53 protein-coding genes, 1 pseudogene and 1 riboswitch are annotated in these 55,348 nt (G+C 33.1%); of the genes and pseudogenes, 33 read left to right on the top strand and 21 right to left on the bottom strand.

All coding sequences use genetic code 11. The features are described 5' to 3' along the window. Positions 1-369: 369 nt before the first annotated feature. The 7 genes from CD113_RS07690 (at position 370) to CD113_RS07660 (ending at position 7,140) form a co-directional block, all read left to right on the top strand. On the top strand, positions 370-579 hold the full coding sequence (locus CD113_RS07690; RefSeq protein ID WP_002464656.1) for a sterile alpha motif-like domain-containing protein: 210 nt from the start codon (positions 370-372) through the stop codon (positions 577-579). A gap of 162 nt (positions 580-741) precedes the next feature. After that, positions 742-1,200: an antibiotic biosynthesis monooxygenase family protein gene (locus tag CD113_RS07685; RefSeq protein ID WP_002464655.1), complete on the top strand. Its 459-nt coding sequence runs from the start codon at positions 742-744 to the stop codon at positions 1,198-1,200. 313 nt (positions 1,201-1,513) lie between these two features. Beyond that, positions 1,514-3,109 carry an acyl-CoA synthetase MbcS gene (mbcS, locus tag CD113_RS07680; protein WP_002464654.1) on the top strand — a complete coding sequence of 532 codons (1,596 nt, stop codon included), beginning with the start codon at positions 1,514-1,516 and terminating at the stop codon, positions 3,107-3,109. Between the two features lie 355 nt (positions 3,110-3,464). Further along, entirely contained in the window at positions 3,465-4,961 is a 1,497-nt protein-coding gene (lqo, locus tag CD113_RS07675) for an L-lactate dehydrogenase (quinone) (RefSeq protein ID WP_002464653.1), read from the top strand. 154 nt (positions 4,962-5,115) lie between these two features. Further along, positions 5,116-5,988, top strand: coding sequence for a class I SAM-dependent methyltransferase (locus tag CD113_RS07670; RefSeq protein WP_002464652.1), 873 nt, complete (start codon positions 5,116-5,118; stop codon positions 5,986-5,988). Next, complete coding sequence (locus CD113_RS07665; protein WP_002464651.1) at positions 5,981-6,295, top strand: YciI family protein; 315 nt, start codon at positions 5,981-5,983, stop codon at positions 6,293-6,295. Before CD113_RS07670 ends, CD113_RS07665 begins: the two co-directional genes overlap by 8 nt. A 251-nt stretch (positions 6,296-6,546) precedes the next feature. Continuing rightward, a complete protein-coding gene (locus CD113_RS07660) occupies positions 6,547-7,140 on the top strand; it encodes a PadR family transcriptional regulator (RefSeq protein WP_002464650.1) in 594 nt (197 codons plus the stop codon). 446 nt (positions 7,141-7,586) lie between these two features. Here the strand turns inward: CD113_RS07660 and CD113_RS07655 are convergent, their stop codons facing one another. After that, entirely contained in the window at positions 7,587-8,477 is an 891-nt protein-coding gene (locus CD113_RS07655; protein WP_002463755.1) for a fructose bisphosphate aldolase, read from the bottom strand. A 138-nt stretch (positions 8,478-8,615) separates the two neighbouring features. Here CD113_RS07655 and CD113_RS07650 point away from each other — a divergent pair, with 138 nt between their 5' ends. Then, the gene (locus CD113_RS07650; protein ID WP_002463753.1) at positions 8,616-9,125 is read left to right on the top strand and encodes an AAA family ATPase; all 510 of its coding nucleotides are present in this window, start codon (positions 8,616-8,618) and stop codon (positions 9,123-9,125) included. 155 nt (positions 9,126-9,280) lie between these two features. Continuing rightward, on the top strand, positions 9,281-10,219 hold the full coding sequence (locus CD113_RS07645; protein WP_002463752.1) for a hypothetical protein: 939 nt from the start codon (positions 9,281-9,283) through the stop codon (positions 10,217-10,219). Positions 10,220-10,248: 29 nt separating this feature from the next. On the opposite strand, the gene CD113_RS07640 is transcribed toward CD113_RS07645, so the two are convergent. After that, positions 10,249-10,683: a hypothetical protein gene (locus CD113_RS07640; RefSeq protein WP_002463750.1), complete on the bottom strand. Its 435-nt coding sequence runs from the start codon at positions 10,681-10,683 to the stop codon at positions 10,249-10,251. 286 nt (positions 10,684-10,969) lie between these two features. Continuing rightward, entirely contained in the window at positions 10,970-12,331 is a 1,362-nt protein-coding gene (locus tag CD113_RS07635; protein WP_002463748.1) for an FAD-dependent oxidoreductase, read from the bottom strand. A gap of 309 nt (positions 12,332-12,640) precedes the next feature. Beyond that, positions 12,641-12,750, top strand: a riboswitch (SAM riboswitch). Between the two features lie 98 nt (positions 12,751-12,848). Here CD113_RS07635 and CD113_RS07630 point away from each other — a divergent pair. Further along, positions 12,849-13,664 carry a MetQ/NlpA family ABC transporter substrate-binding protein gene (locus tag CD113_RS07630; protein ID WP_002463747.1) on the top strand — a complete coding sequence of 272 codons (816 nt, stop codon included), beginning with the start codon at positions 12,849-12,851 and terminating at the stop codon, positions 13,662-13,664. Positions 13,665-13,872: 208 nt separating this feature from the next. Beyond that, positions 13,873-15,210 carry an aspartate aminotransferase family protein gene (locus CD113_RS07625; protein WP_002463744.1) on the top strand — a complete coding sequence of 446 codons (1,338 nt, stop codon included), beginning with the start codon at positions 13,873-13,875 and terminating at the stop codon, positions 15,208-15,210. A 253-nt stretch (positions 15,211-15,463) separates the two neighbouring features. Here CD113_RS07625 and CD113_RS07620 read toward each other — a convergent pair whose 3' ends face one another. Further along, positions 15,464-16,912 (bottom strand): APC family permease, encoded by a 1,449-nt coding sequence (locus CD113_RS07620; protein ID WP_002463743.1) that lies wholly within the window; start codon positions 16,910-16,912, stop codon positions 15,464-15,466. A gap of 545 nt (positions 16,913-17,457) precedes the next feature. On the opposite strand from CD113_RS07620, the gene CD113_RS07610 reads away from it, so the two are divergent. Together CD113_RS07610 and budA are read left to right on the top strand one after the other, a co-directional pair. Beyond that, positions 17,458-18,417, top strand: a complete 960-nt coding sequence (locus CD113_RS07610; protein ID WP_002463741.1) for an L-lactate dehydrogenase — start codon at positions 17,458-17,460, stop codon at positions 18,415-18,417. Positions 18,418-18,692: 275 nt separating this feature from the next. Then, on the top strand, positions 18,693-19,397 hold the full coding sequence (budA, locus tag CD113_RS07605) for an acetolactate decarboxylase (protein ID WP_002463739.1): 705 nt from the start codon (positions 18,693-18,695) through the stop codon (positions 19,395-19,397). 198 nt (positions 19,398-19,595) lie between these two features. Here the strand turns inward: budA and CD113_RS12675 are convergent, their stop codons facing one another. Both CD113_RS12675 and CD113_RS07600 read right to left on the bottom strand, forming a co-directional pair. Further along, complete coding sequence (locus CD113_RS12675; protein ID WP_002463737.1) at positions 19,596-19,691, bottom strand: type I toxin-antitoxin system Fst family toxin; 96 nt, start codon at positions 19,689-19,691, stop codon at positions 19,596-19,598. Between the two features lie 141 nt (positions 19,692-19,832). Then, positions 19,833-20,699, bottom strand: coding sequence for an oxidoreductase (locus CD113_RS07600; protein WP_002463736.1), 867 nt, complete (start codon positions 20,697-20,699; stop codon positions 19,833-19,835). Positions 20,700-20,771: 72 nt separating this feature from the next. Here CD113_RS07600 and panB point away from each other — a divergent pair, with 72 nt between their 5' ends. Genes panB through panD form a run of 3 tightly spaced genes read left to right on the top strand, consistent with a single transcriptional unit; the run spans position 20,772 to position 22,820 of the window. Further along, the gene (gene panB / locus CD113_RS07595) at positions 20,772-21,590 is read left to right on the top strand and encodes a 3-methyl-2-oxobutanoate hydroxymethyltransferase (protein ID WP_002463734.1); all 819 of its coding nucleotides are present in this window, start codon (positions 20,772-20,774) and stop codon (positions 21,588-21,590) included. After that, a complete protein-coding gene (panC, locus tag CD113_RS07590; protein WP_002463732.1) occupies positions 21,583-22,437 on the top strand; it encodes a pantoate--beta-alanine ligase in 855 nt (284 codons plus the stop codon). Before panB ends, panC begins: the two co-directional genes overlap by 8 nt. Further along, positions 22,437-22,820 (top strand): aspartate 1-decarboxylase, encoded by a 384-nt coding sequence (panD, locus tag CD113_RS07585; protein ID WP_040801911.1) that lies wholly within the window; start codon positions 22,437-22,439, stop codon positions 22,818-22,820. The genes panC and panD overlap by 1 nt, the downstream gene beginning before the upstream one ends. Before the next feature lie 157 nt (positions 22,821-22,977). Here panD and CD113_RS07580 read toward each other — a convergent pair whose 3' ends face one another. Further along, the gene (locus CD113_RS07580; RefSeq protein ID WP_002463727.1) at positions 22,978-23,424 is read right to left on the bottom strand and encodes a VOC family protein; all 447 of its coding nucleotides are present in this window, start codon (positions 23,422-23,424) and stop codon (positions 22,978-22,980) included. A gap of 215 nt (positions 23,425-23,639) precedes the next feature. Here CD113_RS07580 and CD113_RS07575 point away from each other — a divergent pair, with 215 nt between their 5' ends. Then, a complete protein-coding gene (locus CD113_RS07575) occupies positions 23,640-24,119 on the top strand; it encodes a hypothetical protein (RefSeq protein ID WP_002463725.1) in 480 nt (159 codons plus the stop codon). Positions 24,120-24,197: 78 nt separating this feature from the next. Next, entirely contained in the window at positions 24,198-24,920 is a 723-nt protein-coding gene (locus CD113_RS07570; protein ID WP_002463723.1) for an epoxyqueuosine reductase QueH, read from the top strand. Positions 24,921-25,143: 223 nt separating this feature from the next. On the opposite strand, the gene CD113_RS07565 is transcribed toward CD113_RS07570, so the two are convergent. Together CD113_RS07565 and CD113_RS07560 are read right to left on the bottom strand one after the other, a co-directional pair. Then, the gene (locus CD113_RS07565) at positions 25,144-25,419 is read right to left on the bottom strand and encodes a hypothetical protein (RefSeq protein WP_002463721.1); all 276 of its coding nucleotides are present in this window, start codon (positions 25,417-25,419) and stop codon (positions 25,144-25,146) included. A gap of 70 nt (positions 25,420-25,489) precedes the next feature. Then, on the bottom strand, positions 25,490-26,572 hold the full coding sequence (locus tag CD113_RS07560) for a quinone-dependent dihydroorotate dehydrogenase (protein WP_002463719.1): 1,083 nt from the start codon (positions 26,570-26,572) through the stop codon (positions 25,490-25,492). A 217-nt stretch (positions 26,573-26,789) separates the two neighbouring features. On the opposite strand from CD113_RS07560, the gene CD113_RS07555 reads away from it, so the two are divergent. Beyond that, positions 26,790-27,650, top strand: a complete 861-nt coding sequence (locus CD113_RS07555) for a fructosamine kinase family protein (RefSeq protein ID WP_002463718.1) — start codon at positions 26,790-26,792, stop codon at positions 27,648-27,650. 424 nt (positions 27,651-28,074) lie between these two features. Here CD113_RS07555 and CD113_RS07550 read toward each other — a convergent pair whose 3' ends face one another. The 6 genes from CD113_RS07550 to CD113_RS07525 all read right to left on the bottom strand — a co-directional run bounded on the left by CD113_RS07550 (position 28,075) and on the right by CD113_RS07525 (position 33,301). Then, the gene (locus CD113_RS07550; protein WP_002463717.1) at positions 28,075-29,019 is read right to left on the bottom strand and encodes an amidohydrolase family protein; all 945 of its coding nucleotides are present in this window, start codon (positions 29,017-29,019) and stop codon (positions 28,075-28,077) included. A 71-nt stretch (positions 29,020-29,090) separates the two neighbouring features. After that, a complete protein-coding gene (locus CD113_RS07545) occupies positions 29,091-29,705 on the bottom strand; it encodes a hypothetical protein (protein WP_002463715.1) in 615 nt (204 codons plus the stop codon). Between the two features lie 85 nt (positions 29,706-29,790). Further along, on the bottom strand, positions 29,791-30,627 hold the full coding sequence (locus CD113_RS07540; protein ID WP_002463712.1) for an alpha/beta fold hydrolase: 837 nt from the start codon (positions 30,625-30,627) through the stop codon (positions 29,791-29,793). 28 nt (positions 30,628-30,655) lie between these two features. Next, entirely contained in the window at positions 30,656-31,657 is a 1,002-nt protein-coding gene (locus CD113_RS07535) for an amidohydrolase family protein (protein ID WP_002463710.1), read from the bottom strand. Positions 31,658-32,043: 386 nt separating this feature from the next. Continuing rightward, complete coding sequence (locus CD113_RS07530; protein WP_002463658.1) at positions 32,044-32,748, bottom strand: SDR family NAD(P)-dependent oxidoreductase; 705 nt, start codon at positions 32,746-32,748, stop codon at positions 32,044-32,046. After that, positions 32,741-33,301 (bottom strand): TetR/AcrR family transcriptional regulator, encoded by a 561-nt coding sequence (locus CD113_RS07525; RefSeq protein WP_002463656.1) that lies wholly within the window; start codon positions 33,299-33,301, stop codon positions 32,741-32,743. The genes CD113_RS07530 and CD113_RS07525 overlap by 8 nt, the downstream gene beginning before the upstream one ends. A 134-nt stretch (positions 33,302-33,435) precedes the next feature. On the opposite strand from CD113_RS07525, the gene CD113_RS07520 reads away from it, so the two are divergent. Genes CD113_RS07520 through CD113_RS07510 form a run of 3 tightly spaced genes read left to right on the top strand, consistent with a single transcriptional unit; the run spans position 33,436 to position 34,961 of the window. Continuing rightward, positions 33,436-33,735 carry a DUF2316 family protein gene (locus CD113_RS07520; protein ID WP_002463654.1) on the top strand — a complete coding sequence of 100 codons (300 nt, stop codon included), beginning with the start codon at positions 33,436-33,438 and terminating at the stop codon, positions 33,733-33,735. Positions 33,736-33,752: 17 nt separating this feature from the next. Beyond that, positions 33,753-34,568 (top strand): NmrA/HSCARG family protein, encoded by an 816-nt coding sequence (locus CD113_RS07515; RefSeq protein WP_002463652.1) that lies wholly within the window; start codon positions 33,753-33,755, stop codon positions 34,566-34,568. Positions 34,569-34,583: 15 nt separating this feature from the next. Continuing rightward, positions 34,584-34,961 (top strand): VOC family protein, encoded by a 378-nt coding sequence (locus CD113_RS07510; protein ID WP_002463650.1) that lies wholly within the window; start codon positions 34,584-34,586, stop codon positions 34,959-34,961. An 80-nt stretch (positions 34,962-35,041) separates the two neighbouring features. Here CD113_RS07510 and CD113_RS07505 read toward each other — a convergent pair whose 3' ends face one another. From CD113_RS07505 to CD113_RS07495, 3 genes are all read right to left on the bottom strand, one after another. Beyond that, positions 35,042-35,272: a DUF896 domain-containing protein gene (locus CD113_RS07505; RefSeq protein WP_002463648.1), complete on the bottom strand. Its 231-nt coding sequence runs from the start codon at positions 35,270-35,272 to the stop codon at positions 35,042-35,044. A gap of 14 nt (positions 35,273-35,286) precedes the next feature. Then, a complete protein-coding gene (locus CD113_RS07500; RefSeq protein WP_002463646.1) occupies positions 35,287-36,228 on the bottom strand; it encodes an LLM class oxidoreductase in 942 nt (313 codons plus the stop codon). A 258-nt stretch (positions 36,229-36,486) separates the two neighbouring features. After that, positions 36,487-37,056: a TetR/AcrR family transcriptional regulator gene (locus CD113_RS07495; protein WP_002463644.1), complete on the bottom strand. Its 570-nt coding sequence runs from the start codon at positions 37,054-37,056 to the stop codon at positions 36,487-36,489. 463 nt (positions 37,057-37,519) lie between these two features. Here CD113_RS07495 and CD113_RS07490 point away from each other — a divergent pair, with 463 nt between their 5' ends. Together CD113_RS07490 and CD113_RS07485 are read left to right on the top strand one after the other, a co-directional pair. Continuing rightward, positions 37,520-38,575 carry a PTS transporter subunit IIC gene (locus tag CD113_RS07490; RefSeq protein WP_002463641.1) on the top strand — a complete coding sequence of 352 codons (1,056 nt, stop codon included), beginning with the start codon at positions 37,520-37,522 and terminating at the stop codon, positions 38,573-38,575. A 601-nt stretch (positions 38,576-39,176) separates the two neighbouring features. Next, entirely contained in the window at positions 39,177-39,890 is a 714-nt protein-coding gene (locus CD113_RS07485) for a transglycosylase SLT domain-containing protein (RefSeq protein ID WP_002463639.1), read from the top strand. 222 nt (positions 39,891-40,112) lie between these two features. Here the strand turns inward: CD113_RS07485 and CD113_RS07480 are convergent. Then, positions 40,113-40,267 (bottom strand): annotated as a pseudogene (locus CD113_RS07480) (IS110 family transposase); the annotation flags it as partial. Positions 40,268-40,496: 229 nt separating this feature from the next. On the opposite strand from CD113_RS07480, the gene CD113_RS07475 reads away from it, so the two are divergent. The 9 genes from CD113_RS07475 to CD113_RS07435 all read left to right on the top strand — a co-directional run bounded on the left by CD113_RS07475 (position 40,497) and on the right by CD113_RS07435 (position 52,241). After that, the gene (locus tag CD113_RS07475) at positions 40,497-42,314 is read left to right on the top strand and encodes an acyltransferase family protein (RefSeq protein WP_002463561.1); all 1,818 of its coding nucleotides are present in this window, start codon (positions 40,497-40,499) and stop codon (positions 42,312-42,314) included. A gap of 364 nt (positions 42,315-42,678) precedes the next feature. Then, the gene (locus CD113_RS07470) at positions 42,679-43,506 is read left to right on the top strand and encodes a CHAP domain-containing protein (RefSeq protein WP_095092803.1); all 828 of its coding nucleotides are present in this window, start codon (positions 42,679-42,681) and stop codon (positions 43,504-43,506) included. 261 nt (positions 43,507-43,767) lie between these two features. After that, positions 43,768-44,256 (top strand): glycosyl-4,4'-diaponeurosporenoate acyltransferase CrtO family protein, encoded by a 489-nt coding sequence (locus CD113_RS07465; RefSeq protein WP_002463991.1) that lies wholly within the window; start codon positions 43,768-43,770, stop codon positions 44,254-44,256. A 2-nt stretch (positions 44,257-44,258) separates the two neighbouring features. Continuing rightward, a complete protein-coding gene (locus CD113_RS07460) occupies positions 44,259-45,749 on the top strand; it encodes a phytoene desaturase family protein (RefSeq protein WP_002463994.1) in 1,491 nt (496 codons plus the stop codon). A 5-nt stretch (positions 45,750-45,754) separates the two neighbouring features. Further along, the gene (locus tag CD113_RS07455; protein ID WP_002463996.1) at positions 45,755-46,870 is read left to right on the top strand and encodes a glycosyltransferase family A protein; all 1,116 of its coding nucleotides are present in this window, start codon (positions 45,755-45,757) and stop codon (positions 46,868-46,870) included. Between the two features lie 28 nt (positions 46,871-46,898). After that, positions 46,899-47,759 carry a phytoene/squalene synthase family protein gene (locus CD113_RS07450; RefSeq protein WP_002463998.1) on the top strand — a complete coding sequence of 287 codons (861 nt, stop codon included), beginning with the start codon at positions 46,899-46,901 and terminating at the stop codon, positions 47,757-47,759. A 14-nt stretch (positions 47,760-47,773) separates the two neighbouring features. After that, positions 47,774-49,279, top strand: coding sequence for a phytoene desaturase family protein (locus tag CD113_RS07445; protein WP_002464000.1), 1,506 nt, complete (start codon positions 47,774-47,776; stop codon positions 49,277-49,279). Positions 49,280-50,063: 784 nt separating this feature from the next. Continuing rightward, complete coding sequence (locus tag CD113_RS07440) at positions 50,064-51,221, top strand: aminotransferase class I/II-fold pyridoxal phosphate-dependent enzyme (protein ID WP_088177456.1); 1,158 nt, start codon at positions 50,064-50,066, stop codon at positions 51,219-51,221. A gap of 21 nt (positions 51,222-51,242) precedes the next feature. Then, the gene (locus CD113_RS07435; RefSeq protein ID WP_002462499.1) at positions 51,243-52,241 is read left to right on the top strand and encodes a D-lactate dehydrogenase; all 999 of its coding nucleotides are present in this window, start codon (positions 51,243-51,245) and stop codon (positions 52,239-52,241) included. Between the two features lie 99 nt (positions 52,242-52,340). On the opposite strand, the gene copZ is transcribed toward CD113_RS07435, so the two are convergent. Both copZ and CD113_RS07425 read right to left on the bottom strand, forming a co-directional pair. After that, positions 52,341-52,547 (bottom strand): copper chaperone CopZ, encoded by a 207-nt coding sequence (copZ, locus tag CD113_RS07430; RefSeq protein WP_002462500.1) that lies wholly within the window; start codon positions 52,545-52,547, stop codon positions 52,341-52,343. 220 nt (positions 52,548-52,767) lie between these two features. Further along, entirely contained in the window at positions 52,768-55,161 is a 2,394-nt protein-coding gene (locus tag CD113_RS07425) for a heavy metal translocating P-type ATPase (protein ID WP_002462501.1), read from the bottom strand. Positions 55,162-55,348 lie beyond the last annotated feature (187 nt).

Genomic DNA, 55,348 nt, shown 5'->3' with positions numbered 1-55,348 from the left:
TCATAGAAAAATTTTAAAAAGGATTACAGTTGACACTATTAGTGCAACTGCATAAGAACTAGTAAAGATTATAAATCTAACTAGTTCTAAATGTGCAAAACGGGCATCTACGAAATAATTTGTTTTGAAACAATTATTTCTGCCCCGCTCCTTCTTTTTCTTATTTTAGTCAAATACAATGATTATTAAACGATATGATATATAATGACAAAAGCTTAATATTGATGAAAATGAATGATTAGTGCAATGTATTTTAATGTTGGAAAATATTGTGTATGAAAAACATTCAATATTTTGTCATAATTTGATGTTTTATAGTCTTTTTCATGTTAGGATTGAATGAGCAATAAGCTAGAGAGAAGGAATATGATGACTTTTTATGAATATATATTGGGTTTTGTTAATGACAAGACACCATTAGGTGATTTAGCAACTTGGGTGAAACAAGATGATACATTTCCTAAACATGAAAAAATTGCAGAGAATATCTTATCTTATTTTCATCAAATGACGAATCTAGATCATGGATTTTTAGAAATAGTAAAGCGCTCTCTCTCTTTATATGATGAAACTAAATAACATAACTTATAAGTTATAAGTATTAATATGAACAAATAGAAGTAGCAACGTACGAGACACATTATCATCACTGAATGTTCATCGTATGATTGCTATTTTTTAAATTCGGGAATAACACAGTATCAAAGTATGATATCTTACAATGAAATGAAGGAATGAATAATGGAAATATATGATCAGTTTAAAGCATACGTTGTTGAGGAATATGATGACTACATCACGATAAATAAAAATAATGATGTACAATATTATGAAATACTTGAAAGCATAGACTCATTATCGAATGATGCATTTTGTGTATTAAATCATTTATATGTAAATAGTGGTACAGAGGAAGTCTTTGAACAAAAATTTTTGCAGAGAAATAAACATTTACATGATGTTGAAGGATTTAAAGCACTAAGATTTTTAAGACCTAAAGAAGCGGGAAGACATTATATTATTATAACATTATGGCAAAATCGACAAGCATTTTACAATTGGCAAAATTCTGCTGAATATGCTGAAACACATAAAAATAGAGGAACTAAAAAAGGCGTTGACTTTAAAGTAGTTAATCGCGAATTATCATATAATGTCAGAATAGAACTTGCAGATTTAGAATTGCACTACCAACATTAACATCAAAGTTGTGTTCTGATAATATTTATAAAGATTTAACTTAGTTGATTTAAGTCATGACAATTAATAGAGTTTAGCTGTAATGTTGAAATGACATAGCTAAATTTAAATAACAAGAACAGCAATCATCTTAAGCGATAAATGTTATTACGAGAGAGATTGCTGTTTTTAGTTTGTTTAATTTAATAACTAGCAGATAGTGATTTTTTACCTATTTAATTGAAAATTCTGCAAAACTAGGCGTATGATAGACATAATTCATCTATAATGATTTAATTATAGAATTAAGTGAACGTATGAAAGGAAGTTAAATATGCAAAAAGCAGATTTATTTGCACCTGAACAATATAATATTGTCTCAGAAATTGAAAAATATAGTGATAATCCAACTAAAAAGGCAATTTTATATCATAATACAGATGGTGAAGATATCACTGTAACGTATCAACAATTAATACAACAAGCTAATAAGGTTGGCAATGTTTTAAAAAGTCATGGTTTATCTAAAGGTGACAAAATTATCATTATGATGCCACGTACGATTGCTACATATGAGTTGTATATTGCAGCATTAAAATTAGGTATTGCCATTATTCCATGTTCAGAAATGTTAAGAACTAAAGATTTACAATATCGTATTACACACGGTGAAATTGATGCCGTTATGGTATATGAACCATTTACAAAAGAATTTGAAGACATTAAAGAATACAATGATTTAATTAAATTTGTAGTAGCTGGTCAAAAAAGTGATTGGATTAATTTAGATGAAGAAAAAGAACAAGCTAGTGACACGTTAGAGACAGCAAACACGTCGAGAGATGATATGGCTATTCTTTCTTATACTTCAGGAACTACAGGTAACCCTAAAGCAGTGACACATTCACATGGATGGGGATTTGCACATTTACAAATGGCACCTAAACATTGGTTATGTATTAAGGAAGATGATTTAGTATGGGCAACTGCAGCACCAGGTTGGCAAAAATGGGTATGGAGTCCATTTTTATCAGTATTAGGTTCAGGAGCGACGGCTTTTGTCTTTAATGGTAGATTTAGTCCAGAAACCTATTTAACATTGTTGCAACGTTATGAAATTAATGTGTTATGCTGTACACCAACGGAATATCGTATGATGGCTAAATTACAAAATTTAGAGCAATATGATTTATCACACCTTCATAGTGCTGTGTCAGCAGGTGAACCTCTAAATCGTGAAGTTGTAGAACAGTTTAATAAACATTTTGATATTACAGTGAGAGATGGTTATGGCCAAACTGAAAGTACGTTATTAATAGGATTCTTAAAAGATACACCACAACGAATTGGCTCAATGGGGAAAGGCATTCCTGGAAGTTACGTTACAGTGGTTGATGATGAGGGCAATGAAGTACCTGCTAATACGAAAGGAAACATTGCGGTACCACTTGATCTTCCTGCGTTATTTAAGGGCTATTATAAAGAACCTGAACGTACAGCTAAAGCTCAAGCAGGAACGTATTATATTACAGGAGATTTAGCTCATATCGATGAAGATGGCTATTTCTGGTTTGAAGGACGTCGTGATGACATCATTATTAGCTCTGGCTATACAATAGGGCCTTTTGAAGTTGAAGATGCGCTAACTAACCATCCTGCAGTTAAAGAATGTGCTGTTGTGGCTAAACCACATGATATTCGAGGCAATATTGTGAAAGCATTTGTTATTTTACAACCCGGATACACTGCAGAAGATACGTTAGTAAAAGAATTACAACAATTTGTCAAAAATGAGGTAGCACCATATAAATATCCTCGTGAAATAGAATTTGTTGAAGACTTACCTAAGACTAACTCTGGTAAAATCCGTCGTGTTGAATTACGTGATGCTGAATTAGCTAAGTATCAACAACAAAACGATGAACAATAATATTGAAGTTATTTAACAATTAACATCACACTATTTAGTTCACTTTAGAGTAAGCAATAAAATCATCTGAAGAACTAACCATGTGATGTCGTATTACGATAAATGAATGATTCACAATTTAGATGTAAACGTGGCATGAATAAAAAAATAATATATTTTAAACCTAACGAATAATTATAATTTACATTTGCTACATCCTGATTTAACATATAGATGTAAGTACTAATAATCATATTTTGATAGCGTATCATAGTTATAATGAAACTATATTCAATCATTATTTAAATAAATATGTGAGTCGGATATCATTTCCATAATGATGATACACTTTTACAATTTTGGAGAGGTGAAACCAATGGCTAAGTCTAATAGTAAAGACATCGTTTTAATTGGAGCCGGTGTACTTAGCACAACATTTGGTTCAATGTTAAAAGAAATTGAACCAGATTGGAATATTCATATGTATGAACGTTTAGATCGTCCAGCTATTGAAAGTTCAAATGAAAGAAATAATGCTGGTACAGGACATGCGGCTTTATGTGAATTAAACTATACAGTGCAACAACCTGATGGCTCAATTGACATTGAAAAAGCTAAAGAAATTAACGAAGAATTTGAAATTTCCAAACAATTTTGGGGACATTTAGTTAAAAGTGGTAGTATCGAAAATCCACGAGAATTTATTAATCCTTTACCACACATTAGTTATGTAAGAGGTAAAAATAACGTTAAATTCTTAAAAGATCGTTATGAAGCAATGAAAGCTTTCCCAATGTTTGAAGATATCGAGTATACAGAAGATATCGAAGTAATGAAAAAATGGATTCCATTAATGATGAAAGGTCGCGAAGATAATCCTGGCATTATGGCGGCTAGTAAAATTGACGAAGGTACAGATGTAAACTTCGGTGAATTAACACGTAAAATGGCTATAAGCATCGAAAAACATCCAAACGCAACAGTTCAATATAATCATGAAGTCGTTGATTTTGAACAATTATCAAATGGACAATGGGAAATAACTGTTAAGAACCGTAATAACGGTGAAACATTTAAACAAGTGACTGATTATGTATTTATCGGTGCTGGTGGTGGAGCAATTCCATTACTTCAAAAAACAGGTATCCCTGAAAGTAAACATTTAGGTGGATTCCCAATTAGTGGTCAATTCTTAGCTTGTACAAATCCACAAGTTATTGAACAACATGATGCCAAAGTTTATGGTAAAGAACCACCTGGTACACCACCAATGACTGTACCTCATTTAGATACACGTTATATTGATGGCCAAAGAACATTATTATTTGGACCATTTGCTAATGTTGGACCTAAATTCTTAAAAAATGGTTCAAACTTAGACTTATTCAAGTCAGTTAAACCATATAACATTACAACATTATTAGCAGCAGCAGTTAAAAACTTACCTTTAATCAAATATTCATTTGATCAAGTGATTATGACTAAAGAAGGTTGCATGAATCATTTACGTACATTCTATCCAGAAGCACGTGATGAAGATTGGCAATTATACACTGCTGGTAAACGTGTTCAAGTTATTAAAGATTCACCTGAGCACGGTAAAGGTTATATTCAATTTGGTACAGAGGTAGTTAACTCACAAGACCATACTGTCATTGCTTTATTAGGTGAATCACCAGGGGCTTCAACTTCAGTATCTGTTGCGTTAGAAGTATTAGAACGTAACTTCTCTGAATACAAAGCTGAATGGGAACCAAAAATTAAGAAAATGATACCATCTTATGGTGAATCATTAATTACAGACGAAAAATTAATGAGAAAAATCCGTAAACAAACATCAAAAGACTTAGAATTAGGTTACTATAACGACTAGTTCTTCATATATGATAAGAGTCCACACATGTATTAATATGCTTGTGTGGATTCTTTTTTATTTAAGTGGTTTATAGTGATAGCAAAGTCGCTTTACTGTTAATTGAATTTATCAATCGTTACTATACATATATAGAGAAAAGAGGAGATAAATTATGTCAAAGTCGATATTTAGTAGTCAATTTTGGGAAAATCAATGGCGTAATGATCCAAATACATCATTAAAGAAAATGAAGCGTGCAGGCCTAGGTTCATATGATTCACCAGGTTTTGAAAAATGGGCAATAAATTATGATCGTCAGTCATTTAGTAAAGATGGCAAGGCACGTACAGAACGTATTATTAAATGGATAGAACAACAAATTCCATCGTTCAATCATATGACTATCTTAGACGTTGGTGCAGCATCGGGTGTGTTTAGTGTGCCATTTGCACAACGTGGTGCATCAGTAACTGCTGTAGAGCCGTCTCCACTATTAAGCGAATTATTAATCAAAAACGCCACAACATATGATGTGGACGTCAATGTGATGACTGCAGCTTTCGAAAATAAAACGGCAACTGAAATAGGACATCATGACTTTGTATTTGCTTCAATGTGTCCAGCTGTAACTGATTGGGAAGCAGTACAAAAAGCTTTAAAAATTGCTAATAAATATGTTTATGTCAGTTTAATGGCTGGACCTAAAGAAAATAAATTAGTAGATGAATTAATAGAACAATTTAACTTACAAAGTGTGCCCACAACAGCAGATATGTATTATTTATTACAATTGCTATATGTAAATAATTATACGTATCAAACACTAATTGAACGTCATACTAAAACAACAGATATGACTTTAACAGATGTAATGAATCAATTACCTACATGGTTTACTGACTTTGATATTGCAGTATCTACTGCAATGTTGAATGATATTCAACATTATTTACAAGATAAGTACGGTACAACCATACCTGTTACCACAGGTGGTAAATTTGGAAAAGTACTTATACATGCAAAAGAAGGTGATCATCATGACTAATTATTATATAGTGAAATTTGTGCATACAGATTTACTAGGATGGCAAGAACATTTAGAAGCGCATGTGAAATATTTATATCAACTTACGACAAAAGGTTATTTAGCAATTTCAGGACCTATTGAGAATGAGGATGAGCAACGTAAAGAAGCCTATTTGATTTTAAAAGCAGATAATGAACAAAAGTTACAAACATTATTAGAAAATGACCCTTATTGGTATGAAGGATTAGTAGCAGAGTATACTGTAGAAGAGTGGAAACCAATGTTTGGCGATTTAAATAATTTAACTATCAATCGCCCATTCTAAAATCAAATATAGTTGCAACAAGAGTCTGAGATAAAGTGTATGATATATAGTGACAACTTTCTAAGTTATAAAGTATTAACAGATCAACATTTTATGACCCTAGACAGTATTGGCGAAGTAGGATGATGAAATAATTTTTAACAATTTTATTTCACGCCTACTTCTTTTTTTATTTTTTCGATATATCGCTTGACTGTTTTCGATATATCGTTTAATATATCGATATATCGAAAAAGAAAAGGATGATAACAATGTTTAATAGAAGACATGATATGAGAGCACATATGATGAAACATGAAGGATTTGGATTTGGCAAAGGTTTTCAAAATTTAGGTTTTGGTGAACCCAACTCACGTAATATGAGAGATCGATTTTTCAAAAAAGGTAATTTGCAATTTATTATTTTACAAATGTTGGAAGAAGAACCAAAACACGGCTATCAAATTATTAAAGATTTAGAAGGATGTTTCAAAGGATTCTATTCACCAAGCCCAGGATCAGTTTATCCAATTTTACAAATGTTAGAAGATCGTGACTTTGTTTCTATTTCACAACAAGGAAATAAAAAAGTGTATAGTATCACTCAAGAAGGTAAAGATTTCTTAGCAGATAATGTTGATAAAGATGAATTTACGCAGCGTTTAGAACAATTTAAACATATGGACTTTGACAAAATGCATGAAGCGCGTGAACAATTACAACAAGTCTTTAAATTAATGTTCAAAGCTAGTCAACAAGCAATGAAAGATGATGATCAAAAACAACAATTTGATCACATCATCGACCAAACAACACAGCAATTAAAAGACTTCTTAGGTACAGAAGAAGATCATAAAGAAAAATAATAAAGTTACAATACAATCGGTTAGTGGGAGTGGGACAGACATAAATTTTATAGAAAATTAATGTCATAATCACACTTCGGTAAGACTGACTAGGTTTTCAAAATACTGATAAATCAACGTTTTGAAAACTAGACAGTTACTGCCCAATGCTTCATTTTAAGTGTGAGATACTTTTTATCCTAGGATTGTTAGACGATATGTTAAAGAACCAAGGTTCTCTATTTTTCAGGACTGATAAATAAAAAGTGAATAATTTAAAATATAAATTATTTTGAAGCCGAGACTCCTGAGGGAGCAGTGCTAGTCGAAGACTACAGGCTGAGACAGCACCCTAGGAAAGCGAGGCTTAAAAAAATAATTATGTATCAGTCCAATTTGGGAGAGAACCAGAACAAAAAAAGCACCAGTAAGAATTAGTTCTTACTGGTGCTTGTGTCATTTATATATTAGTTTTTGTTTACTGATGCATCATAAATTGAATCAACGGCATCACTTAATGCTTTATTGAATTCAGTTTCTGATTGGCTAGCACGTAAGTCACTAGCTAAAGCACGTGAGAAACTTGCGATTAATAAATCATTGTCTTTCAATAATTTGTTTGCTTCGTCTCTGCTATAGCCACCTGATAATACAACGACACGTACAACATTTGGATGTTCTGCTAAGTCTTTGTATAAGTTTGGTTCAGTTGGGATAGTTAATTTTAACATTACTAATTGATCATCATTTAAGTTGTCTAAGCCTTTTTTAAGTTCAGCTTTTAATACTTTTTCGATTTCAGCTTTATCTTTAGCATTAATATTTACTTCAGGTTCAATAATTGGTACTAAACCTTTAGCGATAATTTTTTTAGCGATATCAAATTGTTGAGCAACAACTTCTTTAATACCTTCTTCATTTAATTCTAAAATGTTAGAACGCATTTTTGTACCGAAAATGTGACGTTTATTAGCACGATCTAATACTTCGTCTAAATTATCGATAGGTTTCATTAATTGAACACCATTTTTTTCTTCAGCTAGACCTTTGTCTACTTTTAAGAAAGGAACAATACCTTTATCAGCTAAGTAATCAGCAGTATATTTACCTTCAACTTTACGATCCATTGTTTGTTCGAAAAGAATAGCACCTAAAATTTTATCAGGTGAAAATGCAGGTGAAGTTACGACACGAGTACGCATATCATGAACAAGTTGGAACATTTCATCTTCTGTATTATATTGATCTTCGTTAACACCATATTCTTTAAGTGCTTTAGGTGTACTACCACCACTTTGGTCTAATGCAGCAATAAAGCCTTTACCATGTTTCATTTTTTCTAATTGTTCTTTATTCATATCATTCACTCCTAAACTATATTATCCACTTATAGTATGATGAAAATGCTAGAATTTCTCAAGTTATTAAGCTTGTTTTTAGTGTAAAATGTAAATTATAATTTTAATGTTGAATATTGCGGAAATAGGAGGAGTAGAATGGCGCATAAAATACTGATTGTAGGGAGTCCAGGTTCAGGAAAATCGACATTAGCAGTTCAATTACATAAAGATTTGAAGGTGCCCGTATATCATCTTGATGATATACAGTGGATCGATGATGGTACTACTATAAGTAAAGCAGACTTTGAATCGACATTACGCAATATTTTACAGCAAAATGAATGGATCATCGATGGCAATTATTCTGACACCATACCCCTCAGGTTAAAAGAGGCAACTGTAGTTATTTGGTTACAGGCACCTCGTGTCATTTGTCTTAAACGCGTGATACAAAGAGTAATTAAAAGTAAGATTGGAAACAGCAAAATATTAGGTGGTAATCCGAAAACAATAGATTTTGACTTTCTTAAATTCGTGTGGAATTTTCCACAACAACATTCGCAACTTGAATTTTTACAACAACAGTCATCTGCTACGTGGATCAAAGGGAGACAGTCACATAATAAGAAGGCTTTAAAGGAATACTTTCGTGCTGGTTACCAATGAACGATGACTTGATTGAAGATAAGCCACAACTTCTATTTGTACATGCCGCAATATAATTTTAAAATGAAAATATATGTAAAATACATATTTAAGCTATTTTTAAGTAGTTATTAAGTATATAATAAAAGCATTATATATTGTTAAGGGGATTTTAAATGAAAAAATTAGCAGCAGTCACATTAGGGTTAACAGTTTTACTTGTAGGATGTAATCAAAACAATAATCAGGAATCTTCATCAGATCAAGGCAGTAAAGAACAACATGCAGATTCAACTAAGCAAACACAAAATAACAATAAAGATAAAAAATTATCTAATGATGAGCAAAGTAATAATAAACAATCGAATGAAAGTCAGTCTTCAAAACAACAAAGTGACAAAAGCCAGCAAAGTAGTAAGAGTCAACAAGATACTACGTCGGAAGATTATATTGCTAAAGTTTGGTTAACAGGCTTACCTGGTTATAGAAATGGTAAAGATACGCCTTTTGGCGATTTGAAATTAGAAAATAGAGACATCTCAGGAGAAGCGATTAATCCATTGTTGCCAGAGCATTCTGCAAAATATCCTGATGGTACAAAAGTTATTACTGCTTCTGCTAATGCAGCCGGTCACGTTATCTATAAGAATAATAACGATGGCACAATAACAATGTATTTTGCGCCATCTCATTTTCAAGATTTAAGATGGTCAGAGGCTGATTATTCTGAGAAAGAGACGAATAACATTATTAATAACGCTAAAACAGTGAAGTTGTATGATGCTAGTCAAAGCGAAATTGACAAAATAAAAGGAAATTCTCAATCAGAGCAATCAACTAACTCAGATTCCGATAGTGATAAGTCATCAACTGATAGTTCAGATAATCATCAATCAAGTAAAAAGATTACACGTAGTAATGTTATTGATGCAGTTGAAGACTATGAAGGCCATCTTCTAGATACAGATAAATATACGTATAAAGAACCTGAACAAATGGGTGATGGTAAATGGGGCTTCTCTTATACAGATAAAAATGGTGATTTAGCAGGTTCATATATTATTGATAGTGATGGCAACGTCACAAAGTATGATGAACACGGCGACGAAATATAATATAAAAAGGAATTAGAGCAAAAATACCTCTAATTCCTTTTATTTTGCTTTTCAATTATAGAAATAGTCACCATCATTAACAACATAAATAAGATATGACATACTATCCACCATAGCCACGCCAATATAGTAAATTGAAAAATTGGACGCACAGCGATGATAATGAGCAATGGATATAACACAATAAATACGACAAATAAGAAGCCATAACACAATAAATAAAAACGTTTAACATAACGATAAATGAAGACAAAGATGACATATATTGACAATCCGAGGGCTAAATGTAGAAGTAGTTCAATGATAAATGGTGTATCTGCAGGATTGGCAATAAAATCAATATTTAATAATAATTGAGTTAAATGAAATCCTTGATTGAAATGATCGATGATTGCCGTACTGAATAGTAAGACAATACTGATAACAATTGCTGCTAAACTATGATAAAGCCATTTTACATACATAAAAAATGTCACCTCAACAATGTGTACATGGTAATATTTTCCCTAATTAGAAAAAATCATGTAACAATTGATGAGATGAGACCTTTAGGGATTGGAACGTCAATGAAATTTTTCTCTGTTGAGGTCCTACTCAACCTACAAGATTGATTAGTATGATAAAACGCTGATTTTTCAACACTTTATATTCCAAACATTTACTGTCAATCGCATCATATTAGGCATCGGGCTCTATAATGAAAAAAATAGCTGTGAAGAGAAAATCTCTTCACAGCTAATCATAGTATATTTAGAATAGCATTTGATCGCTACCGTATGATTGTCCTAATGCTTGTTGAGCAAGAACGTTTAAATAATGCCAAGGTCTATCATAATCAGGTTGGAAGAAGAAATCTTGAACTGCAAGCTGTTCTAGAGTAAAGCCAGCTGAAATCGCTACTGACAATGTGTTGATTGCTTGTGTGACATCTTCGGTTGACATCACTTGACCACCTAATATGCGATGACTATCTTTATCGAATATAATTTTCATATGCACTGTAGTATCATCTTGCATAAACTTAGGTCTAATGCGTTCTTCTACATATTGTTGTCCTAAATGACCGTCATAATTATCAGCTTCAGTGCCATGTACACCTGTTTGACCAAATTTATAATCAAATAATTGTAAGCCAGATGTACCAGATACACGAGGCATTGTAGCAGATTTACCAACCATATTTAATGCTGCAGTAACACCTTGACGACGTGAATTTGTAGCTAAAGCAATATAGCGATCTTCTTCTATTGGCGCAAATGGTACCATTGTTGCATCGCCACCTGCGTAAACATCAGGTGCTGAAGTTTGTTGATGATGATCAATTGTAATAATACCTTTAGTACCTAAGTCAATTTTATCTTTAAGCCAACTAGTAGCAGGGGCAACACCTACTGCGAATAACACAGTGTCTGCTTGGTATTCACCTTTGTCAGTAATTACTGTTGTTACATCGCCATTGTCGTTACCAGTAATTTCTTTAACTGATTCACCACCAATAAATTCTAATTGATGTTGTTTTGAATTTTGTTCTAAAATATTTGTGAATTCAGGATCTAAATACGTACTCAAAATACGCTCAGCGACATCAATAATCTTAGTTTCGATACCAGCTTTGGCAAATGCTTCAGCAGCCTCGATACCAATATATCCGCCGCCTACTACAACTGCTTTTTTAGCATGAGGCATGCGTTGTTTAATTTTATCTGCCCATTCACGACCACGCATAAAGAAAACATTATTATAATCATCGATACCTGTAATAGGTGGCTTAACAGCACTTCCACCTGGACTTAAAAATAGTTTGTCATAACTAACGTCTTCTTTTGTACCATCATGTTCTACTGTGATTGTTTTATTGTCTGTATCTAAATCTACAACCGTCGTATTTACGTGAATATTAACACCTTGTTTCTCATAAGAAGTAGTCGTAGCATAATGTAATGAATCTAGTGAAGGTGACACGTTTTCTAAATAACTTTGAATACCACAAGATAAGAATGAAGGTTTATCACCACTTTCGAAGACTTCTATTTGAGCTTCTGAGTCTTCTTTTAACAGTGTTTCTATTACTTCATAACCTGCATGTGATGTTCCTACTACAACATATTTCATAATTTGTTACCTCCAATTTTTAATCTATAAAAAATGTGTATTAAATTAAATAGTGATATTAATTATTTACCACGAAAAATATTTATTACACAAAATAATATGGAAAATCTAATAGTTTTCAAAAAAATGTCAAAATTGAATGTGGCAATCATTTGAAATGGATAGTAGTACAATTCGCCATATAACTAAATCAAACTATAATATAGTCTTATCGAAAGTGAATACGTATTATTATTATCGGAATTTTCGGAATTAATGTTGACTTTAAAATGAAGCAGTGATAGGATAAATTCAATTCAATAAATGAGACTCTTATCAAGAGAGGCTGAGGGACGTGCCCTATGAAGCCCAGCAACCGTCTTACCAAAGACATGGTGCTAAATCACAATAAAGTAGCTGACTACTTTTGAAGATGAGAGAAAGAACATGGGCTTTCTCTTAAACAAGAGGAAGCTTTTTTGTTGTATGATAAGTAACTTTCTTTATTGAGCAGTTAACAAGAAAGGGTGGCTTACATATGAAAAAATTAATAACTGTATTCTTATTAAGTATATTAGTGATAAGTTTAGCTGCGTGTGGTAGTAAATCTTCAGATGATAAAAAGATAACAGTAGCAGCGTCACCAGCACCACATGGAGATGTCTTAAAGTACGCTAAAGAACAAATGAAGAAGAAAGGCTATGACTTAGAAGTTAAAATTGTTAATGACTATAAAGTACCTAATAAATTATTAGATAAAGGAGATGTTGATGCTAATTTTTTTCAACACGTTCCTTATTTAAAAGCTGAAAAAAGAAGTCACGGTTACGATATAGAAGAAGTAGGTAAAGTATTTACAACACCAATGGGCGTATATAGTAAGAAATATAAAGATATTAGAGACATACCACAAGGTTCAACGATTTATGTCTCTAATAATCCAGCAGAAGAAGGACGCTTTTTATCATTTTTTGTTAATAAAGGATTAATCAAATTAAAACCAGGTGTCAAAATAGAAGATGCTAAATTTGAAGACATCAAAGAAAATAAAAAGAACTTGAAATTTAATCACCAACAGGGTGCTGAGTTCCTTCCAAAGACATATAATAGTGGAGAAGGTGCAGCAGTGATTATGAACTCTAATTATGCACTGGATAATGGTTTGACACCATCTAAAGATGCGATTGAACTAGAAGGTGAGTCGTCACCATTTGCCAATATCATCGCTGTTAAAGCTAGTCATAAAAAGGACGCTAAAATTCAAGCGTTATTGGAAGTCATGCGTTCTAAAGAAACACAAAATTACATTAAAAAGACTTATGGCAAGGATGTTATTCCTTACCAACCAAATTAAAGTTAACGTTATCTGGACTGATGTCATAACACATAGGTCCAGATTTTTTATGAAAGTAACAGTGTAGTATTATTCTATAAGTTATAATTGTCAGAATATATTTACAAATCAGAATTTTATTAGTATATTGAATACTATCATTAATTGAAAAATATGGGGAATTAAAGCTAGTTTTTTAATAAACAAAGCAATGGGAGGATGAAGTAATATGAGTAAAGCTTATGATTTAATTGAAGAAGATGAACAATATTTTGCTAAATCAGGTCGTATTAAATATTATCCGCTAGTGATTGATCATGGTTATGGGGCGACATTAGTAGATGTTGAAGGCAAAGAGTATATTGACTTATTATCAAGTGCAAGTTCTCAAAATGTTGGCCATGCACCTAAACAAGTGAGTGAAGCTATTAAAAATCAAGTAGATAAATTTATCCATTATACACCAGCATATATGTATCACGAACCGTTAGTTAAATTAGCTAAAAAACTTTGTGACATTACACCAGGTGATTTTGAAAAGCGTGTAACATTTGGATTGTCAGGCTCAGATGCTAACGATGGTATTGTCAAATTTGCTAGAGGTTATACTGGTAGACCTTATGTCATTAGCTTTACTAATGCGTATCATGGTTCAACATTTGGTGCGTTATCAATGTCATCTATTAGCTTAAATATGCGTAAAAAGTATGGACCATTATTAAACGGATTCTATCATATTCCTTTTCCAGATAAGTATCGAGGCATGTTTGAGCAATCACAGCCAAACACTGTGGAAGAATATTTAGCTCCTTTAAAAGAAATGTTTGCTAAGTATGTACCTGCAGATGAAGTGGCATGTATTGTTGTCGAAACCATTCAAGGCGATGGTGGCTTATTAGAACCAGTGCCAGGATATTTTGAAGCATTAGAAAAACTATGTCACGAACATGGTATTTTAATAGCAGTAGATGACATCCAACAAGGGTTAGGACGAACAGGAACGTGGAGTTCTGTTGAACATTATAATTTCACGCCAGATTTAATGACATTTGGAAAATCATTAGCAGGTGGATTACCTATGTCTGCACTTGTCGGACGCAAAGAAATTATGGAAAGTTTAGATGCACCAGCCCATTTATTTACTACAGGCGCCAATCCAGTTAGTTGTGAAGCGGCATTAGCGACATTACAAATGATTGAAGATGAGGATTTATTACAAGCTAGTACCGAAAAAGGCCGTTATGTCAGACAACGTATGGATCAATGGACTAAGAAATTCAGTAGTGTTGGTGATGTTAGAGGTGTTGGTCTAAGCATTGGTATTGATATTGTGTCAGATAAAGCAAAGAAAACACGTGATAATGAAGCGGCATTAAAAATATGTAATTATTGTTTTGAACATGGCATTGTTATTATTGCTGTTGCAGGTAACGTGTTACGTTTCCAACCACCATTAGTAATATCATATGAACAATTAGATTATGCATTAGATACATTAGAAGATGCCCTTACTGCATTAGAACATGGAGACTTAGAAGAATACGATATTTCTGGTCAAGGATGGTAGATACTAAAATAAGCATGATACTAAAAGTGTTAAAGTGTTAATTTTAAATATATAGTAGTAGTTGGCTAGATTGTAAAATGTTGATAAATCAATGTTTTATAAATCTAGTCATTATTGTTAGGGTTACGAAATAATTTCAAAAAAGTTGTTGTTAAGCCCATTCATTTAAAATAATTCAACTAAAATATTGAAATATAAAAAAGCATTTCCACACGATTTTTACAATGTGGAAATGCTTTTTATATTAATTATATTATTTTGGTGGTGTATATTCTTTTTCGACATTTTTCTTAGAATGTCTTAAACCATAAGATAAGTACAGAATAATTCCTACTACAAACCAAATTAACGTATATAATTTAGCTTCAAATCCTAATCCCCAAAATACAAGCAATACTAAAATAAAGGTAATTGCAGGTAACACTGGGTATAATGGCAACTTGAATGCTGGGATAGGTAAGTCTTTACCTTCACGTTTTCTCAAACGATACATAGCGATTGATACAAACATAAAGGCAACAAGTGTACCGGCTGAGATTAATTGTGCTAAGAATGCGAATGGGAACATTGAACCAATGACAACACCAACGATTGTTAACACGATTAGCGCACGATTTGGTAAATGTTTATTGTTTAATTTACCTAACCAAGAAGGTAGTAGACCATCTCGACCAAATGAGTAAAGTAAACGTGAACCAGCTAACATCATACCGATAAGTGCTGTAAACATACCAATTACTGAGATAGCTTGAACAATTGCAGCAATGATGCCATGTCCACTTTGACGCAAAGCCCAACCAACAGGTTCAGCATTGTCAGCATATTCTGAGTAATGGAACATACCAACTAAGACAAGTGCTACTGCAACGAATAAGACAATAGCAATAATTAGTGAACCTAAAATACCTCTAGGCATTGTTTTTTGTGGATTGATAGCTTCTGCTGAGTTAGCTGCAATTGAGTCAAAACCGATATAAGCTAAGAAAATCATTGAGACACCGGCATAAATACCTTGCCAACCGCCAAAGTCACCAGCGTCTGTAACTTTATGTTCTGGAATGAATGGAACATAGTTTGCAAAATTAAGTGCAGTTAAACCAACAACGACAAATAAAATAATGGCTAATACTTTAAGGACAACTAAAATATTTTCCATACGTGCAGCTTGCGTCATACCACGTGATAGTAGCAAAGCAGTTAAAATGATAACAATCGCTGCAACAATATCGATGACACCACCTTTAGTGCCGAATGAATTAGATAGTGCAGGTGGTAATTCAACACCTATTGGTTTAAATAATCCGCGCAAATTGGCTGAAAAACCGGAAGCAACAAAGGCTACAGCGATAAAGTACTCTGCTAATAAAGCCCAACCGGCAACCCATCCGAAAAATTCTCCAAATAAAACATTAATCCAAGAATATGCAGAGCCGGCAAATGGCATGGCAGAAGCCATTTCAGCATAAGTAAAAGCAACTAAACCAGCAACGATGGCTGCAAGTAAAAATGATAAAGCAACAGCAGGACCTGCATGCTGTGCAGCAACGACACCTGGTAAAGTAAAGATAGATGTGGATACAATTGTTCCAACACCTAATGCAAGAAAATCACGTACACGTAATGTACGTTTCAAATGTCCATCTTTATTTTGATAAACAGTTGGATCTTCTTTTCTAACTATTCTATGAAAAAAACTAGCCATAGATTTACCTCCAATAAATTATAGTAACATCAATTCCTATTTGTTGTTTTTAATAAGTTATATATTATCATAAATTGAGCGACTTTTGTCTAAAAATTCTGAAAAATCACAACTTTATATGGCTTCTCAAATTTACCGTAGAGAAATCAACCATTTTTGAAATGATAAAATCGATTATAACAGAAATTATAAAAATAAGTACTATTTTTTTCTAATTTTCTAACTATTGGTAGATATTTATGAAAATTACATAGTGAAATAGCAAGATATTGTAATTTTAGTGACTCGCAATAAATAACAAAGGTCATTTTATTTATATATAAGTGCTTAAAATTGTCACAAATAAAAAGTAGTAAAAAAACTATTGATATATCAACAATTAACAACTAAAAACACGAAAATACTATATTACACAGTGCATTTTTTAATTGTAAATTTTTATCATAATATTATAATTAAATAAAAATATTAATCTTTAACTTTGCGATAGATATGATACGTTAATACGCGTATAACATAAATTTAAAATGTTAGGAGATAAAATTATGAAATCATTTGGTAAAAAAGTAGTGTTAATTGGTGATGGCTCTGTAGGATCTAGTTATGCTTTTGCAATGGTGACTCAAGGTGTAGCAGATGAATTTGTCATTATTGATATTGCTAAAGACAAAGTAAAAGCAGATGTTCAAGATTTGAATCATGGTACGGTTCATTGTCCTTCACCTGTAGATGTTAAAGCAGGAGAGTATGAAGATTGTAAAGATGCTGATTTAGTTGTTATTACTGCTGGTGCACCTCAAAAACCAGGTGAAACTAGATTACAATTGGTAGAAAAGAATACTAAAATCATGAAAAGTATTGTTAGCAGTGTCATGAATAGTGGATTTGATGGTTATTTCTTAATCGCTGCGAATCCTGTAGATATTTTAACTCGATTTGTTAAAGAATATACAGGACTACCATCAGAACGTGTGATTGGTTCTGGTACAGTATTGGATAGCGCACGATTACAATATTTAATTAGCCAAGAATTTGATGTTGCACCTTCAAGTGTTAATGCAAGCATTATCGGTGAACATGGTGATACAGAATTAGCAGTATGGTCACAAGCTAATATTGCCGGTATACCAGTGTTTGAAGCATTAAAAGAACAAACAGGTAGTGAAGCCAAAGCAGAAGAAATTTATGTAAATACACGTGATGCAGCATACGACATTATTCAAGCTAAAGGATCTACATATTATGGTATCGCATTAGCTTTAATGCGAATTTCAAAAGCCATTTTAAATAATGAAAATAATGTCTTAAATGTCTCGACACGTTTGGATGGCCAATATGGTGGACATAAAGGGGTTTACTTAGGTGTACCAACTTTAGTTAATGAACATGGTGCAGTTAAAATTTATGAAACACCTCTAAGTGAAAAGGAACAACAATTATTTAATCAATCTGTTAAAACGTTAGAAGAAACCTTTAACTCTATTAAATATCTATTAGAAGATTAAGCATGCATAGTCATATTTAACGATAGAATTTCCTGATTGAAATATAACAATGAAGAGACCAAATATCGCTGTTTTTAGTGTATTGGTCTCTTTTATTATAGTATGCAAAGAGTTTCAGTATCTGTACATTGATTGAAATAACTATTTTAGCGTAAAATAAGTATTGAACAATTCATATTTTAATAGCACATTAAAATATGATACTAACGCAAACAATGACTAAAGAAGATAAATATAGTTAGTAATGATGAATAGATACGGGAGTGAATGATGACATGACAAATGTCTTATATCAACATGGTACATTAGGTACTTTAATGGCTGGTTTATTAGAAGGAACTGCGACAATTAATGAATTATTAGAACATGGCAATTTGGGTATTGCAACTTTAACTGGTTCAAATGGGGAAGTTATTTTTCTAGATGGTAAAGCTTATCATGCAAATGAATATAAAGAGTTTGTAGAACTTACTGGTGATGAAAAGACCCCTTATGCAACGATTACGAACTTTAGAGCTGACAAGCAATTTGAAGTGCAGCATCAAACTCAAGAACAAGTATTTAATGACATAAAATCACATATGTTAAGTGAAAATTTGTTTTCTGCGGTGAAAATATCTGGAACATTTAAATATATGCATGTCAGAATGATGCCAGCGCAACAACCACCTTATACACGTTTAATCGATTCGGCGCGTAGACAACCCGAAGAAACTAGACATCATATCGAAGGTGCTGTAGTAGGATTCTTCACACCAGAATTATTTCATGGTATAGGTTCAGCAGGATTTCATCTACATTTTGCAGACGATGAACGACAATATGGTGGTCATGTTCTAGATTTTGAAGTAGAAAATGCAACAATAGAAATTCAAAACTTTGAAACATTTGAGCAGCATTTCCCAGTAAATAACGAGACGTTTATTAAGTCAGATATTGATTATAAAAATATAGCAGATGATATTAGAGAAGCTGAATAATTAGCGTGTTAAAACTTTTTGTTGCTTGATTTATATAAAAAACATTCAACGCGCTAACGATTTTAAGGATTACTTTTAGGCTTTGCATTCCTATACACTATAATGTTATAATTTAACTAACAAGGATCTAGCATATATGCACCTAGTCCCCTCACTATTTGCGGTAGTGAGGGGACTTTTTGGTGTGACTATAGTCGCCTACTTATTATTGCGATTACGTAGCCAGTGCGTAAATAGCGCAATAATACAACCACTGATAACTGTGGTAGCAGTGTTGACAAGGGTTTCTAGCATAGGTTAGCACCTCCTCTCTGCGCCTGTATTGGCGCCTGAGAGCTAGGCGACTTTTATATTATAGCACCTGCCATTTTATTCATTAAATATTTTATTGAAAAATATTTTTATCTATTATAAGCCATCACATAACTACTACCATCAATCGTCAAATTGCTGCTGATAAGCATGTAAGAAACTATAAATACAATCTAAATAAGGTGTACTGAGTTGATGTTGGCGAGCAAGTTGATGAATATATCCTTGAATTGCTTCGACTTCAAGAGGTTGGTTATTCACTATATCGTAATACATACTTGTACCCATTTCATCAGGATAGCCTTGATATATAGTTAAAATGTCATCTACGATACTATCACTTAAAACTACTCCCTCAGCTTCTGCAACATGGCAACCTTCTACCAACAATTGACGACACACTGTAGCTATTTCTGGTGTATGTAATATATTGACGGTTTGTCTACCTACAGCTGTGATTGAGTTGATACCTAAATTAACTAATAATTTATACCAAATTGCATCATTAATTTGAGGTACTAATATGATATCAATGTTACTTTGTTTCATTAATTGTTGTAATTGGCGAGTTTCAGCACAATCTTGTAACTGTAGTTGATAGTCGCGAAAATGTGTTACTACATCGTCTTTTTTTTGACCACTAATATAAACAACGGCTTGAAATTTATTACTATAAGGTATGTGTGCTAATTGACCAGCACCATTTTGAGCTAAAATGATGATTGTATTATCGTGAGTGATTTGAGATAGCTGTTTAATAACTTGATGAAGTTGATGTGTTTTAACCGCGATAATGATGTAATCAAATTTAATAGTCACTTGATGATATGCGCTAACAACAATAGACGCAGGGTTACTCTTAGGACTTGAATAATAAGTTAAAGTTTTTGCTGTGCGGCCAATAAGCTGTGTATGAGGTAAGACGTTTTTAAGTTCATAAGCAAGTGTTGTACCAACAGCACCGTCTCCGATAATTGCGATAGATGACATATTATTCTTTCCTTTCAGTTAAAGTTTAATTATACTGTTTCTAATAATACTGTAAAAAGAGGATGAATAACATTGAAAACGGTAAGTCAATTATTAGATATGAAACAACAAAAAGAAAAGATTTCTATGGTTACAGCGTATGATTTTCCGAGTGCGAAACAAGTTGAGCAAGCTAACATTGATATGATACTTGTTGGCGATTCATTAGGAATGACAGTATTAGGATATGAGAGCACCGTCCAAGTGACGTTAGACGATATGATACATCACGGACGAGCAGTTCGTCGTGGTGCACCAAATACATTTGTGGTTGTAGATATGCCTATAGGAGCAGTGGGTATAGATCAAGCTCAAGATTTAAACAATGCATTAACGTTGTATCAACAAACGAATGCGAATGCCATTAAAGCAGAAGGGGCACACATTGCTGACTTTATTGTAGCAGCAACACGTATTGGTATACCTGTTGTAGCACATTTAGGATTAACACCACAAAGTGTCGGTGTCATGGGTTACAAACTGCAAGGTAGTACTAAAGCAGCAGCGCAACAATTAATTAAAGATGCTAGAAATGTAGAACAAGCAGGTGCAATAGCGTTAGTATTAGAGGCCATACCATCAGACTTAGCCCAAACAATAAGTGAACAATTAACTATTCCAGTTATCGGTATTGGTGCTGGTAAAGCTACTGATGGTCAAGTATTGGTTTATCATGACATGTTAAATTACGGTGTTAAACATCAAGCTAAATTTGTAAAACAATTTGCAGATTTTAGTGTGGGTATTAAGGGACTGCAACAATACAATGAAGAAGTTAAATCAGGTGTATTTCCATCAGAAACTCATACGTATAAAAAGAAAATTATGAATGAGGTTGAAGCGCATGACTAAATTTGTTACTTCAATACAGGACATGCAGAATATTGTTAAAGATGCCAAGAAGACACAGCAAACCATCGGATTTATTCCAACAATGGGTGCATTACATGATGGTCATTTAACAATGGTTAGACAATCAGTTAAAGATAATGATATTACCGTAGTCAGTATTTTTGTGAATCCATTACAATTTGGACCGAATGAAGATTTTGATGCTTATCCAAGACAAATAGAACAAGATACTGCTTTAGTCTCAGCAGCGGCAGCAGATTATCTTTTTTATCCATCGGTTGAAGAAATGTATCCACAATCTTTAGGTGTTGAGCTTAAAGTTGGACCATTGGCTCAAGTATTAGAGGGGGCACAACGTCCAGGACATTTCGATGGTGTAGTGACAGTAGTTAATAAATTATTTAACATTGTGATGCCAGATTATGCATATTTTGGGAAAAAAGACGCACAACAACTAGCAATCATTCAAAAATTAGTGGCAGATTTTAATCATCCAATAGAAATTATAGGTGTAGATATTGTTAGAGAACATGATGGTTTAGCTAAAAGCTCTCGTAATATTTATTTAACAGACAACGAAAGAATAGAAGCGGTTCATTTATATAAAAGTTTACAATTAGCACAAGCGTTATATCATAATGGGGAACGTCAAAGCACTATCATTATCGATGCCATAAAACATTATTTACAACAACATATAAGTGGCAGTATTGAAGAAGTTGCTATCTATAGCTATCCGCAACTGATTGAACAAACAGAAATAACTGGACAAATATTTATATCATTAGCAGTTAAGTTTTCACAAGCACGTTTGATAGATAATATAATAATTGGAGCTGAACAATAGTGAATAGAACAATGATGAATGCTAAGATTCATAGAGCACGAGTGACGGAATCAAATTTAAATTATGTAGGCAGTATTACAATTGATAGTGATATCTTAGAAGCTGTAGATATCCTGCCTAATGAAAAAGTAGCTATTGTAAATAATAATAATGGTGCACGTTTTGAAACGTATGTTATTGCTGGAGAAAAAGGTAGCGGTAAAATTTGTTTGAACGGTGCAGCCTCAAGATTAGTGGAAGTTGGAGATATAGTCATTATTATGACATATGCAGAGCTTAATGAAGAAGAAATTAAACATCATGCACCAAAAGTTGCTGTGATGAATGAAGACAATGTCATTATTGATATGATTCATGAAAAAGAAAATAATATAGTCCTATAAATATCATTCATCCATTCAACAGTTCGTTAATCTATTCAGGTTAATGGGCTGTTTTTTAATAGGTTAAAGTGTTAGTTTGAAAATTTAAGATCCAATGTTTCAGTTTGAACGCATCATCATGATTGCTATTTGAACTTTAACATTGGATTGTCTAATATTATTGCATTTGTGTGTAATCTTGACCGTGTAGCATCCAACGAACACCATATTTATCAGTGAAGGCGCCCATTTTACCACCCCAGAATTGGTCAGCTAAAGGCATTTCAACCTCAATTGAATCATGATCTTTAATTTGATTATAGAATGCTTCAACTGCATCTGCATCTTTTTGATTATTCACGTCATAGTCAACTAATAAGGAGATACCATTATTTATTTTGTCCGCTCTGCCAAATGAATCAGAACATAGTACTTTGATGCCAAGGATTTCGAATTCAGCATGCATCGTTGCTTCTTGTGCTTGTTCTTTAGACATACCAAAATGGGCTGCTTGCTCTTCACCAACGTCTAAGCGTTTAACGTCAGTTGCTCCAAATACGTCTTCGTAATATGCAATAGCTTCTTTAGAATTTTCAAAAGCTAAATAAGGAAATAATGTTGTCATGGATAGACACCTCAATATATAAATTTTTATTGCTTAACAACATCGTACTGCAAAAATGACAAAAAGTATAATTTTAAGATAAATTGCATTCAACTTATCACCTAACTTTCAATATAATAAATTTTCAAAAGTTATTTTAAGCGAAGTTATCTTGAATTATTACAATGAATTCGATATGTTGATCATAATAGGACATCAAAAAGGAGAGACATAAGATGTTAAAGAAGCTATTGGCAAACACATTTAAATTGAACAAAGAGACTCAACAGCAATATTTTGACAACTTAAGCGAAACACTATTATGGAGTTATTTAGCTTTAGGTATCTTAACTGTTGCAACAGTTATTGTGGATATTATTCGTAATCATGCGTCCATCGTCAACATTATCATGTTGTTGCTATTTGCGGCGTTAAATTTCTATATACTATTCGCTACAAAACAACATCGCAAATTTGAAATCACAGCTAAAGATGAAGAGCATTATCGTCAATTGAAAAGACTAAGTGTGCTAGCAATCATTGTAATGATGGTATGTTTTCTGACACTTAATCTTTGTCTAGGTTTAAGTTTCGATATGATACAAGGAGAAGAAGGACATGTTATAGATCGAATGATAATATCATTAATTTCGACACTATTTTTTGGGCTAATTATGTACGCTATATTTAAAATTAGGATAGGTAAATCATATTAAAATATTTTTTAAAAAATGGTCATAATTTATGAGAATTTTATATAATAAAAAGTAGAGAAAGTATGTGGAGGGAATCTAGTGATTAATGCTGAACCAATTATTAACAAAATGAAAAATCAAAAAATTAATTATGATAAAGTACTAAAAAAATTGATAGGGCAGTGGGAGAGACAAGAGCTACGTCCTAAGATTTTATTGCATAGTTGTTGTGCCCCTTGTAGTACGTATACTTTAGAGTTTTTAACACAATATGCAGATATTGCCATCTACTTTGCTAATTCTAATATTCATCCTAAAAATGAATATCTACGCCGTGCTAAAGTTCAAGAACAATTTGTGAAGGATTTTAATCACAAGACGGGTGCTAATGTTAAATATATTGAAGCGCCATATGAACCACATAAATTTATGAAAATGGTTAAAGACAAAGAATTAGCTGATGAAAAAGAAGGTGGTTTACGTTGCACAGCCTGTTTTGAAATGCGCCTAGATATCGTTGCTAAAGCAGCTGTAGAATATGGTTATGATTATTTTGGAAGTGCGATTACATTATCACCTAAAAAGAATGCCCAGCTAATTAATGAGCTAGGCATGGATGTACAAAAAATATATGATGTCAATTATTTACCTAGTGACTTTAAGAAAAGTAAAGGTTATGAACGATCAATAGAAATGTGTAATGATTATAATATTTTTAGACAATGTTATTGTGGTTGCGTCTTTGCAGCGATGCAACAAGGCATTGACTTTAAAACGATTAATAAAGAAGCTAAAGCATTTTTGGAACAGTTACCAAAATAGAGAACCTAAAAATAAAAGGTCATGCAACCGATGCTGCATGACCTTTTACTGTAAGATTACGAGTTATTTTGTCCTACTTAGATTATTGGTGACAAGGTGTTGACCGTCCCTTGCCCAACTTGCATGGCCGGAAGCATCTCTTTATGAGATGCTCTATGCTGGGTCCCTAGCCCGTCTGGCATTGCTTGTAGAATTTCTTAACGAAATTCTCGTTGACGGGTCCCTACATCATTTTATGTACGAATCTCATGATAGCTAGAGTTGCGATAACAATTGTAGTAATTAAAGAAAAGAGCTTAAATTTTTTATATTCCTTTTCGGTATCATGTTCACCTTTGTCCATCATGTCGCGTAGTTCTTGTTCAATTTCCAAGTCTAAATCGGTTTTGCGATAACCATTCAGTCCCTGACGTTCATCTTCAGTTGTCGTATCGTGTTGGGCTATATCGTGCTTACTTTGTTGTGTAGCTTGTTCGTTGTCTTTTATCTCTTTAGACATTATTAATGCCCCCATTATTCATGAAATATTAATACTCATTTGAATTGTTTATAAAAATTGTAGTTGTACTCTAACTTGAAATATTATTTTTAACGTCTAAACCAATTATATCACTGACATTGTCATAATGATGATCCTGTAAATAACGTGCGATACCCTTATTTATTTTCTTAACGATACCTGGTCCTTCAATAACCATTGAAGTATATATTTGAAGGAGTGAAGCACCATTACGCATCATAGCAATCGCATCTTCAGCACTGAAAATGCCACCAGTACCAATAATCAAGAACTTGCCATTCGTTTGTTGGTAGGCATAATTGATTAACTTTAAGTTACGTTCAAATAATGGTCTACCACTTAAGCCGCCTTCTTCAATTTTATTATCAGAACTAAGACCGTCACGCTGGCGTGTTGTATTTGCTAACATAACACCATCAAATGTTGCTGTAATAGCAGGCAACAGCGCTTTTAAACTGTCCAATGTCATATCGGATGTTAATTTTAAATAAATAGGTACATTAACTTCTTGTTCATCTTTAAATGTTGTTAATGCTTGGCATAACATTGAAAATTCATCTTTATCATGGAAATTCTGTAAATTCTCTGTATTAGGTGAACTAATATTAACAGTAAAGAATGTTACGTCATTTTTAAATGTATCTAATACTTTAATGTAATCTTGATAACGCTCAGCATAAGCTGTAGCTTTATTAACGCCAACATTAATTCCAACAGGTATGTTGTATGCGTGACGTCTTAAATTGCTTAAAGCTTTATTCATACCAATATTATTAAAGCCCATACGATTAATTAAGGCATCGTCTTCTAATAAGCGGAACATACGAGGTTGAGGATTACCAGGTTGTGGTTTAGGTGTAATACCTCCTAATTCAATCGCACCAAAACCAATATGTTCTAATGCTTTAGGAACCTCACAAGATTTGTCGAATCCTGCAGCTAAGCCAACCGGATTGTCATAATGAACTTCTTGAATGGTTTGCGCTAAGATAGGATTACGATAAGTAAATAATTGATCGACAACAGGGTACAACATAGGAAATTTCTGTAAGGTTTTTAAAGCGTCGATCGTTAATCCGTGTGCTTTTTCAGGTTCGATTTTAAAGAGTAAAGGTTTAATTAATTTATACATGTTTATGCTCCTATTTCATTATATTTGAGGCTTACTATCCTCAACTTAATATATGTGAAATATATTCTTTTAATAGACTAGCATGTAAGATGTTAATTTCCTAGTTAAAAAACAAAAGTTTTAAAAATTGACGCAAGTTTGATTCACATCTTTTGGATTAAAAGATTCATTTTAGGAAATATAATATAAGTAACGATTTATTTAGGAAGGTGTTTGTATGGATAAACAGTGGTTACAACATTTGCCATTGGAAGATGTGAAGGATATTATTCCAGTAAGTGGTGGAGATGTTAACGAAGCTTACCGAGTTGAGACTAATGATGAGACATTTTTCTTGTTAGTTCAACGTCAACGACAAGAATCATTTTATGCTGCTGAAATAGCAGGCTTAAATGAATTTGAACGTGCGAATATTACAGCACCTAGAGTGATTGCCAGTGGTGAAGTAAACGGTGACGCTTATTTAGTATTAAGTTATCTTGAAGAAGGTACAACAGGCAGTCAGCGTCAATTAGGTCAGTTAGTAGCTAAAATGCATAGCGAACAACAACAGGAAGGACGCTTTGGTTTCTCTTTACCTTATGAAGGTGGCGATATTTCCTTTGATAATCATTGGCAAAATAGTTGGAGTGATTTATTTGTCAATCAACGTATGGATCATTTGAGAGATGAGTTAATGACTAAAGGATTATGGAATGAAGAAGACAATAAAGTATATCAACAAGTTAGAACTGCGATTGTCACAGCATTAGCTAATCATCGTAGTAAACCGTCACTATTGCACGGTGATTTATGGGGTGGGAATTATATGTTTTTAACTGATGGCAGTCCAGCTTTATTTGATCCAGCACCATTATATGGAGATAGAGAATTTGATATTGGTATTACTACAGTATTTGGCGGCTTTACTAACGACTTTTATGATGAATATAACAAGCATTATCCATTAGCAAAAGGTTCAGAATATCGCTTGGAATTTTATCGTTTGTATTTATTAATGGTTCATTTATTAAAATTTGGAGATATGTATCGCTCAAGTGTAGAGCATTCAATGGCTACAATTTTACAACAAGCATGACTAGTTTTGATATAAATAAATGCAAATCATGGTTGATGTAACTCTGCTGTAATTTATAAAGATAATAAATAGTAAACACCCTTGAAAGTATACTTATAAAGTACTACTGCAAGGGTGTTTATTTAGGTTCTATAATAAATCGGACTGATAAAGAATGTTTAGTTATTTTCTATTAGTCCGATTTTTGTATTTTGAATATGAAAAAAGCGCAATTATCTCTATAATTAAGGTTCTCTAAATTTTAAACTGATAAACAAAAATGAATAATTTAAAACAATTATGTTTCAGCCAATTTGAGAGAGGACCGTTTATTTCTAGTTACTTAAAGTTTAGTTCTAACATGGTCAAGCTCAGACTAATTGTTAAATCATAGCTACTATAATTTGAAATCGCATCATTTTATAGTGACTATGTTACAACATGATTATTTATTTAGATGAGGTAATAATGCTAAGGCATTGTTATAAAGCATGTTTTTCTTCATAGCATCATCAACCATATTTGTTTGTTCAAGTTCATTAGCTAACATTGTCACAACTTGATCTGTCGTATAAGGTGCATCAGAGCCATAAACAATTTTGTTAGGATCGACACATTGTAAAATATTTTGTAGTTGATAAGGAAGGACTTTACCAGCTAAATCAAAGTATAGACGATGCATGACTTGTTCTATATCATCTGGTTGTTTACCAACAGCAAACATTTTATTTCCTAGGTTAATACGTTGTGCAATGATAGGTAATAGTGCACCACCATGAGGTACAATCCATTTAATATTAGGATATTTACTGAAAACATTTTTTTGGCTCATATAAATGATGGTACGTGTCGTATCAAAAATGAATTCCATTAATGGTGGTAATATTTCCTCGGACATCACTTTAATATTAGGCTTTGGTTCATTCGGATGTATTGCAACAACAGCATGACGTTCATTTAATTTGTGCATCACAGCATCTAACTGATCTTCGCCAAGGTAAATGCCACGTGCATTAGTAGGTAACGTAAAGCCGACAGCATGCTGATGATCTAGCGCGTCATCTATCATTGCTATACTTTCATCGACTAACGGTAGTGGTAACGTCGCAAAAAAGCCAATTTTATCGGCATGTTGTTGCGCAATGTCAGCAGCATAATGGTTCACTTCATCAGCTAACTTAAGCATTTCTTTATCAGGTGCTGCACTAATATGAGGACTAGAAATAGATAGAACACCATAATCAATATCTAATTTTTCCATTAAAGCTAAATAATCTTGTGGTGAAAATGGTGGTGTAGCTACACCGTCTCCTTTACCATCAAAATAATCGTCTAAGAATTTATTGAATCCTGGAGATAGGTAGTGTGCATGTAAATCAATTTTTTTCATTAGTAAAATCTTCTTTCTTTATCAATATTGTAATTATAACAACTCGTTATTTGTTAGTTGTAAAGCTATAACTATTGTGCTGTTAACCAGTCATTAAGCTCGTTGTAGTAAGCATTCACTTCGTCAGGACGATCAATGCCTTGTAAGTCATGATTAACACTATAGCCAATTGAGTTTAATATATAAGATAAGCACGCATAACTTGAACGATATTGTTGAAACTCACTATCAGGTATATCAATTTGACTAGGTGTTACAGGTACTAAACTATCTTTCTCATAAATACATTCTAAACGTGTAATAAACCACTTGTCGTTACTATTTTTTTCAAGGCAATAGGCGAGTTGAGCATCAGAGTTCAAATCCATTAATGTATCTTTAATTGTCGTACGCATTTGAATAGAAGCTTCCATTAAAGCAACTGCTTTAGTCCCATTAATCCAAATATGTGTGCTGTGAATTTTGTGTGGTGCATAGCGGTTCATTTCTTTTGAAGCTTGGACAAATTGCTCACCATTACCTTTGAACCATGAAATATTAATATAAGAATCTTTAGCAAAGCATGTTGTCATAGCATCCCATAGTGAATGATCACGACAAAAGCGTTCGAATTGAATCACTTCTTCAATATTTGCTTTATCCATTAAATCATCTGTTGAATGGAATTGGTTTCTAGTAAATAACATTATGATCATCTCCGTAATTAAATAATAAAGAGCGAGGATAGCACAACAAAATATGCGTTGTGACCTCGCTTAATTTATAACTTGATTAACCCCACATTTTTAATAATACTTCAGCAAAGCCTTCAGGTTTCTGAATGTAACCTAAGTGACCACCTGGAATATCTACAATAGGAATACCAGTCTGTTCATGTATATAGAAGTTAACCTCTTGAGGGAAGGAACCTTTGGAATCTGTCCCATTTAGTAAAGTAATTCTATCTTTATATTGGCGTAAATCTTCTATAGTAATATCTGATGATGTGTATTGACTAATTTCATATTTAAACCAGCCAATCATCTCTTCGTAACGTTTTTTATTGTCTGCATCATTGCTTGATTGTGCTGGTTTAGACATATATTGTTGATCAATGGCACTAATGTGCAATGCTTCTCCAAAGACTTTCATTGCTGCAGGCATACTGTCATTAACAGCAATATCAATAATCTCGTTATTTTTATCTTGCCAGTATTTTGCATCTGGTAAGAATGTGTTGATAGGTGGTTCGTGGAATGCGATTTTTTTAACAACTTCTGGATAGTCTTTTAAGACGTGCATGGCTACAATAGAACCTGAACTTGAACCAAGAACGTAAACAGGTTCATCAGATAAATGTTTAGCTAATTCAGCGATGTCTTTAGCATCACGTTTAACGCGATAATCATCATGTGGATTAGCAATGGATTCTGGTCGAGGTGCTGTTAAGTCGCTTGCACCATAACCGCGACGGTCAACAGCCACTACTGTGAAATGTTCTTTTAATTGTTGAGCAAGAGGTACATAAATATCTCCAGTACCATTCGCTCCTGGGATTAAGATTAATATAGGACCTTGTCCGATTTTATGATAACGCAGTGTTGCGCCTTGTAATTGTAATTCTTCCATAAATGCTTCCTCCATTTAGACGCTAAATTTATTCTAAACCTAATAATTTAGCACCATTTTTATAACTAATTTTCTCTTTTTCATCCTCAGTTAAACCTAAAGTATCTAAGAAAGTACCCAAATTACTTGGTTCAATATATGGATAATCTGCTGCATATAAAATGCGATCAACACCAAATTCGTGTTTCACTAAGTCAAATTGAGGTTTCGTTAACATACCACTAGGTGTGATATAGAAATTATTTTTGAAGTAATAACTAATAGGATGTTTTAAATGATCTGCAAACAGAATGTCATCCATACGTTCTAAGAAGAATGGTACAAATTCTCCCCAGTGACCAATAATAATATTTAGTTTTGGATAGCGATCCAGGATACCGGCTAATACGAGATGAATGGCATGAATACCAGTATCTATATGCCAACCATAACCGAAACAGGCAAATGTTGCTGCTGTTACATCAGGATAGTTACCTTTGTAATAAGCTTGGTAAACATCGCTAGTGACAGGTGATGGATGTAAATAAATAGGTGCATTAAGTGCTTCAGCTGTTTTAAATAAGTCGTCATAGTCATCTTGGTCTAAGAAACCGCTATTAGGGTGCCCCATAATTAAAGCACCTTTGAAACCTAATTCAGTCATACAACGTTTCAATTCATCAACAGCTGCTTGTGGTTCGTTTATTGGTAACGTCGCAAAACCAACGAAACGGTCAGGGTATTTTGTAATATAATCATGTAACGTATCATTTGCTTGACGACAAAGATCAATAGCCTGTTGGCCTTTTAAGTTAGATGGTGCCCCATTACCATATGATAGTACTTGCATTTGAACATCTTGCTCATCCATGAACTTAATACGTTTATCATGATGTGTAATGTCATCGGTATCCGTAAAACCAGATTTTTGTTCTAGACCTTCAAGCATAGTTTGCATTGGTACACCATTAGGGTCTTGTGACATATATTTCATCGTTTGTTGTTGAATATCATTAACAACATAATGTTCTTCGAAATTAATACTTTTCATGACAAGTCCTCCTATGAGCCTGTGAAATAAGGCGTTTTACACTTGAAATTAAAAATTTGGCAGTAACTGTCTGGTTTTTAAAACGTCGATTTATCAACGTTTTGAAAACCTAGTCAGTCTTGCCGGGGTGGAAGGGACCCAACACAAAAAAACTGGTTAGTCAGTTTTTTCAGACAATGCAAGTTGGGCAAGGGACCCGTCATCAAAAATCCATGTGTGGATTTTACTTTAATGTGCAAGACGGGCATCTACGAAATAAATTTTATTTCTGTCCCACTCCCTTGCAGTTTAATTTAATGTATTTTGCATATAAATATTTAGTAAGATTCTATATATTGTTGTCATTATCGCATCACCTTGTACAGTAAGTAGCAACGACTAACAAATTACCAAGGCACCGTACCATTATCATCTATAAATGTGCCAGTTGGTCCGTGCTCATCAATCGTTGCAAGTTCAATGATAGGCTTAATACCTTCAGACGCTGGTTTCGCATTATTACTGAAATCACCAACTAAGTCAGTATTAGTTGATCCTGGATCAGCAGCATTAACTTGCATATTTGGTAAACCTTTCGCATATTGTAACGTTAACATTGTTACTGCTGATTTAGATGAGCAATATGCTAGAGAATTCACTTGTGATTCAGCAGTCTCTGGATTAGTAACCATACCGAATGAACCTAAGCCACTACTTACATTAACAACGACAGGTTGTTCAGATTTTTCTAATAGTGGAATGAAAGTGTTCATCATACGCACAATACCGAAGACGTTCGTATTATAAACCTTTTCAATATCTCTTGGCGTGATGTCGGCTGGAGCAGCAAATTGTCCAGAAATACCAGCATTATTAATTAAGATATCAAGGTGACCTTCTTTTTGGGCGATCATATTGTAAGCATTAGTAACTGAATAATCACTTGTAACATCTAATTGAACATAGTGAACACCAAGTTCTTGTGAGGCTTGTTGTCCACGTTCGTCATTACGTGAACCAATATATACTTTATAACCTAGGTCTTTAAGTGCTTTAGCACTTTCATAGCCTAGCCCTTTATTTCCACCAGTAATTAACACAATTTTAGTCATTACTTGTCACCTCATCTGTATAGTAAATTTGTAATAAAAATGCCTTGTATTGATCTATTGATAGTGTCCTATCTTCTCTTTGAAACTCAAAAATTTGAGTGGATAATGAATGAATCAGCATATCTGCTTTAAATGTTGCGAATTGAGTATCGAGTTTGTCAAAAATTGAATAATAAAAATTAAATAATTGTTGATAAAACTTACTTTGGAAAAAGCGTGTTTTATTTTTATTTTGTTCAATACAATGTAGCAATGATTGGTTATCTACTTTGAATTGCAATAATAACGTTAATGAAGCATCTAAAATATCGTATGCAGAATGATATTGATGTTTAGTTTGATATAATTTAGTTAAAAAATCATCGACATCTCTTTGGATTAAGCTATAACACAAATCACCTTTGTCTTTAAAATGACGATAAAGTGTTCCCATACCCACACCTAATTCTTTAGCAATACGATTCATACTCACATTATTGACGCCTTCTTCATTGAAAAGTTGAAGGGCAGTTTCTTCTATGCGTTGCCGATTCTCTATAGCGTCTTTGCGCAAAACATCACCTTCTTAAATTAGTTTAAATTGACAAACGGATAACTCTCCGTTTATTATAAAACGTGTTATAACAGATATCAATTAATATGACATAATAAAGAAGTGAACTGATTAATAGAAAGAAGTGATTGTATATGTCATTAAATAAAGAACAGATTCGTATTACTAAAGATGAGTTACAAGCGCATTTTCGTGATGCTACATTAACTACTGAAGATATAGCACAACAATTAAAGATTTCTCCTGCTGAAGTAGAAAAAGTATTAGCAATGGAATCACCAAGAGGTATTTTCGGTAATAAATTACAACGTTTTATTCATCTTGTATGGGATGTCAGAGACGTTATCAATGACAACATTAAAGCGCAAGGACAACAACCAGAAGAATATACGTACTTAAAGGGAAATAAAGAAGATTATTGGTTTTTAAGATAAAGATGGGAAGAGATTGCATGAGAAGTATTTTAGTTATTGGGGCAACTGGTAAACAAGGGAATGCAGTTGTTAAGCAATTATTGACTGACGGTTGGCATGTTAACGCATTAACACGAGATAAACATAATGATAAATTAACAACGATTAATCATCCTGAATTAACAATTGTTGAAGGTGATTTAAGTAATGAAGACAGTTTAAAACAAGCGATGGTTGGACAATATGGTCTTTATAGTGTGCAACCCATTATCAAAGAAGATGTTAGCGAAGAATTAAGACAAGGTAAAATGATTATTGATTTAGCACAAGACCAAAACATTCAACATGTCGTCTATAGTACAGCTGGCGGTGTTAATCGTGATCGTACGGGACCACATTTTGAGGCTTTAGCACAAATAGAAGATATGCTCAGTGCGTCTTCATTGAATTACACTATAATTAAGCCATCATTTTTTATGGATAATTTTTTGCGTATTACTAAAGTAGAAGATAATAGTATAACGATACCTGAATTTATAGCACCGGAAGTTAAATTTGCGATGATATCTTCTATTGATATTGCTAAGATTGCAGCAGAAGTGTTTAATCATCCTGAACAATATAACCATCAAGCGATTGAAATTGCTTCTGATGAATTAACATTGAATGAAGTTGTTGATACTTTTAGTGCAGTAACAGGTAAAGATACGCATATTGAAGGTGAGTTTGTAAGTGGTACTGCTGAAAAAAGTTGGTTACAAGATAAAGGGTATGTGGTTGATTTTGAAATGATGTCTCAAATGAATCCTCATAAACTCACTTTGGCACAATGGATTAAAGAAGTTGGATTTTAAAAAGGAGAAATAATGATGATTCAAGGAATGTGGTTTAATCTACACGTAGCAAATCTTGATAAGAGCGAAGCGTTTTATCGTGCACTTGGTTTTGAAATTAAGAAGAATCCTGATATGTTTGATAAAATGCTAGGTATTGCTATCGGTGATACAACAGTGATATTAATTGAAAATAATCACTTCGAAAATGTTAGTCAACAAAATGTTGTCACTATGCCAAATGAAGTGATGATTTCATTGGGTGTGAAGACGAACGAAGAAGTAGATCAATTAGTAGCTAAAGTGAAGCAAGCTGGAGGTATTGTGATACAAGAACCTACGGTAAGCCAAGGTTATTATGGTGCTATGTTTAAAGATTTAGACGGTCATCATTTTAATTTCTTAGTTTGTTAATAAAGGTAACATAAGAAAAAGGCTCGCAAATGGTGATTATTGTCATCATTTTGCGAGCCTTTATATTATGTCATTATGAGTTATTGTTGCACATTACCATATTGTTCACGTAAGTCGTAAACTTTATCTGGTGTAACATCTTGTCCAAGTGGATCAACAACTTTCATAGTAGAGAATGTTGTTAGTACTTGTCCTCTGATCATTTTCAAGTAGTCTTGTCTCAAGTCATGTTGTTCTTGTTTTTCAGCTGTTGTTAATGGTTGTACTTTTTCTTTATTTGCTAGTGCGTTAATTCTATCTAAAATTTTCATATTATTATTTCCTCCTAATGATCATGTGTTTGGAAGTGCGGTACAATATAGGTTCCGACTTCATCCATCATGTCTTCCAATGTTCTATTGTTATTTACAAATCGTAAAATAATATGATTTGTATTAATTGATTCGTATGCTTTTAATGTTTGTAGTAAGGCGTGACGACCTAAACGATAACCATTAGGTATTGGTTTAATACGTTCATTAGGGTCAGTTGATAAATCAATTGCCAATACATTTATAAATGGTTTGAAATGTTCGGTGCCACTATGCCATTCAGTTGCTAATTTCTTTTGATCTTGAAAATGTTGAGCATAAAACAACCAACCATCCATATGTTGTTGAATCCATGACATATCTTGTCGTGAATAGCCAGTCGCAAACATAGGGATATTATGATGTTTGGGTAATACTTGTAAACCAGCATCTTCTGTTAATTCAACAAGAGAATTTGAAATATGTGGTGAATGCTCTTGCCATAATGCTCTCATTGAAGCGATAGCAGTTTGATAGTGTGTTGTTAATTGTTTGTCATCAATGTTAAATGCTGGGAATTCAAAAGAACGATCTCCAGTTGCCATACCTAATAGTAAACGTTCATGAGATATTAAATCTAACGAAGCAGCAGCTTTTGCTACGTGGATTGGATGACGTAAAGTAGCAACAATGCTTGCAGTTCCTAAAGCTATGTTATTTGTAAAAGCACTTAGGTAACTTAAAAAGACAAATGGGTCATAATTAGGTGTAATGTTGCCTAAATGTGGACTATATAATGGGTTATCACGTACAAATAAACTAGCGAAACCTAATGACTCAGCGTGCTGTGCCAAACGTGCTTGTGTATCGAAAGACAAATCCTCATGTTGTTGATCGAATGGTATAGATAAACCTAAAGTTAATTTATGATTATGAAATGTTCTGTTGAATCCCTCGTGCTCGGCAATGTCGCTCACGTCAATCCCTCCTTTTTAAGTATTAAACAACGCCTGTTATTTATACAACATTTGTTGTTTAGATATACTATACTACTACCAAGACCATTTGCCAACTAACATGCTCGCAACTTATGTTGCCTAAGCAACAAAAGTAGCAAACTGTTGTTTAGAGATAAAAAAGCAACTGATCCATAATATCAAAGGAAGATTCCTTCCAATAAAGTATGAATCAGTTGTACAGTTTAGTTTATTAAAAAGTTTATGCTTACTATATAACTATAATTGTGTAATGTGTTGAATTAAGAATGGTAAATTATGATTAATAAAAGTTTCTGGTGTATCTTTACTTGTATGCAAGTAATGCAACGCTAGTCCGGAGATGCCAGCAGCTAAAAAGCTCGCACTGTTAACAATAATGTCTCGTGGTTGTTCTGGATAACTGTTTTCTAGCATGATAGCAAAGATATCTTCTAATTCATTATTGATACGTTGTTGTGCTTTATGGCAAAAAATCTCACTATTTAGTTTGCAAAATTGTTGTACATCAATCATGTATTTAGCAATTGAAATAAAGATATTACGTAATATCTCTTCATTAATAACTTCTGAAATATTTAGATTATCATTGAGATCTTTAAGAATAGTTACAGATAATGTGTAGTCGAGAATATCGTCTTTATCGGTAAAGTGAGCATAAAATGTTGCACGATTGACAGTTGCTTCATCTGTAATATTTTTCACAGTGATTTGGGACATCCTTTTTTCTCGAGAAACCTTTTGAAAGGCATCTACAAGTAATTGCTTTGTTCTAATAATTCGTGGATCAATTGTTTCACTTTCCATCATTTGTCACCTATCTAACATATGTTGATTTAATTAATAGTTAAATTATCGAATGCTTAGCAAGGAAAGTCAACATAAAAGCACGACTGACTAACGTAACATACTAAGGCGGAGAGGCTAGACAGTCATTAATATTGAATGATGTCACAGAAAATTAATCGTCTTTCTTCTATATTATATTGTATTTTTAGCAATTAGACATTTCTCCCTAGAGAGCAATTAAATATAATAACAATAATTAGTAGTATTATGTATTTCGTTGACACAAAATTTTTGAAAATATTATCTAAATATTCAGAATTTTATGGTATACTATTGCTCATAGTCTTAGGTTATTTATAATGTTGCAAGCTTAAATATAACAACATCGGCATGCACATCTTAGAATTTATGCTTGTAGTGTAATAACTTAAGGCTCTTTTTTTATACATACTAGATTTTTAATAGTGACATGGAGGGATGATTTATGACTTCAATCAAAACCATCACACCTAAAGACTTTGTTTTTAGAGTGTTATCAGGTGTAGCTATAGGGATTGTTGCTGGATTAGTTCCAAATGCAATTCTAGGAGAAATATTTAAATATTTTATGCATGACTATCCAATTTTTAAAACGTTGTTAGGTGTAGTTGTTGCTATTCAATTTACAGTACCAGCATTAGTTGGTGCGTTAATAGCAATGAAGTTTGATTTGACACCTTTAGCGATTGCTGTTGTAGCCAGTGCAGCATATGTAGGTAGCGGTGCTGCACAATTTAAAAACGGTGTTTGGGTCATTACTGGTATTGGGGACTTAATTAACACAATGATAACTGCAGCAATTGCAGTATTAATCATATTATTGATTCAGCACCGTGTTGGTAGTATGGCATTGATTATCTATCCAACAGTTGTTGGTGGAATATCTGCCACAATAGGTATTCTTATATTACCTTATGTAAGATTAATCACTACTGGTATTGGTAATATGATTAATAGTTTTACAGAACTACAACCTATTTTAATGAGTATTTTAATTTCAATGGTATTTAGTTTTATTATTATTTCGCCATTATCTACTGTGGCTATAGCGATTGCTATTGGTATCGCGGGACTAGCAGCAGGATCATCCTCTATAGGAATTGCAGCAACTGAAGCGGTACTTATTATAGGTACAAGCAGAGTGAATCGTTTAGGTGTTCCACTATCAGTATTTTTTGGTGGTGTAAAAATGATGATGCCTAATATGGTGAAATATCCAATTATTATGCTACCTATATTAACCACAGCCATTATTTCAGGACTAATGTCAGCACTAATAGGTATTTATGGAACGAAAGAATCTGCAGGATTTGGTTTCATAGGTATGGTAGGGCCAATCAATGCATTTAAATTTATGCATGTTGATTCTGCATGGTTAAGTTTATTACTCATTGTTATTGCATTTTTTGTAGTACCATTTGCTACTGCTTTCATTGCAGATATCATTTATCGTAAAATTTGCCGACTTTATACTAATGATATCTTTAAATTTATGGGCTAATTAAAAAAACTTTGAACAGTAAGAGTGATATTAGGAATAACTAGAGATAAAAAGTACTTTATCTATAATATAAACGTAATGAGTCTTGCCAAAGTAGGATGACCACATAAATTTTTTGATAAATGATGTCAGTTACGTATCTTTAATAAATTGTTTTCAATAAGACAGCAGTCTAAAATATCTAGATTGCTGTTTTTTGTATTTTTAATGTAAAAAGGGTACGAAAAATCGATAATGATAAAAGTCAGAACTATTACAGTGATGTAACAAAAACACAATCTGTAATATTACATAGTTGTAGAAGTTGAGTGGCATATTGTTATTTTGTTATGAAATGACAAGCTTTTTAAGGGGAATATAGATATTTAGGTGTAAAATTTGCATGTTACGGTATAAAACAATTGTATTTCAACATTACAAAACGACTGTGATATTGTAATGTTTTGTAAACCCAGCGTAATTTACAAAGGTTTTTTTTATGATATAGTGAATACCGTTGAAAGAAATAAGAACACATTTTAATTAAAGCACTACGACAAATTAACATTAAAAATAACAATCAAACATAAAAGATACAATTATTATTGGAGGATTTATTATTATGAAAAAGACAATTATCGCATCATCATTAGCAGTAGCATTAGGCGTAACAGGTTATGCAGCAACTTCAGGTCATCAAGCACATGCAGCAGAAACTAATGTTGACCAAGCACACTTAGTAGACTTAGCACATAACCACCCAGAACAATTAAATGCAGCTCCAATCCAAGATGGTGCATATGATATCCATTTCGTACAAGGTGGATTCCAATATAACTTTACTTCAGACGGTCATACTTGGGCTTGGAGTTATGATGTAGCTAATGGTCAAACTACAAGCTTCGCAACTACAGCAGCTCAAGGTACTACTGACTACTCAGCTTCATACAATCAAGAAGCTACAACTACTCAAGCAGTAAGCAACAATGCTCAATCAAGCAATGCTAACGTTGAAACAGTTTCAGCTCCATCAGCTAACTACACAACAAGCACAGCTTCATCAAGTTCAGTTAGATTAAGTAACGGTAACACTGCAGGAGCAATTGGTTCATATGCAGCTCGAATCATGGCTCAACGTACGGGTGTTCCAGCTTCAACTTGGGAAGCAATTATTGCTCGTGAATCAAATGGTCAAGTAAATGCTCACAACCCATCAGGTGCTTCAGGTTTATTCCAAACAATGCCAGGCTGGGGGCCAACTAACACAGTTGACCAACAAATCGATGCAGCAGATAAAGCATTCAAAGCACAAGGTTTAAGTGCTTGGGGAAAGTAATTCCACTATCATATTAATTAGCAAGACAAAGTCCTTTCCAAAGAACATTGGGGAGGGCTTTTTTTAGTTCAATTTTAATTCACAATATTGTATGGATGATTATGGTTCTCTATTTCCTACGATTAGTCAAGTGCTTATAAATAAAATAAGCATTACTAAATTAAACCGTTCAATTTAATTTTTTTGAATAAGGTGTTAAACTATATTTGGTTGTACGTTTGGCTAATGTGGCGACATTTGATAATCGTACAATTTCTGATTCATTACTAAATAATGAATCGATTTATACAAGCGACGACGGCAGTCTTATGAGATTTCTCATTAGGCTGCTTTCTTAGTTTATAATAATAATCGATGACATGATTATCAAAATGATGTGGTTCTATAATAAATTCGGTTGATAAGATAATTTGACAATGAGTCACTATAAATTAACCGCCATCTAGTTAAATTGAACGAATAAACAGTTGCCTACTATATTATTTGAAAATTAGAAAAATAATGAATATTGGTTAATTTAATTAATGAATCTAAAACATATATGTTAATTTTTAAAATATTATGATATGCTACAGATTAGATAAATAGTAAATGGAGCGTTCATATATGGATACAAAAGACTTTAAACGTTTAGAAAAAATATATGCTCCTCGATACTTACCAGGTTTAGATGGTTTGAGAGCCTTTGCAGTTATTGGAATTCTTATCTATCATTTGAATGCACAATGGTTGAGTGGAGGATTTTTAGGTGTAGATACATTTTTCGTTATATCTGGTTACCTAATAACAAGTTTATTACTTAGTGAATATTATCGAACAGGAACGATTAATTTAATAGAGTTTTGGAAGAGACGATTAAAACGCTTAATTCCAGCAGTGCTATTCTTAATTAGTGCAGTACTTATTTTTACATTATTATTTAAACCTGAGCTCATTATACAAATGAAAAAAGATGCTATTGCAGCGATCTTTTATGTATCTAACTGGTGGTACATTGCTCAAAATGTAGACTATTTCAATCAATTTGCTATTGAACCATTAAAACATTTATGGTCCCTAGCAATCGAAGAACAATTTTATGTCTTTTTCCCACCTATATTATTATTACTATTACATAAATTAAAACCAAGAAAAATTATACAAACTTTATTTATTATTTCAGTTATCTCATTAGTATTGATGATCGTCATTCATTTAATGACTGGTGATAACTCACGTGTCTATTTCGGTACTGACACGCGATTACAAACGCTATTGTTAGGTTGTATTCTAGCCTTTGTTTGGCCACCATTCTCTTTGAGAAAAGATGTAGTAAAGAAATCGATTGTGTCACTAGATATAGTAGGAACGATTGGCTTTATAGCCTTACTCACATTGTTCTTTATAGTTGGTGATCAAGATCAATGGATTTACAATGGTGGGTTCTATATTATTTCAGGATTTACCTTGGTGATTATTGCTACAGCGGTACATCCATCAAGTATCTTTGCTAAATTTTTAAGTATGAGGTTATTTATCTTTATAGGTAAACGCTCATATAGTTTGTACTTATGGCATTATCCAATTATTGTCTTTATGAATAGTTATTATGTACAAGGTCAAATTCCTGTCTATGTATATCTGTTAGAAATTATACTAACATTTGCCATGGCTGAATTGTCATATCGCTTTATTGAAACACCTATACGTAAAAAAGGTTTTAAAGCATTTACTATTAAACCTAAACAGCTTAATAAATTTATGAGAACTGTAGTTGTCATTGTGCTGTTAGTACCATCATTAATTGTATTAAGCGGTCAATTTGATGCTTTAGGTAAGCAACATGAAGCACAAAAGAAAGAAAAGAAAACAGAATTTAAAACAAACAACAAGAAAGTGACTAAAAAAACACCTGCCAAATCGGATAAAACGCCAACTAAAAATGGCAAAGTAGACGTCTCTAAAATGTCTCCATTATTAATCGGGGATTCAGTGATGGTTGATATTGGGGATGTCTTTACTGATAAAGTACCAAATGCACAAATTGATGGTAAAGTAGGTCGTCAATTAGTTGATGCTATTCCGATTATTAAGTCTCAATATCAGGACTATTCGAAAAAAGGTCAAAGTGTCATCGTGGAATTAGGTACTAATGGAGAATTTACCAAGGATCAATTGAACGAGTTATTAGATAGTTTTGGTAAAGCGGATGTTTACTTAGTTTCTATCAGGGTACCTAGAAATTATGAGAGTAATATCAATAAATTGATTTATGATGCTGCTAAAAAACGTTCAAACGTACATTTAGTAGATTGGTATAAAGCATCTGGTGGACACCCAGAATATTTCGCTTACGATGGTATTCATTTAGAATATTCAGGAGCGAAAGCATTAACTAATTTAATCGTTAAAACAATAGAAGAACACGAAAAAACAGCAAAATAATATTACACACCAAACATTTAAAATATTACAATGCACAAGTTTAATTCTTGTAATTAGCATAGTTATTTTGAATGATTTGGTGTTTTTTAATACTTTGAAGTCTGCTGTGTGGCGTTTTTGAATTATTTGAATATTTAGATGATAAACATTACAGTAACAAAGTGATTATTAGAATCAAGTTACAATCTGATAACAAGGCACACAAGTACTTTGTTTTTTGTTATAGTTTGTCTTGTTGAAAAAACAATGAAATATATGGTTTTGTTGTTTGATTAAATTGAAAAAATAAAATATTAACATTATAAGGTCTTGAGAGACTTTCGATAATATAAACTGTTTTAAATTATTAGGAGGATATTTACTTATGAAAAAAATCGCTACAGCTACTATCGCAACAGCAGGATTCGCTACAATCGCATTTGCAGGACATGACGCACATGCGGCAGAACAAAATAACGCAGGCTATAACCCAAATGATGCACAATCATATAGTTACACTTATACAATTGATGCACAAGGGAATTATCACTATAAATGGACTGGTAACTTCGATCCAAGTCAAGTAGAACAAAACAACACAAACTATTACTATAACAACTATGGTTATACTAATTACAACAATTATAACAATTATAATAACTATAGCTATAATTACAATAACTACAACAGCTATAATAATTATTCACAAAACACTAACAACTACAATAATTACAGCAACTATAACTATTCATACAATAATCAAGCATCTTCAAACAATCAACGTACTGGTGGTTTAGGTGCAAGCTATAATGCAACAAGTAATAACGTTCACGTTACATCAACTTCTGCACCATCATCAAATGGACAATCAGTATCTACTGGTAACGGATCAGCTAACAACCTTTATACTTCAGGTCAATGTACATATTATGTATTCGACCGTGTAGGTGGTAAAATTGGTTCTACTTGGGGCAATGCTAATAACTGGGCAAACGCTGCAGCTAGATCTGGTTATACAGTAAATAATACACCAGCTGCTGGAGCAATCATGCAAACAACTCAAGGTGCGTATGGTCACGTTGCATATGTTGAAAGCGTTAATAGTAACGGTTCAGTTAAAGTATCAGAAATGAACTATGGTCATGGTGCTGGAGTTATAACATCACGTACTATCTCAGCTAGCCAAGCTAGTTCATATAATTACATTCACTAATTCGAAATCGATAATATGATGACAACGTCAATGTTCTCTTTTCACAGAGGATGTTGGCGTTTTTTTAATGTTCTCTATTTTTTAGAACTGATAAAAAGCGAATAATTTTAAATAAAAATTAATTATGTATCAGTCCGATTTGTTAGAAAACCTTTTTTAATATCTTTTAATCATGCTGTCGACGGTTTGAATAACTAATAATTAGGGAATTAAATATAACGTTATATGATTTAACTAAATATTAGAAAGTTGTTTGAATTAATGAAAAAATCAATCAAATTAATTAAGTTAATCGTTTTACATAGTATTTATTGGTCTTCAGTACAACTTATTATTGCTCATGTTGGAACTTATATACCACGTCAATTTTTTGTTAAACATCACTATTGGTTCAACAATTTTAAATTTGAACAGCGAGGAAAGTTTTGGCAAAGCCGTTTTAAAGTTCATCTATGGAAGAAATTGATTCCAGAGGGTCAAAAATTTAATTCTAACATATATAATAAGAAACATTTAACAGCGTACGATTCGAATACTGTAGAAACCATGATCGTAGAAACGGAGCGGGCGGAACTCATACATTGGTTATCTATATTACCTGTAGTTATTTTTGTTTATACACCTAACTATTTGAAAATAATTAATGTACTGTATGTGCTCATCGTTAACCTACCTATTATTATAGTACAGCGATATAATCGTCCAAGATTACGACGTATATTACGTTTGAGAACTTTAAGGGGTGACTGAAAATGAAAAAAATAATTGTTATTGGTGGTGGATTAGGTGGTATTTCTGCAGCAATTCGCATGGCACAAAATGGTTTTGATGTTAAATTATTTGAACAAAATAAACACATAGGTGGTAAAGTGAATCGTTTAGACAAAGATGGCTTTGGTTTTGACTTGGGGCCTTCAATTTTGACAATGCCATATATTTTTGAACAACTTTTTACTTATAGTAATAAACGTATGTCAGATTACGTGGATATTCGTCGTCTGCCATTACAATGGAGAAGTTTCTTCCCTGACGGACAAGTGATTGATTTGTATGAAGGTATTGCTAATACATTAATGCATAATAATCATTTAACTGAACAAGACGCAAGAGAACTGTCAGATTATCTAGAATATAGTCGTAAAATACATCGAGTGACAGAAAAAGGTTATTTTAATGTAGGTTTAGATAACTTGACTGAGATTATTAGATATCATGGACCATTACATGCACTCATAGCGTATGACTATTTTCATACGATGCAACAAGCGATTGATAAACGTATCAGTAATCCATATTTAAGAGAAATGTTAGGTTATTTTATTAAATATGTAGGTTCATCATCCTATGATGCACCAGCCGTCTTATCGATGTTGTTCCATATGCAACAACAACAGGGTTTATGGTATGTCGATGGTGGCCTTCATCATTTAGCCAATGCTTTAGAAAGGTTAGCACTTGAAGAAGGTGTTGATATTCATACGGGTGTGAGTGTTGATAATATTCAAACTTATCACCGACGTGTGACAGGCGTAAGGTTAAGTAACGGTAAAGTATATGATGCAGATTATATTATTTCTAATATGGAAGTCATACCAACTTATAAATACTTACTACATCTTAATCAACATACGATAGACAAATTGGAAATGACATTTGAACCAGCAAGTTCAGGATTAGTATTACATTTAGGTGTTGATTGTCGCTATCCGCAATTAGCACATCATAATTTCTTCTTTTCCCAAGATTCAAAATTTAATTATCAGCAGGTATTTCATGATAAAGTCTTGCCTGATGACCCAACAATATATCTTGTTAATACTAATAAAACTGATTCAACACAAGCGCCAATAGGTTATGAAAATATTAAAGTATTACCTCATATTCCTTATATTCAAGATCAGCCATTTGACAAAAAAGATTATTTGAAGCTTAGAGATAGAGTGTTAAATAAATTGGAAAAAATGGGATTAACAGATTTAAGGCAGCATATTGTCTTTGAGGATATGTGGCTGCCTGAAGATATCGAAGCACACTATCGTTCGAATCGTGGAGCAATATATGGTGTTGTAGCAGATAAAAAGAAAAACAAAGGGTTTAAATTTCCGAAAGAAAGCCAGTATTTTGACAATTTGTACTTTGTTGGTGGCTCAGTTAATCCTGGTGGAGGAATGCCAATGGTTACATTAAGTGGTCAACAGGTCGCGGATAAAATTATGCAAATTGAAAATAATGAGATGGTGTGACGTGGATGAAACGGATTAGTCGAATACTAACATTTTTAACTACGATATCAATCGCTTGCGGCTCAATCATTTTTAATAGAAGACATGTTATAAGCAAAGCATTTGTCAAAGATTTTAGTAAGTCTTTAACAGTTATTATCCCAGCTAGAGATGAAGCTGAGCGCATTGTTAAGCTACTCCAATCATTGCAGAAACAGACATATCCTCATGAAATCATTGTCATGGATGACGGTTCTACAGATCAGACAGTAGACATTGCTAAACATTATGGTGCAACTGTTTATTCAGTAGAAGAAGATAGCAGTGGAGAATGGTTTGGTAAATCACGTGCTTGTTATCAAGGTGCGCATCATGCACAAACAGAATTACTGACTTTTATAGATGCTGATGTTGACTTGCCACATAAAGATAGCTTAGAGCAAGTTGTACAACAATATCGTCAACAGCAATCGCGTGGTTTGTTGAGCGTACAACCATATCATCGCACTGAGACCTATGTCGAAAGTTTATCGGCCATATTTAATTTATTAACAGTTGTAGGAATGAATCAATTTTCATCTTTAACAGATAAACAACTATCCAATCAGGCATTTGGACCTATGACAGTAACAAATAAACAAGACTATGTTATGACCAATGGCCATCAATGTGCTAAATATCAAATTATTGAAGGATTTGCTTTAGGACATGCATATGCTAAGCATCATTTACCTGTAACTTTATACGAAGGTAAGCCTTTCATTCAGTTTCGAATGTATCAGCAGGGCTTGTCATCTTTACTACAAGGATGGACGAAACACTTTTCTTCAGGTGCTAGTCAAACTAATCCTAAATTAATGTTAGCAATTGTTATATGGTTAGTTGGTTCAATGACGTCATTCACAGCTTTATGTATAGGGGTTGTTAGTAGAAAAGTATCTTTCACTAAGATGTTATTTGTGTATAGTATCTACACATATCAATTTATAAAAATGCATAACAGAGTAGGTAAATTTTCATTGTTATTAATGATATGCCATCCACTGTTATTTATATTTTTTGTTGCAGTATTCCTTTTATCATGGAAGAAAACGCATGTATCTACAGCTGTTGAATGGAAAGGTCGTCAATATAAGATATAACAATACCAATAGACAAGGGGGACGAAATATGCCAATGATGGATAGAAATTTTGAGTATTGTCATAAAATTATGAAGAAATACTCAAAAAGTTTTTCGTATGCCTTTGATTTACTGCCTAAAGCACAGCGTCAAGCTGTATGGGCGATATATGCTGTATGCCGTAAAATAGATGACAGCATTGATATTTACGGGGATATTCAGTTTTTAAATCAAATAAAAGATGATATCAAAAGTATTGAAGTGAAGCCACAAGGACATCATTATTTTCAGAGTGATCGTCGTATGATGTTAGCGTTGCAAGTTGTAGCACAACGTTATCCAATCAATTATCAATCTTTTTATAACTTGATAGATACAGTATACGCTGATCAAAACTTTACACAATTTAAGACAGATGATGCATTATTAGAATATTGTTATGGAGTTGCAGGAACGGTAGGAGAAGTGTTGACACCCATTTTGAGTCATAATCCGACTGAACATACGTATGATATTGCGAGACAATTAGGTGAAGCATTGCAGTTGATCAACATTTTAAGGGATGTTGGAGAAGACTTTGAAAATGGACGTATATACTTTAGTGAGCAACGCTTAAAGCAATATAGCGTGGACATAGAGCGACAATTTAATGATGGTGTTAATGCCAATTATATTCATTTATGGGAATCTTATGCACGTTTAGCACAAAATGATTATCAAGATGTAATGAAAAATATAGATGTCTTTAATAAAGAAGCACAACCTATTATAGAGTTAGCAGCTAGACTTTATCGACAAATACTTGAAGAAGTTCGACTGCAACAGTATACATTACATGAACGCGTCTATGTGAATACGAGTAAGAAGGCAAAGTTATATCAACAAGTGAATCGTAAATATAAAAAGTAATAGGTGGTTAAATAATGAATATTGCAGTAATTGGAGCAGGCGTGACAGGTTTAGCGGCGGCAGCACGTTTGGCAGCACAAGGTAACAAAGTAACCATTTTCGAAAAGAATGGTCAAATTGGTGGTCGTATGAACCAATTGAAGAAAGATGGCTTTACTTTTGATATGGGGCCAACGATTGTCATGATGCCAGAAGTATACAAAGCAGTCTTTGAAGATTGTGGTAAAAGAGCTGAAGATTATATTGATATGCAACAGTTACGTTATATATATGATGTCTATTTTGATCAAGATGACCGTGTCACAGTACCTACAGATCTAGCAGAATTACAGCACATGCTTGAAAGTATTGAACCGGGATCAACACATGGATTTATGTCGTTTTTAACGGATGTGTATCAAAGATATGAAATTGCGCGTAAGTATTTTCTTGAAAAGACCTATCGTAAACCTAGCGACTTTTATAATATGACGTCACTCATTCAAGGTGCCAAACTAAAAACATTGAATCATGCAGATCAGTTAATTGAACAATATATTGATAACGAAAAGATTCAAAAGTTATTAGCATTTCAAACATTATATATTGGTATAGATCCTAAGCGTGGACCATCATTATATTCTATTATCCCAATGATTGAGATGATGTTTGGTGTCCATTTTATTAAAGGTGGCATGTATGGCATGGCTAAAGGACTTGCCAAACTTAATAAAGATCTCGCTGTTGACATTGAATTAAATGCGAACATTGAACAAATTATCATAGATCCTAAATTTAAACAGGCTGATGGCATCAAAGTAAATGGTGACATTAAACGTTTCGATAAGGTGTTATGTACTGCTGATTTTCCTTATATCGCTGAACATCTAATGCCTGAGAATGCACCGATTAAAAAATACCCACCTCAAAAAATTGAACGTTTAGATTATTCATGTTCAGCTTTTCTAATGTACATAGGTATTGATATCGATATAACCAATGATGTGTTACTACATAACGTCATTTTCTCTGAGGATTTCCGTAACAATATTGAAGAGATTTTTGGAGGTCGTTTGTCGCAAGATCCATCTATTTATGTCTATGTACCAGCTGTAGCAGATCCATCATTAGCACCTCAAGGTCAAACAGGGTTATATATATTAATGCCCACGCCAGAACTGAAAACAGGTACTATAGATTGGAATAATGAAGAACTTATTAAACAAGTGAAAGATATTATCTATCATAAAGTAGCAACGATTAAAGCTTTAGAGAATATTACTGAACATGTTATTTCAGAAACAATATTTACACCTAATGACTTTGTAACAACATATCATGCTAAATTTGGTGCGGCTTTTGGTTTGATGCCAACATTAGCACAAAGTAATTATTATCGACCAGCCAATGTCTCTAGAGACTATAAAGATTTATATTTTGCGGGAGCTAGTACCCATCCAGGTGCTGGTGTTCCAATTGTATTAACAAGTGCTAAAATAACAGTCGATGAAATGGTTAAAGATATGAATAGTGGCATTTAGTTTTAAGTATAAGCGTTATTGTAATGACATAAATGAATTGTTAGTACGAATGAACGTGCGGAGAAAAATACTGAATAACATTGCTTGCAAGAGCCTGGGACATTAATCCCAAAAATAATAGCACAAAGATGATTTTATTGTTAAATCGTCTTTGTGCTTCTTTATGTTCAATACTCCGTATTGTAGTTTCGCGTTCCTAGGGTGCTGTCTCAGCCTACCCCAACTGGCAATACTTGTAGAAACTGATTTAATCAGTTTCTCTCTGTTGGGGCCCTGGTCTTCGACTAGCACTGCTGCCCAACTATGCCCGTTTTGCACATTAAAGTAAAAATTTTATTTTTAAAATTTTTCTATAACGGGTCCCTGCATTTCTTGTAGAAACTGTTTCACAGTTTCTTTGTGTTGGGTCCCTACCTCAGGAGTCTTCACTACAATACTTCATTTTTTATGTAATTTTACATGTAAATACTTCAAAAAAAACGAGCTGTTTATTTCAAAATTAATAACGAAAAAGACAATTTCTATCAATTTTCAATAGAAATTGTCTTTTTTTACTTAAACCTAGAACTTAATGTCTCAGGCTGTTGTTGTCTGTTAGAGGTGTATTAAGGTAATAAATAATTCAAGTTACATTTTGATGTTAGAATATTATGAATGTTGACAATATTACTAGGGATACATACAATAATAATTAATTTACTGAAAGCATAGCTATATAAATAGATTGATTTGCTTCAATTTATCATTAATCGTAATGATGCAATGTCAAAGGAGGGGACTTATGATTATTTCTAATAAACTTGCCGATATCCCGGAAAGTTATTTTGGTAAAACGATGGGACGTCACATTGAACATGGGCCACTACCATTAATTAATATGGCTGTTGGTATACCAGATGGTCAAACACCACAAGGTATTATTGATCACTTTGCACAAGCATTACAACTTCCTGAAAACCAAAAATATGGAGCGTTTCATGGTAAAGATAGCTTCAAACAAGCGATTGTAGACTTTTATCAACGTCAATATAATGTGACTTTAGATAAAGACGATGAAGTGTGTATTTTATATGGTACAAAAAATGGATTAGTAGCTTTACCAACATGTATTGTTAATCCAGGAGACTATGTCATGTTACCAGATCCTGGATATACAGATTATTTAGCAGGGGTGTTATTAGCAGATGCCAAGCCTATACCTTTAAATTTAGAACCACCACATTATTTACCTGACTGGTCGACAGTAAATCGAGAGACGTTGCTAAAGACCAAATTAATTTATTTAACATATCCGAATAATCCAACAGGGTCAACAGCAACACAACAGGTGTTTGATGAAGCGATTGACAATATTTATGGTACCAACACAAAAATTGTTCATGACTTTGCATACGGTGCCTTTGGTTTCGATGCTAAAAATCCAAGTATCTTAGCATCAAAGCATGGTAAAGATGTGGCGATTGAAATCTATTCATTATCTAAAGGATATAATATGTCAGGTTTTCGAGTAGGCTTTGCAGTAGGGAATAAGGATATGATTCAAGCATTGAAAAAATATCAGACACACACGAATGCGGGGATGTTTGGCGCATTACAAGATGCAGCAACTTATGCTTTAAATCATTATGATGACTTTTTAATACAACAAAGTGACACATTTAGACAACGCAGGAATTATTTTGAAGCTCAATTAGCACAAGCTGGACTACCATATGTTCATTCTAAAGGTGGTATTTATTCATGGTTACACACACCACCTGGCTTTGATAGTGAGCGTTTTGAACAATTTTTAGTAACAGAGAAATCAATTTTAGTTGCACCAGGAATACCTTTTGGGAACAATGGTAAACACTATGTCAGAATTTCTTTAGCTTTAGATGAACAACAACTTTCAGAAGCAGCACAACGATTAAGCGATATTGCCTATTTATATCAGAAATAGCAATTTAAGGGGATGAAGAGAATGACAAAAATTAAAATTATGAGTGTACGTGACGAAGACAGACAATATATTGATAAATGGGCAACAGAACATCAAGTAACAGTTGAATTAACGACAGAACCTTTGACTGAAGAGAATATAGATACAGTGGCAGGGTTTGATGGTTTATCATTGTCTCAACAGCTACCATTAACTGAAAATATGTACAGCAAACTACAACAATTTGGGATAAAACAAATTGCACAACGTAGTGCGGGCTTTGATACCTATGATCTTGATTTAGCAAATAAATATCAGTTAATCGTATCTAATGTACCGTCATATTCACCAAGTTCAATTGCTGAATTTGCAGTAACTCAAGCGATTAATATGGTAAGAAATTTTAATGATATTCAACAAAAAGTAATAGCGCACGACTTTAGATGGGAACCATCTATTCTATCTCAATCGATTAGAGATTTAAAAGTAGCAGTGATTGGTACTGGAAGAATTGGTAGTGTGGTAGCTAGAATATTTGCTGAAGGATATCAAAGTGACGTTGTTGCTTACGATCCTTTTCCAAATGAACATGTTGCACAATTTGTTGATTATAAAGCATCTTTAGAGGAAGCAGTTAGAGAAGCGGATATTGTGACTTTGCATGTCCCAGCAACAAAATATAATCATTATTTATTCGATGAACATATCTTTGCGCAGTTTAAAAAAGGTGCAATATTTGTTAATTGTGCACGTGGTTCGTTAGTTAATACTAAAGCATTATTATCAGCACTAGATAAAGGATTAATTAAAGGTGCAGCATTAGATACTTATGAATTTGAACGTGGTTTGTTCCCTAGTGATCAGCGTAACCACGCATTAAACGATGATTTATTGCAAACATTAATTGATAGACAAGATATTATTTTGACACCACATATTGCATTTTATACTGAAGCAGCTGTAGAAAATTTAATTGTTGATGCGTTAAATGCAACACTTGATGTATTGAACACTGGTGATACTGCATTACGAGTCAATTAAATAAAGGCATTTCATGCATTCCGTTCATTATTATTAAATGATTGGAAACATGAAATGCCTTTATTTTTTAGTGAATAGCAATTTGATTAACGCTTATGATTAAACAACATCATAACCTTGATCTTCAATTGCGTCTTTCATTTGTGCTGTTGACACTTGACTATCATCATATTGAACTTCAACATTACCTTGTTCTAGGTTAACTTGTGCTGAATCAACACCGTTAAGCTCAGTTAAAGCTGATTCAACAGCACTTTTACAGTGAGCACAACTCATACCTTCTACTTTTAAAATATCTTGAGCCATTTTTTTCACCTCCTAGTTAATAATTTGTTTATTACAACAACCATTTCAAGTAACGAGTTACGGACAACAAACCGTCTATCGTTAATATGTTGTCATTAGTAGTCATTGTTTGGAATATAAAACCTTGATTTATTGATGTTTTATATTTCAAGTGACTCTTACCTGGATGGGATACGACATAAATTTGCTGGAAATTTATTGCTATCCCACTCCTATTACATTATCTTAGCTTTGTTTTCTTCAATCTTAGTGCATTAGTGATAACGCTGACTGAGCTAAGTGCCATTGCTGCACCTGCAACCCATGGTGCAAGTAAGCCCATCGCTGCAATTGGGATACCAGCGATATTATATCCGAATGCCCAAAATAGATTTTGACGTATATTTCTGATTGTCGCTTTACTGATATTAATAGCTCTTGGTATAAGGAGTAAGTCTCCACCTAATATGGTGATATCAGCAGCTTCTATCGCAACCTCAGTACCTGTACCTATGGCGATACCAATATCTGCTTTAACTAAAGCTGGCGCATCATTGACACCGTCACCTACCATTGCAACATGTTTACCTTGTTGTTGCAATTTATCGACTTGTTGAGATTTTTGTTCAGGTAAAATATCAGCAATAACTGTATCGATACCTACTTGTTTTGCGATAGCATTAGCAGTGTTACTATTATCACCTGTTAACATTGCTACTTCAATACCCATGTTATGCAAATGCGTAATGGCTTCTTTAGCATTGGTTTTGACAGTATCAGCAACAGCAATAATACTATTAAATTGATGATTGATCGCAATTAACATTGCAGTTTTACCATCTTTTTCAAATGTTAATAGGTCATTGGTTGCCTGCTCAGATAAAGTAATGTCATATTTAGACATTAACTTACGATTACCTATTAAGACATGGTTGCTGTCAATGGTTGCTTCAATACCATGACCAGGAATCGCATTAAATGATGATGTTTCAACTAAAGGTAGTGACTGATCTTTAGCGTAGTTAACGATTGCGTCCGCTAAAGGGTGCTCTGAATCTTTTTCAGCACTTGCTAGTAATTTTAGTGCATCATCATCACCTGTAAAGTTAGTTACAACAGGCTGTCCATTGGTAATTGTACCAGTTTTATCTAAAACAATTGTATCAATTTGATGTGCACGTTCTACAAATTCGCCACCTTTGAACAGGATACCATTTTCAGCAGCACGTCCTGTACCAACCATAATAGAAGTAGGTGTTGCTAATCCTAATGCGCAAGGACAAGCAATAACTAAGACAGAAATACCTGCAACTAAAGCGGGTTCAAAATCACCAGGTCTTACAAGTGTAATCCAAATAATGAACGTCAGTAAGGCAATACCTACAACAATGGGTACAAAGTAACCGGAAATAATATCAGCTAAACGCTGAATGGGCGCTTTAGAACTTTGGGCTTGTTCTACTACTTTGATGATGTTAGATAAGGCAGTATCTTCTCCAACTTTTGTAGCTGTCATGGTAATCGTACCATTTTTATTCATAGTAGCTCCTATGACGCTATCACCAATATTTTTTTCTACGGGGATAGATTCGCCAGTCAACATCGATTCATCAATAGATGTCATACCTTTAATAATTGTACCATCAACAGGGATTTTCTCCCCAGGTTTGACGATGAGTGTATCATGAACGTTTACTTCATTTAATGGTATCATGATTTCTTGATTATCTCTTATAACACGAGCTTCTTTAGCTTGTAAACTTAATAATTCGCCAAGTGCGTTTGTCGTTTGTGTTTTGGCACGAGCTTCTAAATATTTACCAAATAAAATTAAAGTAATTAACACTGCACTTGTTTCAAAATATAGATGAGGGTCTGTCGTTGTGCCACTCAACCAGCGTACCATTTCATAAATACTATAGAAATAAGCAGCGCTTGTACCAACAGCGACAAGAACATCCATATTGGCAGCACCATTGCTCAAGTTTTTATAGGCACCAACATAAAATTGCCAACCGATAATGAATTGTACCGGAGTTGCAAGGGCAAATTGAAACCACGGATTCATAAACAGTGTTGGAATAGACATATTAAATAAATGTACAAACATTAACATGAGCAATGGTAAAGATAGTAGTGCAGAAATAATTAGTTTAAATAATTTATGTTTAAGTTCACGTTCTTTTCGTGATTCTTGGTGTTGATTATCTGCTTTCACACTGGCATCATAACCGAGCTTTTGAATACGCTGAATAATAGCATCTGTATTAGTTTCTTCGGGGTAAAAATTAACGTTAGCTTGTTCTGTTGTTAAATTTACCGTTGCATCTTTAACACCACTTGTTTTGTTTAAGACCTTTTCGATGCGGTTAGAGCAAGCGGCACACGTCATTCCTGTAATATCTAACTCAATAGTATCTGTAGCGACACCGTAACCTAATTTGTCAATTTTATTAATAAAATCATCAACTTGATATTGTGTAGTGTCATAATCAATCGTTGCTTTTTCAGTAGTTAAATTAACTTGTGCATCAACACCGTCCATTTTATTTAGTACCTTTTCGATACGATTGGAGCAAGCGGCACACGTCATACCAGTGACACCTAATGTTATTTTATTATGATTAGTCAACATTTAAGCCTCCGTTCCTTATTGTTCACATGTCTAATATACCCCTTATAGGTATACAATTCAAGATTATCAACACATTAACAACAAAAAACGGTTCTCTATTTCCTACGATTAGTCAAGTGCTTATAAATAAAATAAGCATTACTAAATTAAACCGTTCAATTTAATTTTTTTGAATAAGGTGTTAAAC

It is taken from the genome of Staphylococcus simiae, from assembly GCF_002902085.1.
Taxonomy (GTDB): domain Bacteria; phylum Bacillota; class Bacilli; order Staphylococcales; family Staphylococcaceae; genus Staphylococcus; species Staphylococcus simiae.
The sequence above is the reverse complement of the archived record's forward strand: the minus strand, read 5'-3'. Positions and strand labels throughout refer to the sequence as shown.

What these genes read in the sequence shown, in the direction of transcription:
- CD113_RS07425 (WP_002462501.1), bottom strand. Translation starts at nt 55,161, where the DNA reads ATGTTGACTAATCATAATAAAATAACATTAGGTGTCACTGGTATGACG.
- CD113_RS07465 (WP_002463991.1), top strand. Translation starts at nt 43,768, where the DNA reads ATGAAAAAATCAATCAAATTAATTAAGTTAATCGTTTTACATAGTATT.
- CD113_RS07645 (WP_002463752.1), top strand. Translation starts at nt 9,281, where the DNA reads ATGAAAAAATTAGCAGCAGTCACATTAGGGTTAACAGTTTTACTTGTA.
- CD113_RS07660 (WP_002464650.1), top strand. Translation starts at nt 6,547, where the DNA reads ATGTTTAATAGAAGACATGATATGAGAGCACATATGATGAAACATGAA.
- CD113_RS07510 (WP_002463650.1), top strand. Translation starts at nt 34,584, where the DNA reads ATGATTCAAGGAATGTGGTTTAATCTACACGTAGCAAATCTTGATAAG.
- CD113_RS07455 (WP_002463996.1), top strand. Translation starts at nt 45,755, where the DNA reads ATGAAACGGATTAGTCGAATACTAACATTTTTAACTACGATATCAATC.
- CD113_RS07540 (WP_002463712.1), bottom strand. Translation starts at nt 30,627, where the DNA reads ATGGAAGAATTACAATTACAAGGCGCAACACTGCGTTATCATAAAATC.
- CD113_RS07490 (WP_002463641.1), top strand. Translation starts at nt 37,520, where the DNA reads ATGACTTCAATCAAAACCATCACACCTAAAGACTTTGTTTTTAGAGTG.
- CD113_RS07610 (WP_002463741.1), top strand. Translation starts at nt 17,458, where the DNA reads ATGAAATCATTTGGTAAAAAAGTAGTGTTAATTGGTGATGGCTCTGTA.
- mbcS (WP_002464654.1), top strand. Translation starts at nt 1,514, where the DNA reads ATGCAAAAAGCAGATTTATTTGCACCTGAACAATATAATATTGTCTCA.
- CD113_RS07470 (WP_095092803.1), top strand. Translation starts at nt 42,679, where the DNA reads ATGAAAAAAATCGCTACAGCTACTATCGCAACAGCAGGATTCGCTACA.
- CD113_RS07515 (WP_002463652.1), top strand. Translation starts at nt 33,753, where the DNA reads ATGAGAAGTATTTTAGTTATTGGGGCAACTGGTAAACAAGGGAATGCA.
- CD113_RS07550 (WP_002463717.1), bottom strand. Translation starts at nt 29,019, where the DNA reads ATGAAAAAAATTGATTTACATGCACACTACCTATCTCCAGGATTCAAT.
- CD113_RS07445 (WP_002464000.1), top strand. Translation starts at nt 47,774, where the DNA reads ATGAATATTGCAGTAATTGGAGCAGGCGTGACAGGTTTAGCGGCGGCA.
- CD113_RS07560 (WP_002463719.1), bottom strand. Translation starts at nt 26,572, where the DNA reads ATGTATAAATTAATTAAACCTTTACTCTTTAAAATCGAACCTGAAAAA.
- CD113_RS07530 (WP_002463658.1), bottom strand. Translation starts at nt 32,748, where the DNA reads ATGACTAAAATTGTGTTAATTACTGGTGGAAATAAAGGGCTAGGCTAT.
- CD113_RS12675 (WP_002463737.1), bottom strand. Translation starts at nt 19,691, where the DNA reads ATGCTAGAAACCCTTGTCAACACTGCTACCACAGTTATCAGTGGTTGT.
- CD113_RS07535 (WP_002463710.1), bottom strand. Translation starts at nt 31,657, where the DNA reads ATGAAAAGTATTAATTTCGAAGAACATTATGTTGTTAATGATATTCAA.
- lqo (WP_002464653.1), top strand. Translation starts at nt 3,465, where the DNA reads ATGGCTAAGTCTAATAGTAAAGACATCGTTTTAATTGGAGCCGGTGTA.
- CD113_RS07545 (WP_002463715.1), bottom strand. Translation starts at nt 29,705, where the DNA reads ATGTTATTTACTAGAAACCAATTCCATTCAACAGATGATTTAATGGAT.
- CD113_RS07690 (WP_002464656.1), top strand. Translation starts at nt 370, where the DNA reads ATGACTTTTTATGAATATATATTGGGTTTTGTTAATGACAAGACACCA.
- CD113_RS07685 (WP_002464655.1), top strand. Translation starts at nt 742, where the DNA reads ATGGAAATATATGATCAGTTTAAAGCATACGTTGTTGAGGAATATGAT.
- CD113_RS07485 (WP_002463639.1), top strand. Translation starts at nt 39,177, where the DNA reads ATGAAAAAGACAATTATCGCATCATCATTAGCAGTAGCATTAGGCGTA.
- CD113_RS07450 (WP_002463998.1), top strand. Translation starts at nt 46,899, where the DNA reads ATGCCAATGATGGATAGAAATTTTGAGTATTGTCATAAAATTATGAAG.
- CD113_RS07580 (WP_002463727.1), bottom strand. Translation starts at nt 23,424, where the DNA reads ATGACAACATTATTTCCTTATTTAGCTTTTGAAAATTCTAAAGAAGCT.
- CD113_RS07655 (WP_002463755.1), bottom strand. Translation starts at nt 8,477, where the DNA reads ATGAATAAAGAACAATTAGAAAAAATGAAACATGGTAAAGGCTTTATT.
- CD113_RS07505 (WP_002463648.1), bottom strand. Translation starts at nt 35,272, where the DNA reads ATGAAAATTTTAGATAGAATTAACGCACTAGCAAATAAAGAAAAAGTA.
- budA (WP_002463739.1), top strand. Translation starts at nt 18,693, where the DNA reads ATGACAAATGTCTTATATCAACATGGTACATTAGGTACTTTAATGGCT.
- panC (WP_002463732.1), top strand. Translation starts at nt 21,583, where the DNA reads ATGACTAAATTTGTTACTTCAATACAGGACATGCAGAATATTGTTAAA.
- CD113_RS07650 (WP_002463753.1), top strand. Translation starts at nt 8,616, where the DNA reads ATGGCGCATAAAATACTGATTGTAGGGAGTCCAGGTTCAGGAAAATCG.
- CD113_RS07625 (WP_002463744.1), top strand. Translation starts at nt 13,873, where the DNA reads ATGAGTAAAGCTTATGATTTAATTGAAGAAGATGAACAATATTTTGCT.
- CD113_RS07575 (WP_002463725.1), top strand. Translation starts at nt 23,640, where the DNA reads ATGTTAAAGAAGCTATTGGCAAACACATTTAAATTGAACAAAGAGACT.
- CD113_RS07635 (WP_002463748.1), bottom strand. Translation starts at nt 12,331, where the DNA reads ATGAAATATGTTGTAGTAGGAACATCACATGCAGGTTATGAAGTAATA.
- CD113_RS07475 (WP_002463561.1), top strand. Translation starts at nt 40,497, where the DNA reads ATGGATACAAAAGACTTTAAACGTTTAGAAAAAATATATGCTCCTCGA.
- copZ (WP_002462500.1), bottom strand. Translation starts at nt 52,547, where the DNA reads ATGGCTCAAGATATTTTAAAAGTAGAAGGTATGAGTTGTGCTCACTGT.
- CD113_RS07520 (WP_002463654.1), top strand. Translation starts at nt 33,436, where the DNA reads ATGTCATTAAATAAAGAACAGATTCGTATTACTAAAGATGAGTTACAA.
- CD113_RS07665 (WP_002464651.1), top strand. Translation starts at nt 5,981, where the DNA reads ATGACTAATTATTATATAGTGAAATTTGTGCATACAGATTTACTAGGA.
- CD113_RS07630 (WP_002463747.1), top strand. Translation starts at nt 12,849, where the DNA reads ATGAAAAAATTAATAACTGTATTCTTATTAAGTATATTAGTGATAAGT.
- CD113_RS07555 (WP_002463718.1), top strand. Translation starts at nt 26,790, where the DNA reads ATGGATAAACAGTGGTTACAACATTTGCCATTGGAAGATGTGAAGGAT.
- CD113_RS07435 (WP_002462499.1), top strand. Translation starts at nt 51,243, where the DNA reads ATGACAAAAATTAAAATTATGAGTGTACGTGACGAAGACAGACAATAT.
- CD113_RS07640 (WP_002463750.1), bottom strand. Translation starts at nt 10,683, where the DNA reads ATGTATGTAAAATGGCTTTATCATAGTTTAGCAGCAATTGTTATCAGT.
- CD113_RS07670 (WP_002464652.1), top strand. Translation starts at nt 5,116, where the DNA reads ATGTCAAAGTCGATATTTAGTAGTCAATTTTGGGAAAATCAATGGCGT.
- CD113_RS07600 (WP_002463736.1), bottom strand. Translation starts at nt 20,699, where the DNA reads ATGTCATCTATCGCAATTATCGGAGACGGTGCTGTTGGTACAACACTT.
- CD113_RS07460 (WP_002463994.1), top strand. Translation starts at nt 44,259, where the DNA reads ATGAAAAAAATAATTGTTATTGGTGGTGGATTAGGTGGTATTTCTGCA.
- CD113_RS07495 (WP_002463644.1), bottom strand. Translation starts at nt 37,056, where the DNA reads ATGATGGAAAGTGAAACAATTGATCCACGAATTATTAGAACAAAGCAA.
- CD113_RS07565 (WP_002463721.1), bottom strand. Translation starts at nt 25,419, where the DNA reads ATGTCTAAAGAGATAAAAGACAACGAACAAGCTACACAACAAAGTAAG.
- CD113_RS07620 (WP_002463743.1), bottom strand. Translation starts at nt 16,912, where the DNA reads ATGGCTAGTTTTTTTCATAGAATAGTTAGAAAAGAAGATCCAACTGTT.